At 44.6% G+C, this 57671-nt stretch carries 43 protein-coding genes, 1 tRNA gene, 1 pseudogene and 1 riboswitch (2 of these 46 only partly in view); of the genes and pseudogenes, 17 read left to right on the plus strand and 28 right to left on the minus strand.

Annotated features, from left to right (window positions below; translation table 11 throughout):
* From FRZ06_14330 to FRZ06_14370, 9 genes are all read right to left on the minus strand, one after another.
* A protein-coding gene (locus tag FRZ06_14330; protein QOX64433.1) for an S-layer homology domain-containing protein crosses the window boundary here: on the minus strand, positions 1 to 2765 show its 5' portion. Its footprint begins 2209 nt before the window's first position; only the first 2765 of its 4974 coding nucleotides appear in the window; it begins with the start codon at positions 2763 to 2765; the stop codon falls past the left edge of the window.
* Positions 2766 to 3022: 257 nt separating this feature from the next.
* Complete coding sequence (locus FRZ06_14335; GenBank protein ID QOX64434.1) at positions 3023 to 3904, minus strand: hypothetical protein; 882 nt, start codon at positions 3902 to 3904, stop codon at positions 3023 to 3025.
* Positions 3905 to 3935: 31 nt separating this feature from the next.
* Positions 3936 to 4586 carry a TetR family transcriptional regulator gene (locus FRZ06_14340; GenBank protein QOX64435.1) on the minus strand — a complete coding sequence of 217 codons (651 nt, stop codon included), beginning with the start codon at positions 4584 to 4586 and terminating at the stop codon, positions 3936 to 3938.
* A gap of 595 nt (positions 4587 to 5181) precedes the next feature.
* Positions 5182 to 7665 (minus strand): helix-turn-helix transcriptional regulator, encoded by a 2484-nt coding sequence (locus FRZ06_14345; GenBank protein ID QOX64436.1) that lies wholly within the window; start codon positions 7663 to 7665, stop codon positions 5182 to 5184.
* A gap of 294 nt (positions 7666 to 7959) precedes the next feature.
* Entirely contained in the window at positions 7960 to 8286 is a 327-nt protein-coding gene (locus FRZ06_14350) for an S-layer homology domain-containing protein (protein QOX64437.1), read from the minus strand.
* A complete protein-coding gene (locus tag FRZ06_14355) occupies positions 8183 to 8413 on the minus strand; it encodes a DUF2442 domain-containing protein (GenBank protein QOX65950.1) in 231 nt (76 codons plus the stop codon). The genes FRZ06_14350 and FRZ06_14355 overlap by 104 nt, the downstream gene beginning before the upstream one ends.
* A 149-nt stretch (positions 8414 to 8562) precedes the next feature.
* Positions 8563 to 9123: a hypothetical protein gene (locus tag FRZ06_14360; protein QOX64438.1), complete on the minus strand. Its 561-nt coding sequence runs from the start codon at positions 9121 to 9123 to the stop codon at positions 8563 to 8565.
* A 155-nt stretch (positions 9124 to 9278) separates the two neighbouring features.
* Positions 9279 to 9354, minus strand: a tRNA-Thr gene (locus FRZ06_14365).
* Between the two features lie 206 nt (positions 9355 to 9560).
* Positions 9561 to 13013 (minus strand): hypothetical protein, encoded by a 3453-nt coding sequence (locus FRZ06_14370; GenBank protein QOX64439.1) that lies wholly within the window; start codon positions 13011 to 13013, stop codon positions 9561 to 9563.
* 226 nt (positions 13014 to 13239) lie between these two features.
* Between FRZ06_14370 and FRZ06_14375 the strand changes: the two genes are divergently transcribed.
* Positions 13240 to 13929, plus strand: a complete 690-nt coding sequence (locus FRZ06_14375) for a hypothetical protein (protein QOX64440.1) — start codon at positions 13240 to 13242, stop codon at positions 13927 to 13929.
* Positions 13930 to 14022: 93 nt separating this feature from the next.
* On the opposite strand, the gene FRZ06_14380 is transcribed toward FRZ06_14375, so the two are convergent.
* Entirely contained in the window at positions 14023 to 15306 is a 1284-nt protein-coding gene (locus FRZ06_14380) for an ATP-binding protein (protein ID QOX64441.1), read from the minus strand.
* A gap of 347 nt (positions 15307 to 15653) precedes the next feature.
* On the opposite strand from FRZ06_14380, the gene FRZ06_14385 reads away from it, so the two are divergent.
* Complete coding sequence (locus tag FRZ06_14385; GenBank protein ID QOX64442.1) at positions 15654 to 17084, plus strand: ISLre2 family transposase; 1431 nt, start codon at positions 15654 to 15656, stop codon at positions 17082 to 17084.
* 15 nt (positions 17085 to 17099) lie between these two features.
* On the plus strand, positions 17100 to 17951 hold the full coding sequence (locus tag FRZ06_14390; GenBank protein QOX64443.1) for a hypothetical protein: 852 nt from the start codon (positions 17100 to 17102) through the stop codon (positions 17949 to 17951).
* Between the two features lie 145 nt (positions 17952 to 18096).
* On the opposite strand, the gene FRZ06_14395 is transcribed toward FRZ06_14390, so the two are convergent.
* Positions 18097 to 18654: a hypothetical protein gene (locus FRZ06_14395; protein ID QOX64444.1), complete on the minus strand. Its 558-nt coding sequence runs from the start codon at positions 18652 to 18654 to the stop codon at positions 18097 to 18099.
* A 97-nt stretch (positions 18655 to 18751) separates the two neighbouring features.
* Entirely contained in the window at positions 18752 to 19420 is a 669-nt protein-coding gene (gene ppaX, locus FRZ06_14400; GenBank protein QOX64445.1) for a pyrophosphatase PpaX, read from the minus strand.
* 270 nt (positions 19421 to 19690) lie between these two features.
* Here ppaX and FRZ06_14405 point away from each other — a divergent pair.
* The 6 genes and pseudogenes from FRZ06_14405 to FRZ06_14430 all read left to right on the plus strand — a co-directional run bounded on the left by FRZ06_14405 (position 19691) and on the right by FRZ06_14430 (position 26470).
* Positions 19691 to 20425: pseudogene (locus FRZ06_14405) on the plus strand (class I SAM-dependent methyltransferase).
* Between the two features lie 849 nt (positions 20426 to 21274).
* Complete coding sequence (locus tag FRZ06_14410; GenBank protein QOX64446.1) at positions 21275 to 22216, plus strand: ABC transporter permease; 942 nt, start codon at positions 21275 to 21277, stop codon at positions 22214 to 22216.
* Position 22217: 1 nt separating this feature from the next.
* Positions 22218 to 23105: an ABC transporter permease gene (locus tag FRZ06_14415; GenBank protein QOX64447.1), complete on the plus strand. Its 888-nt coding sequence runs from the start codon at positions 22218 to 22220 to the stop codon at positions 23103 to 23105.
* 23 nt (positions 23106 to 23128) lie between these two features.
* Entirely contained in the window at positions 23129 to 24682 is a 1554-nt protein-coding gene (locus tag FRZ06_14420; GenBank protein QOX64448.1) for an ABC transporter substrate-binding protein, read from the plus strand.
* Between the two features lie 20 nt (positions 24683 to 24702).
* Entirely contained in the window at positions 24703 to 25491 is a 789-nt protein-coding gene (locus tag FRZ06_14425) for an ABC transporter ATP-binding protein (protein ID QOX64449.1), read from the plus strand.
* Positions 25484 to 26470 carry an ABC transporter ATP-binding protein gene (locus tag FRZ06_14430; protein QOX64450.1) on the plus strand — a complete coding sequence of 329 codons (987 nt, stop codon included), beginning with the start codon at positions 25484 to 25486 and terminating at the stop codon, positions 26468 to 26470. Before FRZ06_14425 ends, FRZ06_14430 begins: the two co-directional genes overlap by 8 nt.
* Before the next feature lie 199 nt (positions 26471 to 26669).
* Here the strand turns inward: FRZ06_14430 and ald are convergent, their stop codons facing one another.
* From ald to secA, 10 genes are all read right to left on the minus strand, one after another.
* A complete protein-coding gene (gene ald, locus FRZ06_14435) occupies positions 26670 to 27788 on the minus strand; it encodes an alanine dehydrogenase (GenBank protein ID QOX64451.1) in 1119 nt (372 codons plus the stop codon).
* A 620-nt stretch (positions 27789 to 28408) separates the two neighbouring features.
* The gene (locus tag FRZ06_14440) at positions 28409 to 29506 is read right to left on the minus strand and encodes a sodium ion-translocating decarboxylase subunit beta (protein QOX65951.1); all 1098 of its coding nucleotides are present in this window, start codon (positions 29504 to 29506) and stop codon (positions 28409 to 28411) included.
* A 337-nt stretch (positions 29507 to 29843) separates the two neighbouring features.
* Positions 29844 to 30734: a glycine/betaine ABC transporter substrate-binding protein gene (locus tag FRZ06_14445; GenBank protein ID QOX64452.1), complete on the minus strand. Its 891-nt coding sequence runs from the start codon at positions 30732 to 30734 to the stop codon at positions 29844 to 29846.
* Between the two features lie 54 nt (positions 30735 to 30788).
* Positions 30789 to 31394, minus strand: a complete 606-nt coding sequence (locus tag FRZ06_14450; GenBank protein ID QOX64453.1) for an ABC transporter permease — start codon at positions 31392 to 31394, stop codon at positions 30789 to 30791.
* Positions 31391 to 32035 carry an ABC transporter permease gene (locus FRZ06_14455; GenBank protein QOX64454.1) on the minus strand — a complete coding sequence of 215 codons (645 nt, stop codon included), beginning with the start codon at positions 32033 to 32035 and terminating at the stop codon, positions 31391 to 31393. Before FRZ06_14455 ends, FRZ06_14450 begins: the two co-directional genes overlap by 4 nt.
* A complete protein-coding gene (locus FRZ06_14460) occupies positions 32032 to 33159 on the minus strand; it encodes a betaine/proline/choline family ABC transporter ATP-binding protein (GenBank protein QOX64455.1) in 1128 nt (375 codons plus the stop codon). Before FRZ06_14460 ends, FRZ06_14455 begins: the two co-directional genes overlap by 4 nt.
* A 254-nt stretch (positions 33160 to 33413) precedes the next feature.
* Positions 33414 to 34046 (minus strand): GntR family transcriptional regulator, encoded by a 633-nt coding sequence (locus FRZ06_14465; GenBank protein QOX64456.1) that lies wholly within the window; start codon positions 34044 to 34046, stop codon positions 33414 to 33416.
* A gap of 16 nt (positions 34047 to 34062) precedes the next feature.
* The gene (locus FRZ06_14470; GenBank protein QOX64457.1) at positions 34063 to 36315 is read right to left on the minus strand and encodes an RNA-binding transcriptional accessory protein; all 2253 of its coding nucleotides are present in this window, start codon (positions 36313 to 36315) and stop codon (positions 34063 to 34065) included.
* 17 nt (positions 36316 to 36332) lie between these two features.
* A protein-coding gene (locus FRZ06_14475) for a peptide chain release factor 2 (GenBank protein QOX64458.1) occupies positions 36333 to 37440 on the minus strand; the annotation gives its coding sequence in 2 pieces (ribosomal slippage) (positions 36333 to 37358 and positions 37360 to 37440; 1107 coding nt in all).
* A gap of 577 nt (positions 37441 to 38017) precedes the next feature.
* On the minus strand, positions 38018 to 40780 hold the full coding sequence (gene secA, locus FRZ06_14480; GenBank protein QOX64459.1) for a preprotein translocase subunit SecA: 2763 nt from the start codon (positions 40778 to 40780) through the stop codon (positions 38018 to 38020).
* A gap of 391 nt (positions 40781 to 41171) precedes the next feature.
* Here secA and FRZ06_14485 point away from each other — a divergent pair, with 391 nt between their 5' ends.
* The 3 genes from FRZ06_14485 to FRZ06_14495 all read left to right on the plus strand — a co-directional run bounded on the left by FRZ06_14485 (position 41172) and on the right by FRZ06_14495 (position 43830).
* On the plus strand, positions 41172 to 41936 hold the full coding sequence (locus FRZ06_14485) for an ABC transporter ATP-binding protein (protein QOX64460.1): 765 nt from the start codon (positions 41172 to 41174) through the stop codon (positions 41934 to 41936).
* Entirely contained in the window at positions 41929 to 42753 is an 825-nt protein-coding gene (locus FRZ06_14490; protein QOX64461.1) for an ABC transporter permease, read from the plus strand. Before FRZ06_14485 ends, FRZ06_14490 begins: the two co-directional genes overlap by 8 nt.
* A 78-nt stretch (positions 42754 to 42831) precedes the next feature.
* The gene (locus tag FRZ06_14495) at positions 42832 to 43830 is read left to right on the plus strand and encodes an ABC transporter substrate-binding protein (protein ID QOX64462.1); all 999 of its coding nucleotides are present in this window, start codon (positions 42832 to 42834) and stop codon (positions 43828 to 43830) included.
* 214 nt (positions 43831 to 44044) lie between these two features.
* Here FRZ06_14495 and FRZ06_14500 read toward each other — a convergent pair whose 3' ends face one another.
* Both FRZ06_14500 and FRZ06_14505 read right to left on the minus strand, forming a co-directional pair.
* The gene (locus tag FRZ06_14500; GenBank protein ID QOX64463.1) at positions 44045 to 45358 is read right to left on the minus strand and encodes an aspartate kinase; all 1314 of its coding nucleotides are present in this window, start codon (positions 45356 to 45358) and stop codon (positions 44045 to 44047) included.
* Positions 45359 to 45668: 310 nt separating this feature from the next.
* A complete protein-coding gene (locus FRZ06_14505; protein ID QOX64464.1) occupies positions 45669 to 46862 on the minus strand; it encodes a methionine adenosyltransferase in 1194 nt (397 codons plus the stop codon).
* 211 nt (positions 46863 to 47073) lie between these two features.
* Positions 47074 to 47187: riboswitch (SAM riboswitch) on the minus strand.
* A gap of 106 nt (positions 47188 to 47293) precedes the next feature.
* Here FRZ06_14505 and FRZ06_14510 point away from each other — a divergent pair.
* The 3 genes from FRZ06_14510 (at position 47294) to FRZ06_14520 (ending at position 49759) form a co-directional block, all read left to right on the plus strand.
* A complete protein-coding gene (locus FRZ06_14510; protein QOX64465.1) occupies positions 47294 to 48478 on the plus strand; it encodes a hypothetical protein in 1185 nt (394 codons plus the stop codon).
* A 262-nt stretch (positions 48479 to 48740) separates the two neighbouring features.
* Positions 48741 to 49163 carry a transcriptional repressor gene (locus tag FRZ06_14515; protein ID QOX64466.1) on the plus strand — a complete coding sequence of 141 codons (423 nt, stop codon included), beginning with the start codon at positions 48741 to 48743 and terminating at the stop codon, positions 49161 to 49163.
* Between the two features lie 104 nt (positions 49164 to 49267).
* The gene (locus tag FRZ06_14520) at positions 49268 to 49759 is read left to right on the plus strand and encodes a rubrerythrin family protein (GenBank protein ID QOX64467.1); all 492 of its coding nucleotides are present in this window, start codon (positions 49268 to 49270) and stop codon (positions 49757 to 49759) included.
* A 214-nt stretch (positions 49760 to 49973) separates the two neighbouring features.
* Here the strand turns inward: FRZ06_14520 and FRZ06_14525 are convergent, their stop codons facing one another.
* On the minus strand, positions 49974 to 51044 hold the full coding sequence (locus tag FRZ06_14525) for a beta-lactamase family protein (protein ID QOX64468.1): 1071 nt from the start codon (positions 51042 to 51044) through the stop codon (positions 49974 to 49976).
* A 163-nt stretch (positions 51045 to 51207) separates the two neighbouring features.
* On the opposite strand from FRZ06_14525, the gene FRZ06_14530 reads away from it, so the two are divergent.
* Positions 51208 to 52344 carry an aldo/keto reductase gene (locus FRZ06_14530; GenBank protein QOX64469.1) on the plus strand — a complete coding sequence of 379 codons (1137 nt, stop codon included), beginning with the start codon at positions 51208 to 51210 and terminating at the stop codon, positions 52342 to 52344.
* Positions 52345 to 52464: 120 nt separating this feature from the next.
* Here the strand turns inward: FRZ06_14530 and FRZ06_14535 are convergent, their stop codons facing one another.
* From FRZ06_14535 to FRZ06_14545, 3 genes are all read right to left on the minus strand, one after another.
* On the minus strand, positions 52465 to 53742 hold the full coding sequence (locus tag FRZ06_14535; protein QOX64470.1) for an ATP-binding protein: 1278 nt from the start codon (positions 53740 to 53742) through the stop codon (positions 52465 to 52467).
* A gap of 185 nt (positions 53743 to 53927) precedes the next feature.
* On the minus strand, positions 53928 to 55502 hold the full coding sequence (locus tag FRZ06_14540) for a helix-turn-helix domain-containing protein (protein ID QOX64471.1): 1575 nt from the start codon (positions 55500 to 55502) through the stop codon (positions 53928 to 53930).
* A gap of 349 nt (positions 55503 to 55851) precedes the next feature.
* Positions 55852 to 56622, minus strand: a complete 771-nt coding sequence (locus tag FRZ06_14545) for a hypothetical protein (GenBank protein QOX64472.1) — start codon at positions 56620 to 56622, stop codon at positions 55852 to 55854.
* A 307-nt stretch (positions 56623 to 56929) separates the two neighbouring features.
* Between FRZ06_14545 and FRZ06_14550 the strand changes: the two genes are divergently transcribed.
* On the plus strand, positions 56930 to 57671 hold the 5' portion of the coding sequence (locus FRZ06_14550) for an alanyl-tRNA editing protein (protein QOX64473.1). The gene runs 584 nt beyond the window's last position; the window shows 742 of its 1326 coding nt (coding positions 1–742); it begins with the start codon at positions 56930 to 56932; its stop codon lies off the right edge, out of view.

Here is a 57671-nt window from a genome sequence, read left to right on the forward strand (position 1 = left end):
TTAACCTGAATGGTTGCCGTTCCCACATAGTTATTTATAGTCACTTTGCCCCCTGTATCAGAAAGCGAAATAGAATGATTGGGATCGGTCATCTTTTCATAAAGAATTGCTCCCAGTGACTCACCGCCTGCAAGTACAGGAACGCTGGCCGAAGTATAATCAAGGGTAGCTTCCTTGTCAACGCCTGCCTCAAAGACATATGTTTTAGTGCCTGTTAATTCCTGTCGTTTCTTTGTATTAACGTAAATGCTGATCGGAGCAGAATCTCTGCCATCCTCGTCAGTTGCTTTGATCCATAGTCTGTAGGTACCTATTGGCAGTATATACTCTACGCTCGTCTGTCCACCTGCAGCAGCCGGTGCTCCAAAGGTCGGCGAAGATGCTCCTGTACCGATTTGATATGTTGCGATATCACTGCTTCCCTTGGTCAAACTAAAGGTAACTGCACTGCCTGTAAACGGTGTGTCAGCAGTATAGGAATTGCTTGACGGATTGGTAAAGGCTGCCCTCGGTCCATCAAAGGTAAAGGCTTGCGCGGTATGACCGATATTACCTGCTTCATCCTTTAGAAGAACATGGAAGTAGTAAGTTGTCTCCGGACTCAATGTCAAGCTCAGTTCTTCGGCCACCTCCGCCACATTGACGTTTTCCGCATCATCTGTCACAGGAGTATAAAGCTCATCAGCAACAGCAGGTTTGGAGGCGCTGGTACTGATATAGACTGCATAGGAATCAAGCTTTGATGTGTATTCACCACTCTTTGTGCCCGCAGTGTTTGTAAAGGTCAGTGTTGCAATGGCACCCGAAACAGAAACCGAGGTCGTCGGTGCGATGCTGTCGGTCAGCACGGAATAGGTAGCTGCAGCAGGGATCGATGTGAGAATCCCTCCATTGATAGCATAGCTGAGTGTCACCTTGTAGTCTCCCACTGCATCGGTTTTTCGGGCCTCAAAGTAACTCTTTCCATTCTCCTGAATGGGCGTCAGTGTTTCTATCGTGCCGTTTGGTTTTGTCAATGTGTAGGATGCCGTCAGTCCATCTGCATTCTGACTGCCGTCAGGATTCAAGTAAACCTTGAGTATGTTGCCAGACATCAACTCCTTTTTAATCTGATTGATTTGCTTTGCACCATTCCACGAGCTTCCTGTTCCTGGTCCATCAAGCAGCGTCAGAGATGCGACAGCAACGGAGTCCGGCTGCTCTACTTGAGTAGCATCAGGGTTATAGGCAGTGCTGTAAATCAGCCACGCTACCTTTGCAGCCAAGATTTCTATCTCATTTGGATTTGTTCCAAGCAATGGCTGTACAACGGTGACGTCGATATCGTTTACGTCCTTGGCATTTTCTCCCAAAGTTTTTTCTAAGTAAGTATCTTCATGCTCATCAGTAATCAAAACTGTCTTATTTGACGCAAGCATATTGAGGAATGCGGCGTCCGTATCATTCATAGTCTCATAAACCGAATAATTTTGTGTCGAAGGCGAAGTTAGGTTTACAAAAAATTTCTGTTTGCTTTTATTAAGATAGTCAGAAAACTGGTACGCCTCCAGTGCAGAGCTGCCGCTGAGGGTTTCTGCAAAGGACATCTCAAGGTTGGAATACCGAAAGCTTGAAGTATTCTGACAGGTGTGACCGCTCACGCCATAATCCACATAGGGTCCGAAGCCGCCGAATCCCGTATCATTAAGGGTTTGGTAAGAGTTTGAAGCTCCGAACAGGTAACTGGGTGACCCTGTTAGGTTGCCGCTCCCGTCGAGCTGCTGTACCGTTGCTTTCAGTCCGTCACTTGTTATGGCAAGCTCGATATGGCTCTTTGAATAAAACGGAAGTGATTCCGCATCTTTTATTTTAGTCCATCCAGCGGTAGTACTGTTTGCAATATTTTTCAAACCGTATCGATGCAGGGTATCCACATTAACGTTGGTAAGCTTATATAGATACGCCCCTATCAGATATGTGGCTGGTGTGGTTCCATTTGGAGGTCCGTATTCAAATAGAATTACATATCCATTAATCGTTTTAGAACTCCCCGTTCCCGTTGTTCCGGCATTGATCAGGAAGCCGGCATATTTCAGCGAATGTGGGAGAACGTTGCTCGCATCAACGTTAAACTTAACGCTTTTTGAGCTGCTGGCACTTGCGGGATAATACAAAAAGTCCGCCCATGCATCTGTACCATAGCCGTAGAACTGCATGGCAGGCTTATCATTTTCCTTGTACGCATAAATATGGGATTTAAGTCCTGCAGTATTTCCCCAGCTTGTGCCGGTTGTAGTTGTTCCAGCCTTGTCGCTAAGCATTGTTTTAATACTCGTCTTGGCGTTCGCAGCTTTTACGCTTGTGGTGAATTGATCTGTTACAGGATAATGGTACCAGTTGGAGGGGATAGGATCGTCTCCGTTGAAGTTTGCATACCATGCGGTATCATCAGCATACCACGCAGTATCGTAATGATCGTATACCTCCCATTTTGTGATATCGGTAGGATCGATGGTCGCTGCCGACGTCTTGAACCGATAGGTTTTCGTATCATTTTCAACCTTATAAATCTCGTTAAGCTTCTCTAACTTATCTTCCACCAGTCCTTGAAAGTCCGAAGTTTTAATACCAAGACTCGGGTCGATGTTCATAAACACATCAAGATCCGTCGAATCTGTTACAACGGGGCTTTCTGCAAATGCAGTCATCGGAATCATAGTAATCATCATTGAGATTAATAGCAAAAATGAAATCACCCTATTCTGATTTCGTTTGTTTGTTTTCATGCTCTATCTTGCTCCTTTCATTATTTGGGTTAAGGCGGCAGTGTTTCCTGGAACAAAAATTAAAGATTATACCTACTCAGGAAAATAACGTTCCAAGGCGCAAAACCTCTTTTTCGCCTAATTGCGACCTAATACGACAAATTATACGATTTCATACCGTAACCAAATCTCAGTGAAACCTAAAAGAACTCTAAAAGGAGAGGCGAACCTCTCCTTTATTGGAATTTTTTCTTAATTTAATTTAGATGAAACAATCCCTATTCCAACAGATATTTTTTCACTCCCGATAGGAGCAGACCTGTGCAGCATTGCTTTACTGGCTTTAGCTCTTTTCCTTCCATTCGTTTTTCCACTTCATCCAGATTAAAGCCTTCTTGAAAGATTACCGAATTTTCGCATCGAATTGCCCCGAAAGGGCAGCCGTAAATACAGCGCAGGCAAACCATGCATTGGTCCATAAAAACCGGTCTAGACGGTTCTCCTGTCATCCGAATATTACAAGCTGGGCAATGGGATTCGCACCATCCACAGCTTTCGCACGCGTCGGTAATCCTGAGGCTTTGAGCAAACAAATGCCCCTTTCTGCGTTCCAGTCTGGTAATATACTCGCACACAGGACCTTTTTTGTATTTTGTCCTTCGCTCTATTCCGGAGAACAAATCGTCTACGATCAAACTTACTTTTTGGGGGATCGCCCGAATCATCCACATCGCGAGATCATCATTTATCTTAACGGCTAAGTTTGCAGGCATACACATCATGCCTTCATAAACAACTTTGACCCCCTTTTTCTCCAGTCCATTGCGGCACCCGTTTCTGCATCCTGTATTTGGCCATACCTCTCCTCCTCCGGACACAGAAATTACCGCAGCCCGCTTTCCTGATAATCCTCCCTCCAGAGATTCAATCCATCGATAGATCAAACCGGGTGCATCAAACGCATAAACGGGAAAGAGCAGAATATAAAATCCTGCAGGTTCACCCTTCTCATTTAATTCGTTATCATGTTCCCCAAGTTCAATTAGGCTGACCCCTACCTCCCTTTTCTTCAGTTCCTCATAGAAGGCATCTGCAATCCGCTTCGTCCCCCCGGTTCCTGAAAAGTATACAATCTGAACCTCTTCCAAATGAAAACTCATAATCCCATCCCCTACCTTTGCACAAAATATATCAATTGAATAATTCATCAATAAACTGAATTGCCGCCGCTCTGTTATCCTCCTTACCTGGAGGAAGGAAGCCAGTAATTCTGAAGTAGCTTAAGCCATAAATCAGGGCCATCAAGGTGTATGCTGCCATTTCCTCATCAAGCTCGTTAACATGGTACACTTTCTTTCCATATCGAATCAGCTCCGCTATCCCAGCCACATCATTGATATAAACGTTCTTCATCGTCTCCTTCAGTTCAGCGTCCAGTGCTGCTTTCGCAATGTACTGACCGAATAACCTTGCAATCTTACTTTGAGGAAGGCAAATCTTTTCGTGACCATCAAGCTCAGACACATTTAGTGGCTCATCCCTTTCGTCACTGACAGGCGGAAGAGATACTTCCACAACCTTCTTGAGCATCTCTTCCGGCGTCATATCCTGAGTAATCACGCTGCTGATCTTCCTTTGATATGATTTCAAAAATGCCATCATACAGTCCAGCATCAATTGACGTTTGGATTTAAAATAATAAGCCACAACACCCTTCGAGAATCCGGCTTTCTCCGCTACCATATCCAAAGTTGTTTTTTCAATTCCGTAAATGCAAAAGCATTCCAATGCTGCATTAATCGCCTCAGCCCTACGCAACGGCTCCATTCCCAGTTTCGGCATCGCTTTTCTCCTTTTTATTTTGACCAGTCAGTATAATTTAAAAGTATACCAAATCCTTACCACTGTCAAGTGAATTATCTCAGAAAATAAATACCTTTACTAAAATCCCTATAACTGTAATTTACTGGTCTCGTTGTTGAAAACTAAGGCTTATCTGTCGAAATTAAGGTTTCTTTTTTCCCCGTATCTGATGTTATAATAGTAACATAATACATATCAGTGAACCTCGTATTTCGGGTTTCATGCAGAACATAGGCGGTGTATCAGAAGTGTCAAAGGTTAGCAACCCAATCATCACTGGAGTAGTGAATATGATGCCGCCAATAAAAATTCGCGGATAGCTTAATGAAGAAGTATCCTGTTTGCCGTCAGGATGCCTTCCCTTAAGTCTTCTCCTATAAACAAACAGCCAGATCACGAAGCACCTCTTCGTGATTTTGGTTTTTTTTGCAGCAGCTGCCGATAACTAACCGTAAGAAACCGCAGAAGGTTCGTTCTAAGGATAATCTGTAATGATCCAACAAAAAAATCCACTATACATTTACTGTATAATGGATGGATTGAATGTCGATCAATCGAGAGGAGTCTCGTTCCTTCATTCCTGGGATCGTATGTATTGCTGCAGCATCAATCTTGAGTGGATGCCGAGCTTTTCAAAGATGCGTTTCATCATGGTCTTGACTGTATTCTGTGTAATAAAGAGTCGCTGTCCGATCTCGATATTTGAAAATCCCTGTGCCACAAGACTTGCAATTTCTGTTTCTCTCTCAGTCAATTGCGGCCTCTTTTCTATAAAAAATTCCTTTAAAATCTGCTCAACTGCCTCATGATAAGGCAGATACAGTTTCCGAATGGAACTGACCGCAGTTTGGTATTCTCCCTTGCGAGAAAGCTCCGCTAATAAATGCTCTGTCAGGTCACCATTTTCTACAAAGGGCATCAGCAATCCGTCTGGCATTGCCAGCGCCAGTGCCGCTCTAATCTCCTCCAGAGCCTTATCCCTCCGATGAAGCTTATCATTTGCCGCCGCAGCATAAATGTGTACATAAATTTGACTCAGCAAATTTGGAAAAACAGAAGCAATCTCAAGAAAGTGATCCATACTGCCCAGCAATTTTGCGTAATCTCTGCTCAGCAGCAATGCCCTGCCGTATGCAATATGAAACATCGCCATCGCCGGGAAATACATGCGGCTTTCGAAAAATTCTCCATCTAAAATCCACTTGGAAACATCCTGCTTCCTGCCAAGACACAGCTGAATCCACCCTTCGCAGAGTTCCATCGTATGGATGAGGTTATACCAGCCTCCGCGCTCAAGATCTTCCCTTATCGTTTTCAATCGTTCCCTCGCTATCCCATAGTTGCCCTTATATAGATCAATCTTTGCCTGAAGAAACACCGCAGAGAGGAGGATATCCTCCTGCTTGCTGCCCTCTGACAATAAATAGGCTTTATAGGCTGCTATTTCTGCACTGTCAAGATCACCGCGAAAGTAATCCCGCTCTGATTCCATAACAAACTCTGCACCGCGTCCGTGCCCCTTGGCAAGACTATCATAAAAGGGCATTGCCTCCTGCATCGAATTTAGTTCCCGCTCAAGTTCGCCCGGCTTACGATGAAACATATAGAGAATCGAAGGCGATCCGAAGGTCCAGCCTCCTCGGGTATCCATAAATCTTGCGGGACTCTCCATAAGCGCTCCCGCTCTTTTGTAGTGCTCCAACATTTTTTCAATGTCATTATAGTCCGTAAAGCTTTGAAGAACCTCGAATTCACCGGCCAGCTCCCTTGCAGTCTCCGGTTCAAGCTTCCCGCTTTCAAGAAGATCTGCAAGCTCACCGCAAACCGAAGCGTACCGTTCTGTTTCGTTGTAAGAGAATAAGCACATCGCATATACAAGCAATGCAAAAGGCTGCTTCATTCGTATTTCTTCAGGGCAAGCCTCCATATATGCTATAAGCTTTTCCCGGTGCTCGTTATGCATACTATATCCTTGATCCAGCTGCAAAGCAGTAAGCAAGCCATCGAAGTCCTGTGCAAGCTGATAATATTCCATCGCCTGGATATAATCTTCTGTTTGCTTGTACCAGCTGGCTGCCCGTCCATAGATTTTTCGTTTCTCATCTGGTGTATTTTGGTCAAAAAAACCTCTGAGAAATTCAGAAAAAATTTTATGTACCTGATACACTCCGTTACGTGCATCCCAAACAATAAAGCCGTTTCTGCCACTAAGGGTCTCCAAAAGCTCGATGCTTCCGCCCTTTTCCCACATGTGCGCTGCTTGCTCCTGTGAGAATGCTTCAAAAAAGCACACCGTCATTAGAAGCTCTTTTATCTCTTCAGAAAAGGGAGCATAGATCGTCTTGTCGATCAAAGCAGTGATATTTGCTGTAGCTTCAAATGCGCCTTCCGACTGATAACTCAACATCAATAGGTAAAGTCCCGTAATCCAGCCCTCGGTGTATGATTGCAGCCAAAGGGAATCTTTTTCCTTTAACGCAATGCCGCACAAGCGGTAATAGGAGATGATTTCCTCCAGGCCCAATTCTAAAGCATCTTTCTGAATGTGGTTTATATATCCTTTCAGCGTCATTTCCTCGAGATTGTCAAAATGCGTATACCGAGCAGACAGAATGATATGAAAGTTCGGAAGCTCATTCCAAAGCAGATATTCAATAAAGCCGGCTATCTCGATACAGTCTGTCAGGTGATAATCGTCTACGACCCATATGCTTCCCCCGGAAGGGAGGGCACTCTGAATCAAATCCAAAGCTTTTTCCCTCGTCGTGCTGTCACCGGGAAAACCAAGCTGCGTCAGATGCTCCGCTGCGCCTGTATCAATGGTGCGAACCTGTCTGCAGAACATCGACCAAAATCCCGAAATAGAATGATTAAAAACCTTCTGCCAAAGGACCGTGCAACCTGAATTCTTGAGATATTCACGAACAGCAGTAGTTTTGCCGTAACCCATGGGAGCCTCTATGATCGTACACGGATAGAATGGAATCTTATTTAATTGTAAGCGAACTTTTTCCGTCACATAAATTGCATTGCTGTTAAAGGTTCTTTTCTTCGGCATAGCAGCACCTCTTCAACTAACATAGCACCCGACATATGCTTTTACCCATTTTCGACCTCAGTTTCAAACCAAAGTTTTGAGTATGTCCGTGCTATAAATTACAACCTAGTATACTCCATTCTGGAAAAAATTTCAAATACCAGATTTATAATTTATAGGAACTCTTACATTCCTGACTTTTTACTATTTTTAATTCCTTTTTTCTATGCCCATTATCAATTAGAATGGTCCATGAAAAAAATCACCCCCAATTGGGGATGATTTTTTGAAACTGATGGGAGACCATGCTGCTGTCTAATGTTCCAATCGTTTATATAGCACCTGAGCCATCTCGGCGCGGGTTGTTGTACTTGCCGGAGATAACTTGCCGCCGCTGCCGGTGACAGTACCCATTTCCACCAGCATGGTCATGGCATCCTTCGCCCAGGGAGCAATCGCTTGAGCATCAGAGAAGTCGGAAAGTGTTATCGCCAAAATTTTTTTGGGTATTCTTTGTTTCTTCATTCCAATTTCCTCCTTATTTTTGTGCCAGTTGGAATACTTCACTGAGAGAGATTTCGACTTTTCCCTCCCATGAAATACAATAACCATCGGTGACCGCTTTTCGGAAAAATGTCTCATCAGCCAGAATTCCAAATCGTATTGTTCCAAGCCTGCTCTTTAAGCTCAAATTCACGCTGCTTCCGTTGTCGAGAACGATTTCCAGGCAGTAGTCCTCCTTCGGTATAACGCACACGATTCTACTCACTGCCTCACCTCCATAAAAATAAAATCCACCGTACTTATCATTGTACAGTGGAAGGTTTTGGCTGTATGCCCCCCTTGGGGTGACAAAGCCGGGTGACAGACTGCAGTTCAGAATGAAAAAGAGGATCAAACTAGAATATTAAGTAGGACCTATCCTATCTTTGCCAAAGCGTATTTGTCGAGTTCGTGGTTTAAAAGTCTCATAATTTCCAATTCGTCGATCGCATCGGTTAGGGCGTTGTGCAGCTCGCAGTATGTCCAATCCTCGCTCAACATCCTGTAAACGCTCTCCACTCCATAACCACGCTTCAGCCTGCCCGTACCGTAGCATTCAGCACAACTCGAAATTTTGGGATTGTGCTGCCTGTAAGCTGCCAGCTTCATAATGTCGTGCCAATCAAGGTGGCGAAGCTCCGGCAAATGTCGATAATCAAATGCTGCATTGTATGCAAACATGGTGGTAACATCATGCGCTGCAAGAATCGAGATTAGATCTTTCATTGCCTTTTCCCGTGAGCATTCAAGATCAGGCTTTATATTGTTCACGTATAGGGCGTTTGTGAACATACCTCCGTGGCTTTTGTACGGTGTGAGTATGTAATATCTTTTCTCTATTAATTGAAAGGTCAGGGATTCTGCTATGACAACTCCGATGGACATCACCGCATCACCCCAGGTCGTTTCCGTGTCGATCACGGCAAATTTACTCATACTGCTTACCTCCGCGCGCATTCGTCTTATACCCAAGTTATAGGTCTATCATAGCAAAAATATCCTTTCCCCGCAATCCGTATTGATTGATCAATCAGCAGTATGCGCAACATAAAAAACCCATAATTACAAATAAATTTGTAATTATGGGTTTTTGGAGCTCCCGGGCGGACTCGAACCGCCGACCTGCGCGTTACGAATGCGCTGCTCTACCGCCTGAGCCACGGAAGCATATTCAGTTTCATTAATGACACTTAAAAATATTACCACTAACAAATTGAATTGTCAATGGCTACAACCACTTAAATTACGAGAGTGAAGATTGCTTTAAGGATCGAAGATCGTGGGAGGGATCCTCTCTTCCAATGACGAGGAAACGATCCTCCCTTTCCCCATTTGTGCTCAGAGGCAGGTCATATGTTCGAATGTTTTGAGTATTATCGAATCACTTCATAAGTACAGCCATCAAAGCTCAGATCAAAGCAGCAAATGCTCTTGTAGAGACAAAATCTGCACGCCGTTTCATCCTTTACTTTTTTCGGCCTGATGTCAATGGAACCGCTGGATAAATTGCTGCATAGTTCCTCCACTTTATGATTTACTGCAGTAAGGAGTTCTTCAAACTCCTCTTCCTTCAGAAGCTTCCGGTCGGTGGTTCCAGCGTAGGTGCCTTCCTTGGTCTTTTTAATGGGCAGGATCTCCGAATACCCCGAAAACTCTCCTGCGATACTTTCGATAATATTGCGGTCATCGAGAACTACACCGTCCAGCTTAAAACTCTTCCGTCTCTCTGCCTTCACTTTCTCATTGTAGTCATCATCAACTGCATCAGTAACATCGATCATAGGCTCTGCAATTTCAAAATAGAAGACGCCTGCCGGTTTATGGGATGCAGCTTTTGTTCCGAGAACGGCCTTTAGATAGAGCATGAGCTGGAGCCTCCAGCCTGCTCTGGCCTCCTCTGTGTCAAACCGCTCTTTACCCGATTTATAGTCGATGATTTTCACATAACCGTTTGCACCAGCATTACCTGTTTCACCTGCACGATCTGTTTCTCTATTCCCCGCAAGGACATCAACCCGATCAATCTTTCCTTCTATGTAAACCGTCTCCTGTCCCACCTTGACTTCGATGGCGGAAAACTGTTTTTCGACAGCCCGCCCGAACTCACTCTCAAAGAACACCTGACGAATTTTTCCGGTCTGGATATGTTCCACCAACGCCCAGGCCGCATCGCCGCAGACCCGCTTCATACGCATACTTCGGTAACGTTCCTCTTCCCCCTGGGTCAAAACACCTTCCCGGTAACTCTGCGCTGCTTCATCTACAAACCCGTCAACCATCTCCTGACACGTTTCTTTGGTAACCTTCATCCATGGCGAGGCCGGGTCTGTGACCTCAATACCGGGAACCGAGAGGGTCTGTGACAGCATCATAAAGCACTGGTGATATACATCCCCGATTTCTCTTCCTGCAATCTCAAAGATTCTACGCTCGTCCGGGTGAAGCCCATAGTTAATGAAATGTGAAAAAGGGCATCTCGAAAACCGCTCTAAACGAGAGGGGCTCAAGGATAATGGCAGGGAACTGTCCCGGTTGTAGAGCCTCCGGATGAGCTCTTTCTGAATTTTATTCTGGTGGTTTGTAAAAAGAAGCCCTTCTCTTACAGGGCGGAGCAGTCTCTCATCTTTCGTTTCATACCATTGATAGGCTTCCCTCCACTCGTCTCGAAGTTCCTTGCCCTCCATAGCTTCACGAAAGGATGCGGTCATATGCCGAAGGGTGCTCTCCGGTGCTTCCATGAGCAGCATAGGATCTTCCTGATTTAAAATATCCTTTATAATTTTCACATCAGGGAAAATCCTGCGAATCTTATCAAACAAAATAGACGGCTTGCTTTCCTTTCCTTCCAGATCAGACGCCGAATAGCCCACCCAAAGATACCGCGAGGGCCTTCCGAAGGTCTTGTAGATTGCCAGTTTCTCCTCTTTGGCACGAAGATCATCAATCTTGCAGATTTCGATCCCCCTTTTGTACAAAGCCGTTTTCTCATCTTCATTTAAGAGGCTTTCCGATCCTGCAGCAGCAGGAAGGAGTCCGTCATTGGCACCAAGTACGATGAGCGCTTTGATATTTCCCGCTCTTGTTCGCTGCATGGTTCCCACCATAATCTGATCGATGGTCGGCGGCAGCAATCCGATTTCTATGGCTCCGAAGCCGGATTTCAGAATCAGACCATACTCTTCCGCACCCATGGATTCTTCTCCAATGAGTTCCACTAGCTGATCCAGTATTTGTATGATCACATTCCAGATCTGAGAAGCCTCTTCTGCATATTCAAACTGATTCGCCTCCGTCAGATCGTCTATTAACGATTCTATTTTTTCCGGCATCCTCGCAGTTTTTGTTAGAAATTCATAGATTGCAAGCGTTCTATCCCGGACGGTTTGCTTTTGACGAAACTCAACCTCAAACGACGATATGAACGTACAAATTCGCTCTCTGGTTTCATTCAGCCTTGCGAGAACCTCTTCCCCCTCGGTTTTCATGCCATAGGTAAATTCGGTTTTCCAACGGTTTCCTTTGATTCTATATTTGATTGCGTAGTTTTCCAGTTCTTCACACTCCTCCGGTGAGACATCAGTAAAATTGGTCTTGAGCATGCGGAAAACGTCTTCATAAAGCCAGCCATTGGCGGTAATATCCACAAGGGAAGTGATAAATTCAATGGAAGGATGATGAAGGATGTCTCGTTTCTTATCGAGGAATGCAGCAATGCCATAATCTGCGAAGACTCGCTTGATCACAGAAGCTCTGGTCTCCATATCATTACAAATCACAAGGATATCCCTGTATCGGAATCCTTCTTCTCTGATGAGGTGCTGAATCTTCGCGGCAGCAGTCTCTGCTTCCGCGTAAAAATTAGCCGCCTGACAAAGAGTTACCGCCGCGCCTCCGGTTGACTGATGATATGGCTGAGCGTAAAGCTCCTGCTCCAGATGAGCCAGCGGTACCAGCTTCTCTCCCTTTTGATCTCCCAAAGGAATTTGGTACCGTTCGTTGATCGCTTGTTCTTCATACGAAATTCCGGCGGTTTCCGCAAGATCCCGAAGCCTTCCCATAATGCCCCGGGTCAGATCAAATAAATCACTGTCTCTTCCCTCCGGCGGCTGGCCGCAGCCCGCGGGGCCCAGAGAGCAGTCGGCGGTCAAAACGGCGTTAACCTCAGAGGAGGTCAGCATGAGCTGCTCAATGATATTCAGCAGTTTGGGGGTCAGATAATCAAACCCGCTGATCCAGAATACGGCTTCCTTCACAAGGTTGGAACTTTGTATTTTTGAGATAAATAGATTGAGGTAGTCCTCTGTATCCAGATACTTGTCCGCAATCAATTCCTCGTATTTTTCATAGATAATATGGATATCCCTGAGCTTTCGCCGCAAAATGGATCCCTCTTCAGTATCGGAGAGGATCTTGAGAAGATCTGAGGGAGACGCGTTGAACTGCTTCATCTCCGAGATCAGGTTGTTGGTCATCTCAATAAAGGAGGTTTTCTGATTCATGCCCCGAAAGGCCTGGAGCCTTTCATTCTCTTCCGTCAAAATCTTTGTAAGCAGCATATGCCTTCCATATTTATCAACAGGAATCTTAGCGCTTCCTCCCACTTCGGAGAGTACTTTAAAGCCCAGCCGCGAAGGGCTTAAAATCTCCAGATCCATCAGACCGTCCACACCAAGATAGGCAAATGCATTCCGCTCTGCCTGCAGTGTAAACTGATCCGGAACAAGAAGCAGCACTTTCTTTCTGCCTTGCTTAAGATCCGTTTCGATCCCATCAAAAAGGAACCGATCCTTATCCAGATTTTCTCTTCCGTAGTAGATATGCAGCATTTGATTTCCTTTCCTGGTGGTTTTCGTACATGCATTTGACAGAAAAGTCCATGGACTTTGTGTCTTATTCGCATATATTATACCAGCTTTCCGTTGCAGCTTCAAATGTTGCTGTGATAAGATGTGTTTATCTCATAGCGTATTTTCAAACCAGTTATTTCAAATGCGCTATACCGGTGATACAATACAATTGACCGTTAGAATCAATCCGCAAGGAGGTTACCGTATGAAAAGCATGCCAAGGATTGCAAAGGTCGGTCTGCTGATTTTTATATCCGCAATATTGATGGGTAGCGGGTATCTGTTTATCCTCTGGCATCCGGCCAGCTACGATGTTTCCACTCTGGTACCTTCCTACGAAAAAATTCAGGAGCAAGACGAGGTTCGGCTCTCTGTAGCGAAAGAAGCTTTCTCCTATCAAGCCAAAAAGATTGAAACGCAAATCATAAACGATACCGATGAATGGCTATCCTATGGCTATGCATTTCAACTTGAGGTCCAGATTGATGGAAAATGGTATAAGGTTCCGTTCCGTAAGGGCGGGTACTTCCTGTTGCCGGCGATCGACGCTAAACCCAAATCCTCCTCTTCCTTCGATCACTGGATCAAAATGTATCAGTGCCGTCCAGGTCATCACCGCATCATCAAAGAAGTCAGCATTGAGACAGATCGAGACAGGTCAAAGATTAAAGAATCACCTGAGCTCGGAAATGAGCTGAAATCTGGAGACGAGCCAAAGATCGAAGATGCGGAAACCACTCGAGAAACAGACGCGGCCGAGTCAATTCGTGCATTGACTTCGCAGGGCTTAACAGGAGATCAAGCAGCAGCAGTCCTGCGATATCGACAAGAAATGGAAAAGAGGAAAAAAGAGCCTCAGCGGATTAACGTTGCCGTAGAGTTTGATCTGATTTGAGGTTCATCTTTGAGGTTTATCAACCCCATGTAAACTGCAGCCCGGTCAGGTTCATCCTAAAAACTGTGCCTGCCGGGCTTTTAAGTGCTTATTTTATTTACTCAGGATTTTAACCGTACTAAGGAGCGCCTGCTTATCCATGAGCTTTTTATACTCCGATTCCATCTCCATCATACCCATATAGAAATCATACTCGTCTGCAAGCTCGATATACGGATCGGGATCAAAGCACTCTGGTCCGAGCACGCCTTTTCCCTGCCAGATTCCTTTGGCGAGTAGCTCGAAAGCCATTACTGGATTGTACGCTGTCTGACCAACCACACAGCCGCAGCCGATCCTCTCCATCAGCTCCTCATTATCAGAGGTCTGATACAAAAATACCTTTCTTTCCTTACCGTCTTTAAGCCCTGTTACCAGAGTTCCAACACAGCACTTTCCTTTCAGTTTGTCTGCCACTTCCACAGGACTGGGTGCCACCATTCCCACCACATCTCTAGGCGAAAACTCTGTCCCTCTGACCTTTGAAAGTTTATCATCCAGGCGAAGGGCTCTGAGATTCTTCAGCATCGTTATGAAATCAGCCCCAAGCCCATATTTGAAACTCATCCGCTTTGCGACATCGCCCATGAAACGCGGAAGCATTACCATTTCTTCGTGCTCTACATTCACCAGCTCCTGCTCACCAATTCCATCAGGGAATGTAAATTTCTCAGGTTCTGAAAAAGGCTCCACAGTATAGATCCCCTTGTCCTTTTCCCACTTAAATGGAGGATTGAGGCATTCGTCGATGGTTGTCCAGATGGAAAAGCCGAAGGTGATATCATACCCCTCTGCGCTTAAGTTCCCGCCATCCTTAATACTGATCTCATCAATTTCATCAAAATAATGCTTCTGGGCAAATCTTGCAAATACATTCACCGCTCCCGGATCCATCCCAATGCCTACAAGAGCGAGCAAACCGCGCTTTTCCCAGTCTTCATGCTTCGCAAACTGGTAGTCTCCCATCATTACGTTCGTCTTATGATAGGGGTCCGTCGGATGAGGAACCGAAAGGGACAGTGCCATGTCCGTATAATGGACACCGCACTCAAAGGCCACATCAAACAGGTTTTCATTGAAGCTTGGGTCACAGGCGTTAAACAAAAGGTCTACCTGATACTTCTGAACTAAGGCCTTGACCTCGTCCTTATTTCTCGCATTCACCTTTTCCGCCGGGAATCTGGCATCAGCAATTCTCTCTGAGACTGACTGTGCCCGTTCCAAACTGTAATCGGATAGAACCATCAGTTCCAGCCAATCCCCCTTGGGATCTCTCTTGCTTGCAATCACTGCAGCCGCTTCTCCGACTCCGCCTGTTCCCACCATTAAAATTTTCAAAATTTCGCCTCCAAACGATTTTAGAATAATCTAGTATAAGCCACATTAAATACCTTAATGATTGGCGCAGAATATTTTTCCGAGAGTGCTGTTTCACAAACGCAGGCATAGCAGTGGCTACGCCGAGGCTTGGGGAATAGTGCTATCGGGAAAAGAGGCAAGCAAAGCGTAAGGTTATTTGGTGTGGATTATACTAGGTCTACTGTATCCTATGAGTCCGCCTTTTTCAATCCTTATATACTTTTCACATCAAAGCCAGGGATATTTGTAAATACGCAATTCCCTTAGTGTAAAATTAGGACGGGAAAAATAAAGGAAATAAAAAAATAAGAGTGACCTCATATGTTATGATGTTAATAACCACAAAAACAAATAACGGAGGCACTCTTATGAACAATAGTATAACTGAAATTGCAGAATTAATCATCAGGAGTTTTGAGGAAAACTTCGAAAAGATGTTGATGGAAAAGAAGGATATCTCCGAATTTGTAATTGAGACTAAGAAAATACTGGACCAAGTAGGAACGATTCTAGCGAAGGAAGCGCTGGAAATGATGGATTCTCTTGTGAAAGGAGATTCTCGTCGAAAGAAGAACTGGTATGTTCATGAGAAGGCTGCACCCAACACCCTTGCGACCATATTTGGTGAGGTTCATTATCATAGAACGTACTACAAGCATAAAACCGAAACGGAATATCGATATTTATCGGATGAACTGATGGGAATCGACTCCTACGACAAAATGGATGTTGCCTTGAAATCCAGACTGATTGAAGAAGCGATTGATACCCCGTACGCAAGAAGTGGCAGGAAAGCTGCCGAGACACTACAGATTTCAAGCCAGAGTGTTATGAACGCCATAAGGGAACTAGGCCCGGTCAGGAATAACGAAGTGAAAATTTCAAGATCAAAAGAAACGCCTACAATCCTCTACATTGAAGCTGACGAAGATCATGTTGCGCTTCAGGCTGGCGGCTGTTCAGAGCCAAAGCTTGTGTATGTGCATGAAGGCAGGACACAGGTCGGAAAAGAAAGGTGGAAACTGCAGAACCCGAGATATTTCGGTGGAATGTACAGGGAATCAGAAGAACTCTGGAACGAAGTAGCAGACTACATTGATACCGCCTATGACTATGATAAGATTGAAAAAATATATTTGTCCGGGGATGGAGCAAGCTGGATAAAGTCAGGAGCAACCATAATCAACAAAAGTATTTTCGTACTTGACCGATACCACCTGAACAAGGCGGTAAAAACAGCAGGAGCGCATATTGAAAACGCTGAGAGGGAAATATGGAGAGCCCTTAAAAGAGAAGACAAAGAATACCTAAAGGTCGTATTTGAAACCATCCTGGATGCAGCAGAAACAGAGACAAAGGCACAATCGGTGAAAGAAGCAAAGACCTATATCATGAATCATTGGGAAAACATTAAGTATCACTATTCCAAGGATTATTCGGGCTGCAGTGCCGAAGGGCACATTAGCCATATCTATTCAGATCGGCTCAGTTCCAGGCCGCTGGGATGGAGCCGTGAGGGAGTCGATCAGATGGCAAGACTCCGAGTCTTTGCTGAAAACGGAGGTAATCTATTCGATCTGGCGCTAAGAAAGAAACAAGAACGAATCAGAGAGACAAGAGCCATTGAACTGGACTTAAAAGTATGCAGAAAAAAGATACGAAAAGTCAGTGGAGAGACAATCGATAACCTGCCTGCTCTAAATTCAGGAAAACGCACTCAACTGGCATTAGCATTACGAGGACTCAGGGGAGTTTAATACAAGGTTTTAACAATGGGGAAACTCCAGCTTTATTTTTCCCGTCCTAACTTGACGCGATCCGCAATTCCTGCGCAGCTTTTCTTTTGTACGAAACTATGTTACCATAGGAAACGGAGGAAGAATATGAGACAAGAAAAAGACTGTATCTATGAAATCCTGACCACAGCGTCCTATCTGAATCAGCACAAGCAGCTCAAGCCTTACGCTTACCAAGTACTTTTTGAGCAGATGGCAGAACGGCATCTCTCTGATTTGGGGCTGAATGTGGATACAACCATGCAATATGGCCTTGCTTGGGCATTGATCTCCATGTCCCTTGAGGTGACCAATCCCATAGAAGATAATATGAAGCTTCTCGGCAGCACCTGGTTTTCTCAGCACAAAGGCCCTTATTTCCGGCGTGAACTCTTGTTCCGTGATGAAGCCGGGCGATTGATGTTTCAGGGATCCACCCATTCTGTGCTTCTTGATATGGAGAAGCGGACTGTATTCCGTAAAAAAGAACCGCCGTTTCCCATGCATGAACCAACCGAGCAATTCCTAGTGAATGCTTCTCCGGGCTTCAAGTTGGAAACTGAGCTTTTTCCCGTTGAGGATAGATCTGTAATGCCAAGCCATATCGATTGCCTCGGGCACGTGAATAATTGCAGATACGGAGAATTTATCTACGACACATTCTCTGAGGAAGAGCAGGAAAAGCTGAAGCACTTAAAAAGAATGGACATCCATTTTCTTTCCGAACTGAGAAAGGGTGACCGCTTTACAATTAAGAAGTCTGCAGAGGAACAGCGCCTTTATTTCCAAGGCTTCAATCAATCAAAGGATGACGTCTCCTTCAACATCCAAATGCAGTTTGGGGATTGATAAGTTTACAAGAAAAAGCACCTCAGAAAACATTTTCGTGACGGTTTCGCACGCCTGATGCAAAATCGGTGTTCTGATGGTGCTTTATTATTGAATTCATTAAAATTTCGCTGATTTACACTAGTGCTATGTTCCTATTATCGATTCAACCGCAGTACCCTATCGGTATCTTATGTTCTACTGCATCGGCTATTTCCCCAGCCTTTTCCTCGTCGAAATATCCACAAAGTTCAATAAAATGAATTCCTTCTGCTGCCATGTCCTGCGCTGCCTGGGCGGCAAGTTCCTCTGTCGCTGCAATGGCGATATACGTATTATATTCCTCACTTTGGAGTTCCAGCCTCATAAGACTCTCAGATGGATCTTTTTCCTGAGCCGATTCAAACCCAAGCACGATGATTCCATACTTATCTGAAACTGTGAGCGCTTCGAATCTTGCCTGATCCTCCTGGGAATACTTCGCATAGGAAACTTCCAGAAGGCCTTCTGCTGCATTTCTGACATCCGCAGCCTTTTCCGCATTATAATTTCCACAAAGGTCTATGATCTTAAATTCCTGCTGTACCAGCTTCAGCGCAAGCTCCCGGGTCATTTTCATACCATGAACAGCGGCGAAATAATATACGTTTCCCTGTTCCTCATACGATAAAGAAAAAGTCTCCGGAGTAAGACTCCTTGAATTCATGATAAACGCATATTTCATATCCTACCTCTTTTCTCCTTTTTCATTTATGGAACGTCCCAAAGGGCCCTTTACTTCACCCCGAAAATCGTGATATTTATGTGGCAGCTTTTTCACGTTAGAGAATTTCCAGCAAGTCTTCCGCTTTTTCTATGATATAATCCGGTGCATCTTTTCCTGTTTTTTCTTCCTCTGAAACTGCCAGAGCCCATCCCACCAAAGCTGATCGAATTCCTGCGCCTCTTGCGCACAGGATGTCATAGAGACTGTCACCTACCATCAAGGTCTCCTCAGGCTTCGCATCCAGCTGTTGTAATGCGACCAAAGCAGGCTCCGGATCCGGTTTGAACTTTTCTGTGTCATCGCAGGTTACGATGGAATCAAAGTACTTCATCATATCAAATTTATTCAGGCCAATTTCCGTAGTATGTCTCAGTCTGGAGGTTACAAGCCCGATCTTTATGCCTCTCTTTTTCAGTTCCTCAAGCAGTTCTATGATGCCGGGAAACAGGCTGATTAAATCTGTAAAGTGGTCATAATGAAATCCACGGTAAATCGCTGCCCCTTCTTCAACAGAAATCTGAGGAAGCTTTTTTTCCATGGTTACGTAAAGCGGTTCTCCAAAGGTGCTCAGAATTTCTTCCCGAGGACGCTCCTTGCCCTCAACAGTACGGAACGTATGCTGCCAGGACTGTAGGATTACATTGTTTGTATCCATAATTGTGCCGTCGAAGTCAAACAGCACCGTATTGATTTTTGCCATAATGTTATTCTCCTTTATTTGCATCGGTTGACAAGATAAGTGTATCGAAAGCAGTGTAATCTGCCTTTGCAAACCGCATTATATTTTTTCAATAATCAACTTATATGATTTAATTGTAACATCCCCACCAGACGAAAGCAAGTTTCCTTGGGTTACCACATTGCTTTAAGACGGTAGTAGCATGACAGAAATATCAAGTAAATACAACCCCTCTGGGGGCTTATATATCGATATTCGTTGTGCTATAATTCTTTGACAAATACCTAAAGGAGAGAATAAGAAAGGGATAAAGTTATGTACTTGGAGGAAATTAAGGCTTACTGGAATCAAAGAGCCTATGGGTATTCCCAGAGTACCCATGAAGAATTAAAGGGTGATAACTTCGAATATTATACGCAGATTTTAACGGAGGGTGCACCGACAGGTTCTGAACTGAAGTGTCTGGATCTTGGCTGCGGCCCGGGCCTGTTTTCTACCCTTCTGGCAAAGATGGGCCATAAAGTGACTGCTTTTGACTATTCGGAGGACATGCTGGAACATGCGAAGATGAATTTCACAGAGTGTGCCGTTTCTGTCGATACGGTACGTGGGGATGCACAGAATCTTCCCTTTGCGGATAACACCTTTGATTACATCGTTTCCCGAAATGTGATGTGGGTCATGGAACAGCCCGAACGGGCTTACCGCGAGTGGCTGCGTGTATTACGTCCCGGCGGACGGATGATGATCGTAGATGCCAATCACTATCTGCACTATTATGACGAAGAATATCGGATGGCGTGGGAAGCGAAGGCTCACCATCATGACGCAGATAGAAATTACGGTGTGGATCCAACACCAATTAACGAGGTCGCACGCAATCTCCCCTTATCCCATGAGCGGCGCCCCGCTTGGGATCTGAATATGCTGCTGCATTTGGGAGCAGTGGGTGTGGCTGCCAAGGTATCCCGGCAGTCCTATCATAATGGAAAGACTGGCGGACACGGCAGTCTGATCACATATTTTATAATAAATGCAGAAAAAGAAAAAACTGGTGATCATGAGCAGCTTTCAGATTATGAGAATCAACGTCAGATTAACAACAGCTGGAGCAGGGGCTCTGATAATTACAGTTCCATTATAGACGATGAGCTGGCAAGCTTCCGTGTGGAAGGATGGCGTAAGCAGATTCTTGGCAACGCCCCGAAGAAGCCGGTGTTGGATATTCTGGATGCTGGTTGCGGCCCCGGATTTTTCTCCATTATTCTTTCCCAGATGGGTCACAGGGTAACCGGTCTGGACGGAGCGGACGGTATGCTGAATCATGCCGCAAAGAAGGCTGCAGCACATGATGCGGCGCCCTTGTTCTTGAAGGGAGATTGTCACAATCTTCCTTTCGCAGATCAGTCTTTTGATCTGGTTGTCAGCCGGAATGTAACGCATGCCCTGCGCGATCATGGGCAGGTATATGCCGAGTGGAAGAGGGTTCTTCGTCCCGGTGGGGTGCTTTTAATCTTTGACGCCAATTGGCATCTGACCACAACAGATCCAGAATATCTGGCGGACTTTTTGAAACGGGAAGACGAATGTTTTGCTCGTTACGGGACCAATTTCAACCAAGGCAAACGAGAGGGGCAGGCGCACTGCGACACGCATCGTCTTGGAACAACCATGCGTCCAGCATGGGATGCTGATTTACTAAAGAAACTTGGCTATTTGCAGATCACTTCGGAAGAAGATATTACAGGGAGTCTCTGGGATGATAAAGAGAAGCTATTATATGGTGGTACACCAATGTTTATGATACGTGCAGAGCGGTAGCTTACATAGGGATAAAATATTACTTTGCTATGCAAATTGTGATAGGCTGCTAATGCAATTTGCGGTAACGGAGCTATTATGAAAAAAACTATTCTCAACAGAATCGCACAGTTATTTTTTGTGCTGTTAGGCGTTTCGTTTTTGACGTTCATTGTTGCGCATTCAACACCGAGCGATCCGGCTGAAATGAAGTATGAAGTGCTTGGCATTATACCATCCGAGGAGCTATTGGAGCAGACCAGAGAGGAAATGGGACTAAACGACCCTGTATTCGTGCAATACTGCCGCTGGGTTAAAAATGTGCTGAACGGGAATTTGGGCGAATCCTCAAAATACGGCGAGCCCGTTTTAAGGCAGATGATGCGAAAGCTGCCAATGACAATAAAGCTGGCAGCAGTATCAGGCTTGGTAATGATTTCGCTGTCTTTTCCGCTGGGCATATATACCGCAGTTAAGCAAAATAAGTTTTCGGATTATTTTATTCGATTTCTGTCCTTTATGGGAATGTCTTTGCCTAATTTCTGGCTGGCACTAATCCTTATGTACATATTTTCAGTTAAGCTGGGCTGGTTTCATGTAATCTCCAAAGATAGCTTTAAAGATATGATTCTTCCAGTAGTAACGCTTGCAATTTCGCTGGTCAGCAGATATGTGCGCCAGGTTCGTGCAGCAATCCTTGAGGAGCTGAATTCTGATTATGTTATGGGCGCCAGAGCCAGAGGGATTCCTGAACGGACGATTTTGTTCAAGCACGTCATGGCAAATGCAATCCTGCCTATCATTACCCTTATGGGTCTTTCCCTGGGAAGTCTTTTAGGAGGAACTGCTGTCATCGAAACTATTTTCTCGTGGCGAGGCATAGGCGACATGGTTGTTCAGGGCATACGTGTCAGGGACTACCACTTGATTCAAGGATATGTATTGTGGATGGCAGTAATTTATGTAGGTGTAAATCTTCTGGTTGATATGACACAACAGTTCTTAGACCCGCAGATCAGGCTAAAAAGGAGAGTGGACTGATATGGCAGCTTCCCCTGTTGAAGCATATAAAGAGAGAAAGTTAAAGGGGAGAAAACCGTGGCTGAAACCTGCAAGAACCTACAAAGGCAAATGGATTAGATTCTATATTATTCTTGGCTGTGCCATTATGATTCTAATTATAGCAATAATAGGCCCGTATTTTACCCCTTATGATCCTATCGAAACAAACTTTGCGGCAAAGCTTCTGCCGCCGTCGTCCGACCATTTGTTCGGTACGGACAATGTGGGGCGAGACGTATTGTCCCGTATCGTACACGGTGCGGGCAATTCTTTTAGTCTGGCGTTCTTTATGGTTGCAGTCATTGCGACAATTGGGACAACCCTTGGCATTATTTCCGGGTATTTTGGCGGCGTAGTAGATACAGTAATTATGAGAATTGCCGACGTACTTCTCGCTTTTCCGGACACGGTTTTTGCTATTGCGTTAGTAGGTGCGATGGGTCCCAACCTTTTGAATACCATACTGGCGTTAGCGGTAATTTGGTGGACAAAGTACGCGAGAGTAACAAGAGGACTTGCATCCTCTTTTCGGAACCGGGAATTCATAATCCAGGCACGTTTTGGAGGAGCAGATACAGGCAGGATTGTGTATAAATATATTTTGCCAAACATCCTTCCGCAAGTACTGATTATGGCGACTCTCGACATCGGTGGGATGATGCTTTCCCTTGCCAGTCTGTCATTTTTGGGATTGGCATCTCAACCGCCTAACCCGGAATGGGGATATATGCTCTACGAGGGAAAAACATATCTGCAGGCATCGCCATGGCTCATATGGTTTCCCGGGCTGGTACTGTTTATAACCGTAATTGTTTTTAATCTTCTAGGAGATAGTTTGAGAGACTTACTTGATCCTAAGGGTAAATGAATACGTTTTAATGGAGGAAATTTATGAAAAAACTGACAAGAAGACTTTTATCCGTACTTTTGGCTGTTGGAATCATTGCAACACTTATAGCAGGCTGCAGCAGCAAAACTGAGGATACCGCGGACCGAAACACACAGACAAAGCATGTAAATGCTGCTCTGTCTTACATGGAGCCTGGACTTGACCCAAGCAACGGGACTTACGGCTGGGTGACGATTCGTATGGGTGTAACCGAATGCCTGGTTAAACTGAATGACGATGTCGAGGTTGAGCCGTTGCTTGCCACAGATGTTAAAAACATTGACGATCTAACCTGGGAAATTACCATCCGTGACGGTGTCACATTCTCAAACGGTACCCCTGTTACCGCTGAAACAGTGAAACAGTGCCTGGATCGTACTCTAAAGCTTAGCAGCAGAGCCGTAAACCTTTCCAAGATTTCCTCAATGGTAGCAGACGGACAGACACTCACAGTAACAACTTCAGAACCTAACGGCGCTTTTAAGAACAACTTGTGTGAACCTGTGTTCAGTATCTATGATGCATCTCAAAGCGACGAGGATATCAATCATGCCGTTATAGGAACCGGCCCCTTTAAAGTAACTGCTTTTGCGCCTGAGCAGTCCGCTGAACTTGCGAAAAATGAAACTTACTGGGGCGGTGAAGTCGGTCTTGATACCGTCTCGATCACCTATATTTCTGATGCAGAAGCTCGTAAGATGGCGCTTCAGTCCGGGGAACTTGATATTGCGACAAACATTGATATGGCCAGTGCGACACTGTTCTCAGACGCAAGTCAGTATAACATCTCAACGTCAGACAGCCTCCGTGTATACAACGCGCGGATCAACACCAAAGAGGTTAGCCCGCTGAAAGATGATAAACTGAGAGAGGCTCTTTCTTATGCGGTTGACAGGGAAGCCTACGCTGAGCTGATTGGCGGAAGTGCTGCTCACGGCGTGTTCGCTGACGCTACGCCATTCGGCAACAAGACGGTAACAGCTGTTCTAACTTATGACAAAGAGAAAGCAATGAAGCTCCTTGATGATGCCGGTTATATAGATGTAAACGGTGACGGTATCCGTGAAAAGAAAGACGGCTCTGAACTGACATTGATTTTCATGGTTAAGGGTTCTTTCGGTTCCAGCGATGCCGGCGTCCTTGCAACAGCAATACAGTCTGACTTTAAGGCAGTAGGTATTAACATGGAGCTCCGGTCAATGGAAAGTTCAGGGCATTCCGAGCCAGATACCTACTGGGATTTCTATACCATTCAGAACAACACAGCTACAACCGGAGATCCGCAGTCTTTCCTGGAAGCTCTGTATGCAAGCGATTCGGCAATCGGCTATCACAGTGACAAGATTGACGAAATCCTTGAAAAGCTAAATTCTACCTTCGACATACAGGCGCGTTACAAGCTGGCCGCAGAGGCAACGCAGCATCTTAATGAGAATACAGCAGATCTGTACTTGACAAACGGTTATTTGATTACGATCTCTAATGCAAAGGTACAAAATGCCAATCAGCCTGTATGCGACTACTATTTCCTGACAAAGGATATCACAGTAAAATAATAACGGACAAGGTGAACCTCATGAATGTATTGGAAGTAAAGGATTTATGCGTTTCTTACTATGAGAAAAATGCAGTAAATAATGTGAGTTTTACGGTGCCTGAAAACAAGATTGTCGCCATTGTAGGTGAATCTGGCAGCGGAAAAAGTACCATCATAAAAGCGGTTATAAAGCTGCTGTCATCAGGTGGTGAAATTACCGGCGGTGATATACTGTTTAACGGTAAGGACATAACAAAGCTGACAGGCGAACAGATGCGCAAGCTCCGAGGAAAAGAAATTGCAATGATATTTCAGGATGCGGGCGCTTATTTAAACCCACGGTTAAAAATAGGCAGTCAGTATCTGGAAACGATTCTTGTGCATCAGCCTATCAGTAAGGCGGAAGCGAAAGAACTTGCGGAGAAAATGCTGTTAAAGCTAAAACTAGCTGATCCTGAAAGAATCATGAAATCCTATCCCTTCCAGTTATCCGGAGGAATGAAACAACGAGTAGCGATTGCTATGGCAATGAGTATGGAGCCAAAACTCCTGCTTGCAGACGAACCTACCAGTGCCTTGGACGTTACCGTCCAGGCACAGGTGGTTCATGAAATGATGACTCTTCGAGATGAGCTCGGAACTTCCATTATAATCGTGACCCATAATATGGGTGTTGCTTCCCGAATGGCGGATTACATTGCCGTCATGTGCGAAGGTGAGCTGATGGAGTTTGGTACAAGAGACCAGGTTATCGAAACCCCAAAGAGCGATTATACAAAGACTCTGTTGTCTGTTGTTCCTGAGCTAAAGGAGGTAAGCCTTGAGTAACATTTTAGAGCTGATTCATGTCAAAACCGAATTTGAAGTAGACAGCGGCAAAAAGCTAAAAGCTGTGAACGATGTAAGCTTTAAAATTAAGAAGGGTGAGTGTTTTGCAGTCGTAGGTGAATCCGGATGCGGTAAAAGTACCATTGCAAAGCTTGTAACTCATATTGAAAAGGTGACAGACGGTCAGATCGTATTTGATGGCAAAGATATTACTGACATAAAAAAAGGCGAGCTAAAACGGTATCGGCGTAATGTGCAGATGATTTTTCAGCATCCCTCAGAGGTATTCAGCCCTCGTATGAAGATCGGTGCCTTCCTTATGGAGCCGTGGATTAATTTCGAAAAAAAGGCGAAGCAAGAGGCAAGAGAGGAAGCGTACCATGCGCTTGACAGGGTAAAACTTCCAAAGGAGTCTTTTAACAAGTATCCCCACGAGTTTTCCGGAGGCGAGCTGCAAAGAGTATCAATAGCCAGGGCTATTGCTCTTCATCCAAAGCTGCTTATCTGCGACGAGGCGACAAGTGCTCTGGATGTATCGATACAAAAGGACATCATCGATTTACTCAAGCAGCAACAGACAGAATATGGATTTGCAATCCTCTTTATTTGTCATGATTTAGCGTTGGTAGAGGATTTCTGCGATACGGTTGCAGTTATGTATCTGGGCAAGATTGTGGAAGTTATGCATTCTAACTGCCTGCGTGACGCTCTGCATCCGTATTCAAAGGCGCTTTTGGCATCGGTTTTCAGTGTGCATGATTCTCGGGATAAAAAAATAAACATCTTGCATGGAGAACCACCAAGCCCTATCGATCTGCCTGAGGGCTGTAGCTTCTGCGCACGCTGTAAGTACAATATGGAACTATGCAAGACAGAGCAGCCTCTTTTACAAGAAGTGAACCCCGGGCATTATGTGGCATGTCATAGGTTACACAATCGGTACACAATCGGTTCGAGCGATAGTTCACCACTTGACTAATGTGTACGGAGGTTTTTTTATTAATATCATTTCAGTTCTTTGCGCTCTTCATTCCGATACAGTCGCATTGTCTTATGACAGAGTGCAAAAAAAGGAACCTGCGAAAGTGGAGTGGTGTTCCTCTCTGCAAGTTCCTTTTCCTCGTTTTATAGCTGCTAAACCTGGCATCGTCAATAGCCAATGCTTTCGTGGATATCTTTTATTTCATCAATGAATATGGGTCTACGTATTCAAGTCCCAAGCTGTCTGCTACACCCTGATAAGTCACATGACCTTCATATACATTCAGTCCCTTCATCAAGGATTCGTTTTCCAGAACGGCTCTCTCCAGTCCCTTTTCTGCAAGCATCAGTCCATATGGGAGTGTAGCGCCTTCCAAAGCAATGGTGGAGGTTCTTGGAACTGCTCCGGGCATATTGGCTACAGAATAATGAACTACGCCATGTTTTTCATAAGAAGGATTGTCATGAGTCGTTACTCTATCAATTGTGGCAATGGAGCCGCCCTGGTCAATGGCAACATCTACAATGACGGAACCTTTTTTCATCTTCTTTACCATATCTTCGCTGACAACCTTCGGCGCTGCCTTACCCGGGATGAGGACGCTTCCTACTAACAAATCAGCTTTTTTGATGGACTCTTCCAGGTTGTACTCATTAGAAACCAGAGTGGTAATTCTGCCGTTGAAAATATCGTCAAGATACGCAAGTCTGGCAAGGCTCATATCCAAAACAGTTACCTTTGCGCCCATTCCAACAGCCATCTTTGCTGCGTTGGTTCCTACTTTGCCGCCGCCTACGATGACAACTTCTGCTGGTGCGACACCAGGAACTCCGCCAAGGAGAACACCAAGTCCACCGTTATATTTCTGAAGCAGTGTAGCACCTACCTGAATGGACATTCTTCCTGCAACTTCGCTCATTGGAGTCAACAGAGGCAGTTCACGATTGGAAAGCTGCACGGTTTCAAATGCAACACCCTTAACCTTTGCTTTCAGCAGGGCTTCCGTCAATTTCGGAGCAGGCGCAAGATGAAGGTAGGTATACAGAATTTGCCCTTCTTTAAAGAGTCCGTATTCCTGCTCAAGCGGTTCTTTAACCTTAACAATCATGTCCGCATCTGCAAAAAGTTTTTTCACATCAGTATAAATCTCACAGCCTGCAGCTATGTATTCTTCATCCGTAAATCCACTGCCTTCACCCGCATGGGTTTCAATGATAACCTTATGTCCTTTGTTGACGTAAGTCTTAGCTCCTCCGGGAGTCATGCCTACTCTGTTTTCATTATTTTTAATTTCTTTTGGTACACCGATAATCATTTTGAACCTCCTTATTCGTTCAATCAAGAAATGAAATGCAGTACAATCCCTGCCCGCCCTATGGAAAACCAAAATTATTTTGGTTTCTTAGTTTTAGAAAACATTCGCTCAGAAATTATTACATGCATATCGAACTTTAGTACAAAATTATTTAACATTACCCTTTAATACCCGAAACTATTACGGCAGTTTCATGTTTACAATCCATATTTTAAAATTCCATAGCGCCATTGTCAATATATTTTTTTTAACGCAAAAAAAATTGCATCCACCGTGCAATTTGTTATTATAAATCTGAGAATTCTAACGTTTGTAGAGTCTTCAAAATGACAATTAATTAACAGTTTATCCCGCGCCGTGAAATTTAAGGTTTCGCTGTCAGCCGCCGTAATCACAGAATAATTAATAAGGATATTCATGTAATGTGCACAAACATTTACGGTTAAGCTTCCGGATGTCCTGTCAAAGACCTAAACACTATAATAAAGCGAGAACGGGTTCACCTGACTGCAAGTCAAGGAACCCGTTCTCTAGAAATATAATGATTTTAGCGACGCTGCTTTTGATTGGCGCTTGTTGTGATCATCTGCAATTTCCAGTATGATCCCTCGCCATATATATTAGCCAAACATAGAAAGCATTACACCGGCGGCTACAGCCGAACCGATAACACCTGCTACATTTGGCCCCATTGCATGCATCAACAGGAAATTCGTTGAATTATACTGCTGACCAACCTTTTGCGAGACTCTGGCTGCCATAGGTACGGCAGATACACCCGCAGACCCAATTAATGGGTTGATTTTTCCTCCTGTCAGAACATTCATCAACTTTGCGAGCAGTACACCTCCAGCGGTGCCCACTGCAAAAGCGAGAATCCCCAGCACGATGATCTGAATCGTGGCTGGAACAAGGAACGTTGGTCCCTGTGCAGATGCGCCTACAGAAATACCCAATAGTATGGTAACAATATTAATTAATGCATTGGAGGCTGTATCCGATAGCCTTGCTGTAACACCGCTCTCTTTAAAAAGATTTCCCAGCATCAGCATTCCGACCAGCGGAGCCGCAGCGGGCAGGATCAAAACAACGATGACAGTTACCATAATAGGAAACAAAATCTTCTCTCTGTGGCTAACGACTCTAAGCTGTTCCATCTTAATTACACGTTCTTTTTTTGTAGTCAGCGCCTTCATAATCGGAGGCTGGATTACAGGAACCAGCGCCATGTACGAATATGCGGCAACGGCAATCGCACCCAATAAATGTGGCGCAAGCTTTGTTGTAATGAAGATGGCCGTAGGCCCGTCCGCTCCCCCGATAATACCGATGGAGGCCGCCTCCTGTGCAGTAAATCCGAAAAACAGTACCGCGCCCAAAAAGGTGAAGAAAATACCCAGCTGGGCGGCTGCTCCTAAAAGAAGCGACTTTGGATTAGCAATCAGCGGTGCAAAATCTGTCATAGCGCCGATGCCAAGGAAAATAAGCGGTGGGAATATGCCCAGCTTGTTGAATGAATAGAACAGATAAAATAGCCCTCCTGCCGTTTCCTGTTTGCTAGGATCCAAATATGCGTCAAACGCAGATATCGTATGATCAAAGATACCCGTCAGAGGCAGATTTGACAGCAGCATTCCAAACGCTATCGGAACCAGCAGCAACGGTTCAAACCCTTTATTAATCGCCAGAAACAGAAATAAGAGCGCAACACCGATCATGATGGCATTTTTTAATTCCATATTCATGAAACCGGTGGTGTTGATAAATTCAGCAATCGTATTCAGCAGCATTAATCTTCTCCTAACCTTGTTGATTCCTTGCGGTTCGAGATACCACTCCAAATTGCACCAGAGCAGACGATCTGTTTCTCTTCCGCAGTATTATTACACATGTTCCTATATTTTATCCTAAATGTTACTTTAAATCAACAACTTTATTACGGTTTTCGAGTTGTCGGTCTCGCGTAAAATCCTTTCTTTTCTCAAATACGATTTCTTTTCTTTTCCTCATAGGAGGTCTTTCATATGTTCAATACGACTTACTCTTTTTTTTCAGTTAAATAAGCCCCTGCTCTGTTAAGAAGTCTCTTGCTACGACTTCTACATCTTTCCCCTCTACATCAATCAGATAATTTAATTCTGTCATTGTTGCGTCATCCAGCAGACCACTCAGTCTGTCAAAAAGTTCAGAAAGCTCTGGGTATTTTTCCAAAGTTTCATTTCGAACGATCGGTGCAGCATAGTAAGGCGGGAAAAAGCCCTTGTCATCCTCCAGTACTTTTAGGTTGTACTGCTTAATGGGACCATCTGTTGCAAATGCATCGGTTACATCCATGTCTCCATTGCCTATTGCCTGATATTTCAGTGCAGTATTCATTTTTTTGGGATCTCCCTTAAAAGTCATATCATAGAATGCAACAAGTCCGTCGTATCCATCCTGACGATCAAAAAATTCATGTTCAGCACCGAAGACCAAGTTGTCTGAGATCTTTGCCAGGTCACTATAGGTTTCAATTCCATATTGTTCATAAACTTCGTTTGTTACTGCCAGCGTATAGGTATTATTAAAACCAAGCGGCTTTAGCCATGTGATTTCATACTGCTTGTCAAACTCCTCGGAAACAATACGGTATGCTTCATCAGGATCTCCGACCACATCCATCTTTAGCTGCGCGGTGAGACCGGTGCCCGTATACTCTGGGTAGATATCAATGTCCCCTTTCTTAATTGCTTCGAAGCAGACGAAGGTTCCTCCCATATTTAATTTTCTCGTTACCTTTAAATCTGTGTTTTTCTCAATTAATTGTGCAAACATTTCTCCAAGAACGATATTTTCGCCAAAGTCTTTGGATCCTATAACGATCTTATCTTCTCCGCACCCCGCAAAAGATACCATTGCCAGCGCGATTGCCAGAATCGCCGCAATTGTTTTTAATCTTCTTTTCATTGTCAATTCCTCCTCTTGAATAAACTTCTAAAAACAAGGACTCTGCACAAGGGATCAATTCACGTTTCCCTTATGCACGAGTCTTTTTTCAACTTTTGTCATCACATAATCCATCAGTAGTGCCATGAGCACAACAGGAATGGCCCCTGTAAGAATCCTTTCCATGCTGTTTGTCTGTATTCCTCTGTAGATCGGATACCCAAGTCCTCCAGCTCCGATCAGGACACCCATAACCGCAATGGAAAGGGAGTTGACTACCGCGATCTTAATCCCTGAAAAGATTAGGGGGAAAGACAGCGGCATTTCTACCTTCAACAAACGCTGCAGCTTGCTCATTCCCATTCCCTTTGCTGCATCTTTCAAGTAAATCGGTACCGATTTCAGTCCAATGTAAGTGTTTCGAACAATAGGGAGCAGAGCATAAAGCACAAGAGCAGCCACTATGGTAATATTACCTAGACCAAATAAGATCATAAGCATGGCAAGCAGTGCCAGATTGGGAATGGTCTGAATAATTTCAGCCGTCCATAGGATTGCTTTATCCAAGTAACGAACCCAGTATGACAAGATCCCAAGCCCAACTCCGATTATTACGGAGATCGATGCAGCAATGAGCACAATTAGAAGATGCTCTATGATTAGCGGCATTAGGTTACTCATGCGCTCACCCCCTTGAGGCCTCTCGGCGTAAGTTTTTTCTGTATCAGGTGTATCAGTCCGCTTAAAATAACCGCAACAATTGCTGAGGGAATTGCACCCGCAAGAATAAAGTTTGTATTATAGGTCGACAAACCTGTCCAAATCAGATCACCCAGTCCTCCAGCACCGATGAGTCCTGCGAGGGTTGCCCAGCTGACAGTAAACACGGTTGAGGTCCTGATCCCTCCTACGATGGTAGATAGTGCAAGGGGCAGCTCGACTTTCAATAAAATCTGACTGTCAGTCATTCCGATGCCCCTGGCTGCCTCAATATAGCTCTTTTCAACTTCAGTGATTCCGGTATAGGTATTATGCAAAATCGGCAGGATTGCGTAGATGCTGAGGACAAGCAATGCGGGCAGCAGCCCGATTCCGAAGAGAAGCAGAGCGAACCCCAGCATGACCAGACCGGGGATGGTTTGTATCATACCGGCAAAATTCAGTACAAGGGGCGCAATGCGCCTAACCCTGGTAAGAAAAATGCCCAGCGGAACTGCGATCAGCATCCCTGCAATGACAGATATTCCGACGAGCTGAAAATGCCTGATGAGGCATCCCAGAATATCTTTCTGATTCACGATAAAAAATTCTAGTAGCGTCATGATATCATCTCCCCCCATAGCGCATCTCCCATTGCCTTTGCCATACTGGTTTTGGTTATGAGACCTGCGACCGTCATGTCATCGTTTAGAACGACCACATATCCGGCTGGAGATGTATAAAGCTTTTCAAAGGTATCTCTTGCATCATCCTTAAGATTCACAGTAGGTACTGTTATCTCCATAAATTCTCCGATGGCTCTACCTGCTTTCCCATGGGATTTTATGGTATCAAGAGAAACCGTTCCCGCATAGGTATCATCATCATTTATCACGATCATGGAGTTAACGTCCCTATTTCGCATCAATTCAATGGACTGAAGCGTCTGCATGCTTCGAGCCGCTTTCAGAACCCTCGTCTTCATAAATTCTGCTGCCGTCATAGCTGCATTCACATTCAATGTACTTCTGTGCTTTCCCATGAATTCGGAAATCAGCGGATCAGCGGGATGTTGAAGCATTTCCTCAGGAGAAGCCATCTGCAGAATCCTTCCGTTGCTCATAAATACGATAACATCGGCCATTTTCAGTGCTTCGTCCATATCATGGGTTACAAACACGATGGTCTTCTTAAGTTTCTTCTGGATTCTTCTGACTTCCTCCTGAAGCGATTCTCTGGTGATGGGATCCAATGCTCCAAACGGCTCATCCATCAATACGATGGGCGGAGATGCAGCCAGTGCCCTGAGGACGCCAATCCTCTGCTGCTGCCCCCCTGACAACTCGGATGGATACTTATGCGCATTTTCCTCATAGGGCATTCCTACCAGTGTCAGTAGTTCTTTCACAATGGGCTGCCATTTTTCTTTTGGGTATTTCAAAAGCTTCGGCACCACAGCAATATTTTCTTCTACCGTCATATTGGGGAAAAGTCCAATCTGCTGTATGACATAGCCGATTGACCGTCTAAGCTCAACAGGATTTAACTGAGCACTATCTTTTCCGTCAATCAATATTTTTCCGCTGTCCGGTTGAATCAGCCGGTTGATGGTTTTCAGTGTTGTGGTTTTACCACAGCCGCTGGGACCGATCAAAACAACAAAATCTCCTTGCTTAATCTGAAAGCTAAGGTCTTTAAGCACCTTACTTTCCCCATAAGATTTCGATACATTTTCAAATTTTATCATAATAGATTACCCCTTTTCTAACAAAGCAACAACTTTATTTTATCACCAAGTTGTTACTTTGTCAAATGGGATGGTAAAGCAAAATATTTCATCTGTCGTCAGTTCCCCCTGATTCATGACAAAATCAGTTCATGCTGGGATGCTTAGAATGCAAAAAAGCGCGTTCCCTGAATGCAGAAACGCACTTTTTGATTATCTTATCTTATATCTTTATCGGATGGATCCAGGCACATTTGGAATCAGATACGAACTGCCTAGTTTTCTGGATAGAAAAAGTGATGAACTCTTTCATAGGAGTTCTCGTCTCCAATGAAATATACAACGTCCTTTTCGCAGAACATAGCATAGGGACCCGGAGACATCAAAAGTTCGTCTGCCCTTTTAATAGCAATAATCGTCGCTGCTGTGTTGTGCCAGAAATTAACTTCCGAAGAAGTCTTGTTAAGGTACAGAGTATCCGCAGTGATTTCAATTTCAAAGGGAACAAAAGGGTTTGAACTCTTAAAACGATCAATTTTTTCAACCAGCTTTGTAACCTGATCCTTGAGGAGGAACGTGTCGTCTATCTGCTGATCAACCTTGCGCATAATATCGTTCTTCAGATCATGTAGTGTTTGAATATCCTTGTACTGCTTGATAAACTTGACGGCATTCTCGTAGGATTTAATGACTACGCCGCTGCCTTTTGTCACTTCAACGATATTCATATCGGAGAGAACATTGATCGCTCTTCTTGCAGTTTCAGGTGATACGCTGTATTGACTGGCAAGGGCAGAGCGGGCGTAGACCTTTCCTCCGATCTCATAATGTCTATCTACGATTTTCCCCGCAATGTCTACTGCGATTTGCTGGTAGCGGGGAGCCACTATTTTCAAGCTGCTTTCCATCTATTTCACCCTCTTTTTAAAATTTCATTGTTAGGGCAACTTTTTGTTTTTCGTGGTCAACACTGAGGATTTTCACCTTTACCGTGTCTCCTACACTGACAGCGTCCATAGGATGCTTGATGAACTTATTGCTGATCTGAGAGATATGAACCAGCCCGTCATTTTTCACGCCGATATCCACAAAAGCTCCAAAGTCCACTACATTTCTAACAGTCCCGGTTAGTTCCATATCCACCTTCAGATCCTCAAAGGAAAGGACGTCGTTTCGGAAGATAACCGCCGGTGCATCCTCTCTGGGGTCTCTCGCAGGCTTCTTGATTTCACCGATAATATCAGTTAATGTCATGGGGCCGATTCCGATATCCTCCGCCAGCTTATCAATGCTCTTTTTGAGACTGCCTTGATTTTCCTTTTCATCCGGAAGAAGCGCCGCAAGCGCAGCAAAACCGTTGCCCGCCGGTTTTGGTTTCTTTTTCTCAGCTGGATACATGGTTATGATTTTATCCTCAATCTGTTTTGCAGCACCTTTGCCGATCTCCGACTTATCCATTCCCAGCTTTTTCAGCATCAGCTCTGCGGCACCATAGGATTCAGGATGAACGGATGTGCTGTCCAGCGGATTCTTTCCTTCAGAGATTCTCATAAAACCAGCACACTGATTGAAGGTTTTTTCACCCAGCTTAGCCACCTTGAGCAGCTCTTTTCTGTCCTTGAACGTCCCATTCTCTTCACGGTATGACACAATATTCTTTGCAATGCCAGCATTGATTCCCGAAATATAGGCAAGCAGGGAAGGCGAAGCGGTATTGAGATCCACACCGACTCTGTTTACACAGTCTTCGACAACATTGGTCAGAGCGCTGTCAAGAAGTCCCTGGTTGATATCATGCTGATACTGCCCTACGCCGATATGCTTCGGAGAGATTTTTACCAGTTCCGCCAGCGGGTCCTGCAGTCTCCTTCCGATGGACATTGCGCCTCTTGTGGTTACATCAAGATCGGGATATTCTTCTGTAGCAACTTTCGATGCGGAATAGACCGATGCACCCGCCTCATTTACGATGGTGTAGCTTACGTCCAAATTATGCTTTTTTATGAAATTAGCAACCACCGCTTCTGTTTCTCGGGATGCGGTGCCGTTTCCAATCACAATTACGTTGGAATTAAATTTCTCAATAAGCTTCAGCAAGACCTTTTCCGTTCCCGCTATATCTTTCTTGGGTTCAGTGGGATAGATGGTCGTATAGGCCATCAATTTTCCCGTCTCGTTTAAAACTGCCACCTTACAGCCCGTTCTGAATCCCGGATCTATGCTGATAATTCTCGCATTTTTCACCGGAGGAACCATCAGAAGCTTTTCTGTATTTTTTGCAAATACCTTGACCGCCTCCTTTTCGGCACGCTCGGTAAGCAGATTTCTCATTTCACGTTCGATGGACGGCGCCATCAGACGCTTATAGGAGTCGTCAATCACATTCTGAAGCAGCTCAACAAAGATGGAGTTTTCATTTTTGACGACGAAATCCTGCAGATCCTTACGAATTTCCTCTGCTGGTGCCACCACCTTCACCTTGAGTTTCTTTTCCTTTTCGCCTCGATTGATGGCAAGCACCCGATGATCGGGAATCTTGGCAATTCCTTCGGAAAACTCATAGTAAATATCGTAAACTGTGCTTTCCGACGCATCAACGGCTTCCGAAGAAATCAACCCCGCTCTCTGGGTCCGGTCACGAACTGCTGCCGTAAACTCCGGATCATCAGCAATCATTTCCGCCACGATATCCATCGCTCCCTGTATCGCTTCCGCCTCAGTCAAAACACCTTTTTCTTCACTTACAAAGGGCTTCGCCTGTTCTTCCACCGTTCCGCTTTCCAGTTCCTGCGCCCAGATGAGCGACGCAAGTGGTTCCAGGCCTTTTTCCTTTGCCTTGGATGCCCTCGTTGACTTCTTTTGTTTGAAGGGCTTGTATAAATCCTCAACCCTCTGGAGAACTCCCGCCTTTAGAATCTCTTCTTTTAATTCTTCCGTCAGCTTGCCCTGCTCATCGATAATCCTGATGACCTCTTCTTTTCTCTGCTCCAGGTTTCTCAAATAGGTCAGACGCTCATCCAGCTCACGCAGGATGACATCAGAAAGTGCTCCGGTTACTTCTTTTCTATATCGGGCAATAAACGGAATTGTATTTCCCTCATCAATCAGCTGAACGGTATTTTCTACCTGTGAAAGTTTCAGTTTAAATTCCTGCGCTAATTTTTCAATAATGTTCATTTAACTCTCCTTGGCTATCAGTCTTTCATTTTCAATTTTTCATTGATCAAGTAGTCCAGGTCACCGTCCATTACGGCATAGACATTTCCCATCTCCGCATTTGTCCTGTGATCCTTGACCAAGGAATAAGGATGAAACACATAAGAACGGATCTGACTTCCCCAGGTAATCTGGCTGTAATCGCCTTTCAGCTCATCGAGATTGGCCTTATGCTCCTGCTTCGCCAGCTCCATCAACTTGGCAGCCAGTACCTTCATTGCCGTTTCCTTATTTTGATGCTGGGAACGTTCATTCTGGCAGGATACAACGATATTAGTAGGAATATGCGTAATACGAATTGCAGAATCCGTCTTATTTACATGCTGCCCTCCTGCACCACTGGAGCGGAAGGTATCGATTCTCAAGTCATCGGGATTGATGTCCACCGTGATATTGTCATCCATTTCGGGAATTACATCCAGGGAAGAAAAGGAGGTATGCCTCCTGCCGGACGAATCAAAAGGTGAGATTCTCACAACCCGGTGAACTCCCTTTTCATTCTTCAGATAGCCATAGGCGTTTTCCCCTTCAATGAGCAGTGTTGCACTTTTAATTCCACCCTCGGCCGCATCCTGATAGTCAAGGGTTTTAACCTTGTAGCCTTTGGAATCTGCCCATCTCATATACATTCTGAGCAGCATTTCTGCCCAATCTTGCGCATCGGTTCCTCCAGAGCCCGCATGAATAGATATAATCGCGTTGCTCGTGTCATACTCTCCGTTCAGGAGCGTACGAATACGAAGCTCTTCAGATTTTTTATTGAAGTCTTCGTATGCCTGCCTGATTTCAGGAACCATGGATTCATCTTCTTCTTCAACGGCCATTTCAATAAGAACACCGATGTCTTCCAATTCCGTTGTCAAGCTCATATATTCGTTAATTTTCGATTCATAGCTCTTTTTATCCTTCAGCAGTTTCTGTGCTTTTTCGTGATCATTCCAAAAGCCTTCTTCTTCTGCCGTTCGGTTTATTTCGTTTAGTCTCTCCGTCAGTCCTGCGACGTCAAAGGGACTCACCCAATTCTTTTAGATTTTGTGCCTTGTCGGTCAGCTCGTATTTGATCTGATCCAGTTCAACCAATTTCATCAACTCCTTAATTTTATATTGGGTAGCATCACTGCACGAAAGTGTCCAGAAAAGCGATCACGCTTTTGATCTGACCTATCCATCATCTCACAAATCTTAGAGTATTAAAATGTGAAGGATCACATTCTTAATACTTCCTAAAAATCCTGCTTGACTCGGATGATCATATTACAAAATCGTTCAGAGCTTTTCCTCCCACTTTCCTGCAGTGATGCTTTCCTATTTCACAATAAACATCTTCTTCGACTTGCTGAAACGCCTCACAGCCTCAGTCGTATGTAGGCTCCTGCCGGGAACCTCTCCAAGCACTCCTTCGAATATAAAAAACGAGGAATGGACGCGTTTTTTCGTCACTGATACTTGTGTCCGAAGCGGTGTGTAAGGCAAGAAGCAGCGCAGTAACGCTTTGAGCACTTTTAACGTATTAGCTTCCAAACCGAGTTGGATTTTCAGTCAGAGTTAAGAACGTGATCCCTCACGTTTTAACTCTCTGAAAATCACGAGGTGCGGATTGCTAATACAAAAGTGTGAAGGCTTTTCAAGCGCTTCTTACCTTCTCACCCGCTGGGATACTGATTTATTCTGCGGCATTCGCTCCGCAGCATTTTTTATATTTCTTACCGCTTCCGCAAGGGCACGGATCATTTCTTCCTACCGTTTCACCCTTTCTCACAGTTTCCTGTTTGTGTTCCCGCTCAGGAACTTTTGTTGCGGCGGGGGCACCGGCGGAGTATTCGCCTTCATCCTCATTCGCATTGTCGGCAAAGTCCTCTTTTCTGCCTTCCCCTGTGCCTAGAACCTGCTTTCTTGTGGTGTCCGTCTGTATGGTGACGTTGAAGCAGAATTTCACAGTATCTTCTTTGATGTTTTTGACCATCAGATCGAACATTTCAAAGCCTTCATCGGCATAAGCTCTGGCGGGGTCCTGCTGACCCAGCGCCCGCAGGCCGATTCCGTGTCTCAGCTGATCCATTGCATCGATATGATCCATCCACTTGTTGTCTACAACACGGATCAGGATCATGCGTTCAAGCTCACGCATTCTTTCGATGCCAATTTCCTCTTCCTTGACCTTGTATGCCTCTTCAAAGAGGTTTATGGTATCCTCTCGCAGTGTGCCTTTATCCAGATTCTCAATATCAGCTGTCGTATAAGCATATCCCTTAAAGGTGCTGCAAATCTTTTTCAGAGAAGTTTCCAGCGCTTTGAGATCCCACTCCTCAGCGAATCTTGATCCCGCCGTGGTGAAGTCAATACTCTCATCAATGAGTTCCTCTGCCATAGACATTACATGGTTTCTCAGATCTTCGCCGTAAAGAACTCTTCGGCGCTCGCCGTAGATGATCTCTCTCTGCCTGTTCATAACATCATCGTACTGAAGTACATATTTTCTGATTCCGAAGTTTCTGCCTTCTACACGCTTTTGTGCATTCTCGATGGATTTCGAGAGCATCCCTGCTTCGATGGGGTCATCCTCCTGCATACCCAGCTTTCCGACGATATTCTGGATTCTTTCACCGCCAAAGAGACGCATTAATTCGTCCTCAAGGGAAATAAAGAACTGGGTAGTTCCCGGGTCTCCCTGACGTCCGGAACGGCCTCGCAGCTGATTATCAATTCTTCGAGATTCGTGGCGCTCGGTACCGATGATGTAAAGTCCACCCAACTCACGGACCTTTTTCTGTTCTTCCGCTCTTTCTGCTTTAAATCTGTCAAGAAGTTCATTGTAAAGTCGTCTCGCCTCGATGAGTTCCGGATCCTCAAGCGGAACAAAACTGGATGCAAAGGAAATTGCTTCCTCTTCATATCCCATTCTTCTCATTTCACGCTTGGCTTCAAAATCCGGGTTGCCTCCCAGGATAATGTCCGTACCACGGCCGGCCATATTCGTTGCTATGGTCACAGAACCAAGCTGTCCTGCCTGAGCGACAATCTCCGCTTCTTTCTCATGCTGCTTTGCATTTAAGACATTGTGTCTTACGCCTTTTCGCTTCAGTATCCCACTGATGATCTCGGAACGCTCGATGGAGATCGTACCAACCAGAACCGGTTGTCCTTTTTCATGGAGAACTTCAATCTGATCTGCAATGGCATTGAATTTCGCCCGTTCCGTAGCGTAGATACAATCTTCTCTATCATTTCTGGCAATAGGACGGTTGGTGGGAATCTCAACAACGTCCATGTTGTAGATATCTCTGAATTCCTGCTCCTCTGTCCTTGCGGTACCCGTCATACCAGCAAGCTTCTGGTACATTCTGAAATAGTTCTGCAGTGTGATGGTAGCCAGCGTCTTGGACTCCTGGCGTACCTTCATTCCTTCCTTGGCCTCAATTGCCTGGTGCAGCCCATCGCTGTACCTTCTTCCGAACATCAGACGGCCTGTGAACTCATCGACGATAACAACTTCATCGTCCTTTACGATATAGTCCACATCACGCTTCATCAAATTTCTGGCCTTCAAAGCCTGTTGTACGTGATGGTTTAGCTCCATATTCTCTGGATCGGAAAAGTTTTCTATCTTAAAGTAAGCTTCGCACTTTGCAACACCGTCCTCGGTGATAGAAACGGTTCTGTCCTTTTCATCCATCGTGAAGTCTTCCTCAATACGGAAGCCACTGACGAATTTATCTGCAATATGATACAGGTCGGTAGATTTCTCCCCCTGCCCCGATATGATCAAAGGTGTTCTGGCTTCGTCGATCAGAATACTGTCAACCTCATCCACGATGGCAAAATTCAGCTCTCTCTGCGTCATTTCCTCTTTATAGATCACCATGTTATCCCGGAGATAATCGAAGCCAAATTCATTGTTCGTTCCATACGTAATATCCGCCTGGTACGCTGCTTTTCTGACCTCATTGGTGATGCCGTGTACGACACAGCCTACGGTCAATCCCAAGAAGGTATAGAGCTTGCCCATCCATTCCATATCGCGCTTAGCCAAATAATCATTGACGGTGACGACGTGGACACCCTTTCCTTCAAGGGCATTCAAATAGACAGGAAGCGTTGCGACGAGTGTTTTTCCTTCACCGGTTTTCATCTCGGAGATTCTTCCTTGGTGGAGAACGACACCACCTATGAGCTGTACTCTGAAGTGTTTCATTCCAAGGCTTCTCCAGGATGCTTCACGGCATACTGCAAAGGCCTCAGGAAGCAGGTCGTCCAGCGATTCTCCGGCAGCAACCCGTTCTTTGAACTCGGCTGTTTTCGCCTTCAGTTCCCCATCTGTCAGCTTTTGCATTGACTCATCAAGCGCCTCAATGCGGTCTACTATTTTTTCAACCTTTTTAACTTCTTTGACATTTAAATCACCAAAGATTTTTTCCATTAATCCCATTTGTATTGTCCCTTCTTTCTTATATCTAACATTTCCGCCCTTTTTCCCAATGACGGAATCTTGATTCATTTCCTGACATTTACGGAAGCGTGATTTAATGGAGAGTGCGCAATGATACGCACGGGATGAATCACCACTTCTTTGGGTCATATATACGTTACCCACTAATTTCCATCAGAATTCACATTATACCATATTTCAAAAAAAAAATCAAAATCGCCGGTTCGACAATATTTTTACTTGTTCAGTCTCTCTGTTAAAGAGACTAGAACGGGTTTCCCTTTTTCACCATTTGATTTGATTCGTCATAAGATAACAGAACAGAGGCATCAAAACCAGCTCTAGGATAGAGCTGCCTGCCTCTAAGCAAAAAAAATGAGGATTTAAAAGCATGAACGTACTTGAAGTCAAAAACATTGCGCAGAAATATCAGGCAGAAAATGGCGAAACCATCGCTATCAAAGATGTGAGTTTTTCCGCAGCAAAGGGTGAATTCATCAGCATTGTCGGTCCCAGCGGCTGCGGTAAATCCACGCTGCTTTCTATTATATCCGGGTTACTGAAACCTACAGATGGCGAAGTTTATGTAAATGGCAGCCCTGTTTTAGGGGTCACCTCCCATATCGGCTATATGCTCCAGAATGATAACCTACTTGATTGGCGTACCATTTATAAAAACGTGCTCTTTGGTCTTGAGATCAGAAAAATAAAGACGCCGGAAAATGTTGCTCGGGCAGAAGATTTATTGAAAAAATATGGGCTTTTTGAATTTCGAAACAACTATCCCTCCCAGCTGTCGGGCGGAATGCGGCAGCGGGCTGCTTTAATAAGAACCCTTGCAGTAAACCCCGACCTTTTACTTCTTGACGAAGCGTTTTCTGCACTGGATTACCAGACGAGATTAACAGTAACCGACGACGTTTACGGCATCCTGAAACAGGAACAGGTTACTACCATCATGGTCACCCACGATATTCCTGAAAGTATCAGTATGAGCGACAGAATCATCATACTCACCCAGCGTCCGGCTGAAATCAAAGAAATCATGCCGATTACGTTTGATATGGAAACCCGGACTCCTTTGAGCTGCAGAAACAACCCCAGCTTCAGCCGCTACTTTAATCATATATGGAAAGAGTTGAGTATCTATGAATGAAGTACATGATAAAGAATATATACCGTTGTCCTCGGAACGAACAGCTTATCTGAAAGGGTTGAAACGGACTCAGCACCTGGTTCTAGCATGGCAAATCGGAATTCTGCTCCAGTTTATTTTTTTCTGGGAGCTGCTTGCGAGACTGGGCTTCATTGACAGCTTCATCCTGAGTCAGCCTTCCAGGATTGCTTCCACTTTCATCAGTATGACCCAATTTGACCTTCTAATGCATGTGGGTGTCACAGTGTATGAAACTCTGGTGGGCTTTGTCCTCGGCGTCATCATTGGCACCGCTCTTGCCGTTGTCCTCTGGTGGAGCAGCTTTATTTCAAAAGTGAGTGAGCCATACCTTGTTGTTTTAAACAGTCTTCCGAAAATCGCACTTGGACCCGTCATCATCATTATTGTAGGTGCCGGAACCGAAGCGATTATCTTTATGGCTCTGGCAATTTCACTAATTGTAACCGTGCTGGAAATGCTGAACGGTTTTCGCCATACAAATAGGGAATACATTCGAATGGCCTCCACCTTTGGCGCCACCAAAGGCCAGATTTTTCGCAAGGTTGTCTTCCCTTATAATATTTCGACCCTCTTCAATTCTCTGAAAATCAATATCGGTCTTTCTCTGGTAGGCGTCATTGCCGGAGAATTCCTGGTATCCAAAGCCGGCCTGGGATATTTGATTGTTTATGGCGGTCAGGTATTCAAAATGGATTTGGTGATGGCAAGTGTGATCATTCTTGCCATTGTCGCCGCGCTGATGTATCAATGCGTCGTTCTGCTCCAAAAGCTAGCGATGCGCTGGTACAGTCACTAATATATCAGGCCCCGGCACCATACAAATGGCACCGGGGTCTGAAAGAACCCCAATTATATATCTGGAAGGAGTATTCGGATGAAGATTTCAAAAAAAATCTTATGCATCGGACTTTGCATTCTTCTCATTTTGCCCGCTTTCGCTGGCTGTCGGAAACAAGAGGAGAAAACAAAGGTTACATTATGCGAAGTAACGCATTCCATTTTCTATGCCCCTCAATATGTGGCTATGAATCTGGGTTACTTTGAAGATGAGGGAATCGAGATTGAGCTTACCAATGGGCAGGGCGCAGATAAGGTAATGTCGGCGGTGCTTTCCGATAACGTTGATATCGGTTTTGCCGGGCCTGAAGCATCAATCTATGTGTACAATGAAGGAAAAGAGGATCATACCCAGGTCTTCGCTCTTCTGACCCAGCGGGATGGTTCCTTTCTCGTAGCAAGAGAACCGGACCCGAATTTCACCTGGGATAAATTGAAAGGTAAAAATATTCTGCCTGGAAGGAAGGGCGGAGTGCCTTATATGGCGCTGGAGTATGTCATCCGCAGTCACGGCCTCGACCCCTATACGGACCTCACTTTGGATAACAGCATTCAGTTTGCGTTGATGGCTGGTGCCTTCACCAGCGGTACGGGAGACTATGTCACGCTCTTTGAGCCCACCGCCTCTATGCTGGAAGCCGAAGGCAAGGGCTATATCGTCGCTTCGGTAGGCGAAGAAGCAGGAAATATCGCCTATACAGGCTATTTTGCAAAGAAGAGCTATATTGAAAAAAACAAGGATCTTGTTGAGCGGTTTACCAGAGCCATCTACCGCGGGCAAAAGTGGGTTGCCAATCATTCCGCTGAGGAAATTGCAAAAGCGGTAGCTCCGTCCTTCCCCGATACAGATGTTGCTCTTCTGACCACCGTAGCAAAGAGATACCAGGAAATCGGAGCATGGCGAGACACGCCCATGGTGGATGAGGCTGCCTATCAGAAGCTGCAGGAAGTCATGACCTCTGCCGGAGAGCTTGACAAAGAAGCTCCTTTCAGCGAGGTGATCAATAACAGTATTGCTGAGGATGTGATCGACTGATCAGGCTATCATCCGAGAACGTGATCGACCGAGCGGATCACCATCCGAGAACGTGATCGACCGAGCGGATCACCATCCGAAAGCGTGATCGACTAACATAGAGTAATCCTAAGTGCTATCTCGATAGATACAAAAATGCCCTGCCGGAAAGCAGCTTAAGCTGGACTTTCGGCAGGGTACTTTATTCGCTTATTTTATGAAATCAATTCTTTACTCAATTTACAAACGAGTGGTAAATCGCCTTGATAGCAGTTTCAAAATCTTTGTTTTCAACGCCGACAATGATGTTCATCTCGCTGGAACCCTGATCGATCATACGAACGTTGATACCTGCTTCCGACAGAGCAGCAAATAGCTTGGCGGATACACCGCGGCGCTTTGCCATACCGCTGCCTACCGTAGCAATCAGTGACATGTTCTCAAAAATATCAATGGTGTCGGGCTGAAGCTTTCTCTGTATTTCTTCGAGAATATCCTCAAGCTTGCCATTCAGCTTTTTGTTGGAAACGACAACGGAAATGGTATCGATGCCGCTGGGCATATGCTCCAAGGGAACCTCGTAGTCATCGAGGATCTCAAGAAGCCGTTTGACAAACCCCCTTTCCGTTGACATCATGTTCTTATAGATGCCGATTACCGTAAAGTCCTTGTGTCCTGCAATTCCTGTAATGATGGTGTCATCTTTTGCACTGGCCTCAGCCGTTATGACGGTTCCGGGATCATCCGGTTCGTTGGTGTTCCTGATATTGATCGGAATATCCGCAACCCTGACTGGATAGATCGCATCCTCATGCAAAACGGAAGCCCCCATATAGGACAACTCTCTCAGTTCTTTATAGGAAAGTGTACTGATGGGCTTCGGATTGCTGACAATCCTTGGATCAGCCATAAGAAAACCGGAAACATCAGTCCAGTTCTCATAGATTTCTGCATCAACTGCTCTTGCCACCAGTGAGCCCGTGATATCGGAGCCTCCTCTGGAGAAAGTCTTGATGGTACCGTCGGGATTGGTTCCATAGAAACCGGGCAGTACAGCCTTATCATGCTTTTTCAGTTCTTCTTTCAGCGCGTCGTTGGTCTTGCCATTCTGAAATCTACCTTTTGCATCAAATTGAACCAAACCAGCTGTGTCTACGAAATCGTAGCCTAAGTAAGCGGCAGTAATCAGTGCATTAAGATATTCCCCCCTACTGGCTATGTAGTCCGCAGAAGCTCCCGCCTTTAGGTTGCGATTGATTTCTTCAAATTCCCCCTGAAGATTTACATGAACACCAAGGTTCAGCTCAATGGCTGCGTACCGGTCACAGATTACTTGAAATACCTGATCATAAGGTACGTTGTGATCGATATGTGCCTTACACAGGTACAGTAAATCTGTAATTTTGTTATCTTCATTAAATCTTTTTCCCGGAGCAGAGACCACGACATATCTTCTGTCAGGATCCGCCTCCACAATTTTCTTTACCTTTGCCAGCTGTATGGCGTCAGATACCGAGGAACCCCCAAATTTTGCCACTTTTATTCCCATTCTATCATTCCTTTCCAGACCGTAAGTTGTGGCAGTCACTAAATATATTTCGCTTGCCGAATCAGAAAGCGCTGATTTAATGAAAGGTGCGCAGATAGTCGAAAAAATCTACCGATTAGGTGTGCTCCTGGATCAATCAGCATTTCACTAAGAAAATCCCTCAGCAATTTCACTTAAGCGCAGGTTGTAAAGCCCGCGCTAGTGCACTGTCTGATGATAATTACAAAAATTTAGCTAGACAGTGCACCAGTACAGCGTATTCTAAATAACTGGTAATTAAATACGCTGTACTAGATGCGATTAAATTATCCTATTTTATCACACTTTGCGCTTCTTGTCTCAACAAATCTGCTTTATCCGTCTTTTCCCAAGGAAGATCAATATCTGTTCTTCCAAAATGACCGTAAGCGGCTACCTGTCTGTAGATTGGTCTTCTCAGGTCGAGGTCTTTGATTATTGCCGCAGGCCGCAGGTCAAAGTGTTTATTAACAAGCTCCGCCAGCTTTTCTTCTGAGACTTTTCCGGTTCCGAAGGTTTCAACGAGCACAGATACCGGTCTTGCAACACCAATGGCATAAGCAAGCTCAATTTCGCACTTATCTGCGAGGCCCGCCGCAACAATGTTCTTAGCTGCATATCTTGCCGCATAAGCTGCAGAACGGTCTACCTTAGTTGGATCTTTTCCTGAGAAAGCGCCGCCGCCGTGTCTGGAATATCCGCCGTAGGTATCTACGATGATCTTTCTTCCTGTCAATCCGGAATCTCCGTTCGGTCCGCCAATTACAAATCTGCCCGTTGGATTTACATAGTACTTGGTGTCAGCATCCAGCAGGTGATCTGGAATGATTGGATTGATAACATATTTTATGATATCTTTTTTGATCTGTTCCTGGGTCACGTCTTCATCGTGCTGTGTGGAAACCAGAACGGTATCAACGCGAACCACTTTGTCATCTTCATATTCAACAGTTACCTGTGTTTTTCCATCAGGTCTAAGATATGCAAGTTTTCCTGATTTCCTCACATCAGTGAGCTGTTTTGCTAGCTTGTGAGCTAGGGAAATGGGCATCGGCATCAATTCAGGGGTCTCATTGCAGGCAAAACCGAACATGATTCCCTGATCTCCCGCACCGATGGCTTCCACATCATCCTGCAGAGAGCCCACTTTGTATTCCAGAGCCTTGTCAACACCCATAGCAATATCGCCGGACTGCTCATGAATGGCAGTCATCACCGCACAGGTGTTCCCGTCATAGCCGTATTCTCCCTTTGTGTATCCGATATCGCAGATTACCTTTCTGATCAGGTTTGGAATATCAACATACGTATTTGTGGTGATTTCTCCAACTACAAGAGCCAGCCCTGTGGTTACAGTCGTTTCCGCTGCCACTCTTCCGTGCGGATCCTTTTCAAAAATCGCGTCCAGGATCGCATCGGAAATCTGGTCGCAGATTTTATCTGGATGCCCTTCAGTAACGGATTCTGAAGTAAATAATCGTTTCATTTTTCTTTCCTCCTATATAAATGTTACAAAATCGAGATTTTAGATTACACTTGCTTTGGAACCACTGAATTTATAGTAGGTGCGCCCACCAGGTGTGCGCTTAGAGCGAATTCGCGTTTCCTATAATAGATTTTGTATTTTTTACTGTTCTGATACCCAAAACCACATAAAAAAAACCACTTCCGAAGGAAGAGGTGCTTTGATATTTCGATCCTCATCTTTCAGAATTAAATTCCGTAGGATTTAGCACCTTTTCTACCTTTTTACGGGTACCTAGGTTGCTGGGCTTCACAGGGCCTATTCCCTCAGCCGCTCTTGATAAGGGGGTATTCAGTTTTGCAATAGAAATATTATAATCCTTGATTTTTTAAATGTCAATGGGTATACTTAACCTACGAGGGAATTTTTTGGGATTCTAGGAGGATAGTTCATTGACGACGGAGCGAAAATTTACAGTAATTAAAGGCGGCGCCTCAGCCGCAGTCAGCAACAACCAGAGAAAATTTCTATCCGCTTTCATTACAGACACGAGGCTTATGGGGGTAATTGGCCTTTACATTCACTGGGAATTATCCAATGCAGAATTTGTATCGGATTTTCATCAGTTTTTTTATTTCGATGCGGAAGAATACGGCTTCGAAACGTATAAAAGTCTACTTGGAAGCGACGAAGAAGCTCTTTCCATGATGGAGCAAGCTCTGATCGGCGGTTTAGGCGGAAATAAGGTCAACATAAACGAGCGGGAAGCGACTTATCTGATCCAAAAATTTGCCGCAATGAATAAGCGGTTTTCTCTGCCTATGCCCGATGCTAAAAATGAATATGAATTTCTGCTGACAACACCTGTCAGTCTGACAAAAAAAGAAAATCAGATCCTGATTGATAAGCTATGCACACCGATTGTTTCCGAGTACCAGCTGATTAATTATTTTCTGATGCGCGTCTTTGGGCGGGATTTTGAAGCCGCTGCTTATCTGGCAGCCAAAGACCTTTCTTATGATACACTTTCCGAAAGCGAAGGCGCCACCTTATGCAAAAACTCCATTGAGGAATTTTGCGACGAGAACGGTTGCTCTTACCTGTGTGAATCACTCATTGAGTTAGATAGCAAGTATAAGCTCATCGTCTCCGAGGTAAATGTAGAGAAGGGAAAAGTCATCAGCACGAAAAAGCGTTCTTCCTTCTTTATTACTGCAGCAGAAGCCGCTATGATGCTGAACCATCCGGAGTTCATCACAGTTTATGAAATCCTTACAGAGACTGAGGATTTCTTAAAGCGCTTTTCCGGGCTGTCTGTAAATACCATGCAGACACTCCACGACAGCGGCAGGCTTTATCTGGAATTCAACAAGAATAATGATCATGTCAACCGTAAGGTGTTCCGATTGAACGAGGATATACACGGGCTTTATTTCATCACAGACTTCGGCCAGTTAATCATCGCCGCTTACAGTCTGAGCGAGATTCACGAAATAGAAAAAAATCTTGGAAGAAGCGATGTGGGTACCTGCATTCTTCCAACTGCCAAGTATGAGTTTAAAGAGCCGATTCTTTACGAATTTATACAGAGCGACTTCGATGACTTTACCGACTTTCTGGATTTTCTCAATTCGTAAAACTCCAGTGAAATGAATGTATCACGGCAAGAGTTGATGCAGGCGTCACATCGGAAGCCCCCTCACCCTTGATCGGATTTCAATACCCGGTCTGCTGCAAAACATCCAGCAGACCGGGTATTTTATTATGAAAATAATTCATAATAATTTTCATAATACTGTTGACAAAATAGATCGCATATGGCATTATTATATTGTAATCATTACAACTTTGTATCAAATACGCTTTATGGCGAATTGATTATAATGGGAAGTGAGTAATATGAAATTTACATCCGATGATTTTGCGAAAGAATTAAAATCGAAAAACATACGGCTCTCCCATCAAAGGTTGAAGGTGCTGGAGTATCTTTCGGAAAATAAATGCCACCCAACAGTGGATCAGATCTACACCAACCTGTTGAAGGAGATACCTACCCTCTCCAGAACCACGGTGTACAGTACACTGGGTGCTTTGGCAGATGCCGGAATGGTCAAGGCGATCAATATTGAGGACAACGAAATTCGTTATGATATCACAGTGGAAGACCACGGACATTTCAAATGCGAATCCTGTGGCTCGATCTATGATTTCCCCGCTGATATGAGCCACCTTGAGTCAGAGGTTCTGAACGGGTTCAAAATCAGGGATAAAAATGTTTACTTTAAAGGTACGTGTCCCATGTGCCTTGTAAATAAGAATTAATCAGTGACTCTAGTCAATTCCCCCATCACGGAACAACAATCCGAGTATGATGTGTCTGGAACAATACAGAGTCACCAATAGGTATGAAAGTGGAGGATGAAAACATGGAAAACAAAACACAGAGCAACTTAATGGAAGCTTTTGCAGGAGAATCACAGGCAAACAGAAAGTATACAGCATATGCAAAGAAGGCCGAAGCAGAAGGCAAGCTCAATGCTGCAAAGCTATTTAAAGCTGCTTCCGATGCAGAAACACTCCATGCATTAAAGCATTTTGAAGTTGCTGGAAAAATCAGTTCTACCTTAGAGAATCTCAAGGATGCTGTTGCCGGCGAAACCCACGAATATAAAGATATGTATCCAGACTTTGTGAAAGAGGCTGAGGCAGAAGGAAACAAAGCTGCAGTAGCAACATTCACTATGGCAATGAAAGCAGAAGAAGTCCATGCAAGACTTTATCAGGAAGCTCTGGAATCCCTTGACGAAACAGAAGAAGTATTCTATTACCTATGTCCTGTATGCGGCAACATCGAAAAAGCTGTTCCCGAAAGATGCAGCATCTGCGGCGTACCAGGCGCTAAATTCATCAAATACTAAGCCTTTTGAATTCATGTAATTGGCGGCATTACTGTCTGCTGATGCAGCTGTGCAAACCATGCAGCAACAACAAATCTGTTAAATTTCTCACCCACAGAATGTGGGGATCTCCCATAGAACAATAAAAAACTACCGGCCCTCTCCGAACAGGCCGGTAGTTTTATTGTTATGCGATCTTACTTTCCTTTTCATCTTAAATCATTAGGCAGCGGCCCTACGCCTCATGGCAAAGCAGATCGAAGACTTGCTTATTGATCTTTTTTACAGGAGCGCCCGATATATTGGAGCAAACCATAATCGACAGCGCTTTTTCCGGACAAAGCCAGAAGCTGGCTCTGAATCCATCGTCATTTCCTTCATGTCCATAAAGAACATGTCCATTCTGCTCTCTGCGGAACCAGCTGAGACAAATATGCTCTCCATTATTGGGGACCAAAGCCTGTTTCTCCCATGCCTTTTCATAAGTTTCCTTTTTGAGCAGCCGATATTCAAAATGTCCCGCTGCCCATTTTTCCATATCCAGTACGTTTGAAGTCAACGTTGAGCTTGGACCATGGGCACGATTGTACGGATAATGCTTTCCTCTGACAATCTGCTTTTCCGGATCCTTTTCATAAGGGATTGACAAGTTTCCGTCCCAAATCCCATCTTCCCGGTAAATTCCGCGCTCGAAGGACAGAAGATTAGAATCCTTCATTTCAAGTGGATCAAAAATATGTTTTTTTACATATGCTTCGAAAGAAATTCCTGACACTGATGCAATCACAGTCCCCAGAATCTCATAGCCAATATTGCTGTAGGCAAACTTGCCCTCTCCCGGATTCCAAAGAAGTGAGCCGTCCCTCACCTCCGGTGATTTTACATAACGTTCCAGCGCACCCTCATCCGTCTCAGGCCGATCCCATCCGTAATCCTTAACATCTGGCATGCCTGCGGTATGACTGAGCAGATGGCGAATTGTTACCTGACGATATCGGTCATCCTTCATTTCAAACCATGGAAGATAATCAATCAACAAACCATCCAAATCCAAGAGTCCTTGCTCCCAAAGCTGAAGGATTGACGTTCCAACGAAAAGCTTTGTTACCGATGCCATATGAAAAACATGCTCAGGAATCAGTTTTACACCACGCTCCAAATCCTTGAAGCCCGCTGCTCCCCGGTAAAGCAGACCTTCCGAAGGTCTTTTTCCACTTCCAAAAGTCCAAACACCGATGGACAATCCAGGAAGATCATAGTTCGCAAGCGCTTTTTCCAGAAATTCATCTAATTTTATTTTAATCATTTTTCATCTCTCCTGTAATTCAAGTTTTTCTCGATAGTATTATTATATCTTAATTCTGGGGAGTTATGGTATAATAATCGCTGATGCTGGTGCTATCATCGCTGATGCACTTAATTATGATAATTCCTTTAATGATATTTACAGAAAGGCAGGAGGGATATATATGAAATATAGAACCTTTATGAAAACAGGGGAAAGAATCTCCTTACTAGGCTTCGGCACCATGAGACTGCCCATCGTTGACAGCGATTTTTCGAACATCGACGAAGCGGAAGCCATCCGAATGATCCGGAGCGCCATCGACAGCGGCGTAAATTACGTAGATACCGCTTATATGTACCACAACGGCTTCAGCGAGGTTGTGACAGGAAAAGCTCTAAAAGACGGATATCGGGAAAAGGTATTTCTAGCTGACAAGATGCCGGTTTGGTTTGCAAAAACAGAGCAGGATATTGAGAAAATATTTAACGAGCAGCTGAAGCGGCTCGATGTGGACTGCATCGATATGTATCTGGTTCACAATATCACAGGGCCAATCTGGAACAGAGTAAAAAAGTTCAATACCCTGGCTTTTCTAGAAAAGAAAAAGGCAGAAGGGAAAATTAAGCACATCGGCTTTTCCTTCCATGACGAATACCCTCTCTTTGAAGAAGTGATCAAGGCTTACCCCTGGGATTTCTGCCAGATACAGCTTAATTTCATGGATGCTGATTTTCAGGCAGGGGTCAAAGGCTTAAAACTTGCGGGTTCTATGAATATTCCAGTTGTCATCATGGAGCCGCTAAAGGGTGGCAAGCTTACAGACAAGCTTCCCGAGAGCATTCAGGCATACTGGGATCAGGCACCAGTAAAAAGAACACCGGCAGAATGGGCGCTGCGCTGGGTAGCAGATTTCCCGGAAGTGCTGACCATTCTCAGTGGCATGAGCACCCGTGAGCAGGTCGAAGAAAATATCAGGATCATGAACGAAGCCGATCCTAACAGTCTGAGCGAAAAAGAACTGGAGATCGTCGCAAAGGTTTCAGGGGAATACAACAGCTTGATTCAGTATTCGTGCACCGGCTGCAAATACTGCATGCCATGTCCAGTAAATGTCAACATCCCAGAAACCATCGGCTATTATAACGATTGGTTCCTGTTTGACGGCAATCCGAAGATCTCTGCGGATTTTAATATGTGGATTTCACCAAAGGCCAGACCGTCACTTTGTGTGGGATGCAAGGCCTGCGAGGGACACTGCCCACAGCAGCTTCCTATCTCCGAGGTAATGAAAAAAGCAGCAACACTTTTTGAAGCATAATAGAATCGTTCCACTTTATCAATTAGTCAAGCAATATAACGAACGGATGGCTGCCGGCGAAACCGGCTGCCATCCGTTTTTAATTCATACTGTTTCTACTGGTTCTTCAATAAGATACAATTACACGCCAAGAGCGTCAAGCAATCTCTTTTCATTCAATGCATCAGAGTACTCAGAATCCATTTCTCTGATCCCAGCCGGGAAATCATACTTAGCAAGTCTTTCAACAAATGGATCTGGATCGAAGGATTCCGGCCCATGTACGCCTTTGATATCCCAAATTCCTTTCGCTACCAGTTCCATCATGATAACCGGTCCCACTGCTGTCTGAGCTACAACAGAATTGGTGGTGTACTTCTTGATACAATCCTGATTGTCCGCTACCTGATACAGGTAAACCGATCTTCTCTTTCCATCTTTTGTACCCGTAACCCAAGTTCCCGCACAGCCTTTTCCTACCATTTTAGGAGCAAGCTCGATGGGGTTTGGCACAACCTTAACAAGGAAGTCTCTGGGGGAGATTTCGCTGTCGCCAACCTTGATCATTCTGGTAGCCGAATCCATTCCGCAAGCTTCAAGATCCTTCAGCAGCTGTCTCATTTCTCTTGGAACGCCGTATTTAAACGTTACTCTGTTACAGTCGATGACTCTTGGCACCAGCAGTACTTCTTCGTGCTCAACATTGATTACTTCTACATCGCCGATTCCGCCGGGGAAATTGAAAATTTCCGGCTCTGAGAAGGATTCTGTACAGAACCAGCCCTTACCCTTTTCCCAGATGACAGGAGGATTCAGGCATTCTTCGATGGTAGTCCATACGGAGAATCCAAAGGCAACCCCTTCATAGCCAGGAATTTCATAATTGTCTCCGTCTCTAACGTTGACTTCATCAATGGTATCAAAGAGGTGCTTGGCAGCATATCTTGCGAAGACATCGGCCATGCCTGGTTCTACGCCGGAACCTACGATTGCCATATTTCCAGCTTTTTCCCATTCCTCATGCTTGTCAAACTGATAATCACCAAGCTTTATGTATGCTAATTCATAAGGTTTCTCAGGATGTCTCTTGGAGAGCGTCATAGCACAATCAAGATATCCTACACCGACTTCAAGACAGGTATCAAAGATATTTTCGTTGAAGTCCGGCTCTACTGCATTCATTACGAAAGTGATGTCGTGTTTTTTGATCACTTCCTTCATGTTTTCTTTATCTTTTGCGTTGATCTTCTCTGCAACAAAACGTCCGCCTCCGCAGAGTTTTGCAACTTCTTCCGCTCTAGCGAAGTTGTAATCCGATACAACGATTTTTTCTGCCCACTCGCCTTCTTTACCGGCTCTGCTAATAATCATAGCTGCAGAAGTTCCGACCCCGCCGGCTCCAATAATTAAAAGTTTCATACATTGACCTCCACATAATAGATAACTTAAAAGGGAATCCTTTTTCAGCCTTATGTTATCAAATGAAGTCTGAATATTCAATTATGTGTTTGCTCAAAAATTGTATCCATTTGCTGTTTTCGCTCGTTTTTTACGTCAATACCACAAACTAATCACAATCGGGAAATAAATGCTGAATATTCAGCCTATTTCCCATAAAAAGGAACGTTCCGTTCCTCCTGATCACTCACATGATCAATTAGAATCAGCTCAGCGCCGAACCCCGAAAGGTGTGACTGAATACTCAGGGTATCCGCTGCATTGATTGCAGAAAAGCTGACGGTGGGAGTCATGGCCCAGCGGTTCGTAAGCTTCTCTCTTTTGGATACGGAATGAGAATTTCCTAGCTTAACTTTATAGCTCATTAGGATATTGTCCTTAGAGAATTTATACCGGCTGAGCTTGTACTCTCCGCTCATTCCGGAAATTTTCACCAGGATTTCTGCCCTGTCATTGAAGTTGTCCAATTCTCTGTAAGTATCCTCCAGCGACTGTTCTTTCAAGGCAATCACCCTGACCTTGTCCGTCAGGTTATAAAATAAAATACTGAAGGATTCTTTGTCTGAACTGCTTTTATGCGGCTTAGAAATAATGTAATTTTCTTCTTCCACAATAATATGCTCGTTCAGCGCAGTAAGCATTTTATAGGCAAACGCTGCGGGATGCATGCAGTTTTTTTCGAACAAAGCGGCGATACCATTCTCTACCGGCGTCTTATGTCGTCTAGGCTGATCCAGGTCGAGGGAAACAATGGTCAAAGCCGATCCCTTTTCCTGCTGATCCTTTGCGAAGAGCTCTTTTGTCTGATTTCTAATGGCTTTTTTGATTTCATCCGGTTTGGACAAAATGTATTGAGCATGGGTTTCCCGGCTGCTCACATTGCCGGTATATTTCTTACGGTATTCCAAGGGGTGCATGCCAAACCACTTCGTAAAGTATTTAATGTAATAGCGAATGGCAGAAAATCCAGACTCTTCCGAGATCGCTCCGATCTTTTTATTGGTTCCCAGAAGAAGTTTCTCCGACTCCTCCACACGGATAAAGCTCAGCAGCTCTTGAAAGCTCAACCCCGTTGCTTCCTTAATAACATGAGATAGGTAGTAAATGCTGAGATGCTCTTGCTCTGCTATCTCGTTCAAGGTCAGCCTTCTCGAATAGTTTTCATACATGTAGTCTGTAATGCGGTTCAATCTCCCCGCAAGTACCTTGTTGCCTATATTTTTAGCTTCATTTACAAACTTTCCGTCCTCCATGGTAAAGTACTGAAAGTTTGCTAAAAGATTGGCAAGCAGGTTATGTGTCGCTTCTATGACCTTATACTCATACCCATAGCCTTTTTCCAGAACATCCAGCATGATTCGTCCCAGGAGATTTCGCAGTGCCTCCAGCCCTTCGTCATCTTCATCCTTCATATCCGTCACAAAGAAACTGTTTTTCAGGTTGCCGTAGTATTTTGAAAAAAATGCAATATCCATTTGAAGCATCATCACCATATTGGGCTGATCGGTATGATAAAAGCTGTGTATTTCTCTGTCATTCAAGATAAAGATATCTCCCTGATTCAGAACATAAGAATAATATCCGTTCTTGAGTCCGATCGAGCCCTCCAGTACATATACCACCTCAATGTCGTCATGAAAATGAATGGGATACTCAATTATATTTGCTGTTATTACATTAATAGGAAGCCCTTCCTTGTAATGATTTTTTTCTTTCAGCATTTCTTTTTTCCTTTCGTATTATGTAAACCGTTGTTTGTTCTTACGCGAACTTTTTTCAACAACTAAAAATCGGTAAATTGACATATTTTTATCACTTATCCACAATATTTTTTTGTTCGCATGCAATTTTATCCAAGGGTGCATGTGGATAAAATTTTCATTCGCCCTTATTGAATTTTCAACGTTTTTTGTTCAATCCAAAAATGTCAATCCCAAAGTTATCCACAGGCGACTGCAAATAATATGAAAACCGTGGATATTCTTTTGCTCTAATAATTCGACAATCTGGTGACGGCTCCACTACAAAGGATTTCGGGAACATTCAAAACAAACACTCCATATCGCTTTGTTATCCGCGGCTATCGATGGTTTCGAACCGTTCGATCGGCTCTTTTCCTGAATAGATCATAATCCCTTCGTATATGTATCTTGCAATTTTCTTTTGATATTCGGGATCCTCCAAAAGCTTCGCCTCGCTCTCATTGGATAAAAACCCACATTCAACAATTGCCATTGGTACCGTGGGATTTTTGAACATAAGGACATCTCTTTTACCTAAAGCAACTCGCTCACTGCCGTCAGCGATTCCCGTCACCAGTCGATCCTGGATCGCTTCCGCAAGTTTTTTACTCTCATCCAAAACCACCTGTTCTCCCGGACCAGATGGGAAAAATGTCTGGGCACCCCTAACAGATCGGTCCTGTTTGAAACTGTTCAGATGAATGCTGATCGCTGCAATAGGAGCCACCTCTTTGATCATTTGTTTCCGCGCAATCAGATCAGCAGTCTTCTTCCCGCGAATGGTCTTACTCCCTGTATCTCCCAATGCAATATCTTTCTCTCTAGTCATTACGACTTTCCACCCGTCAGCCTCTGCAAACTCCTTTACATACATTGCGATTGCCAGGTTGATGTCTTTTTCACTGACGCCTGCAGCGCTTTGCGCTCCGCCGTCCATTCCCCCGTGGCCGGGGTCCAGCAGAAGAATATCTGTGCTAGTAAGTCTTTCTACCCTCGTGACAACGCCGTCATATACAGGCTGAAAGCTCAGCAGCACTAACACTGCAATAACCAGCAGGCTCAATCTCTTTATTGTCTTATTATAATTTCTTAAAACCATTACCGTCCCCTCCTGCTAATGTATATGAGGGGTTGGAATCAGGTATTATATGATTTTGCTACTATTGCATTTATTCTATCATGCCACAAGCAAACAAGATGATCAATGAAACCTACCTTGCGGCGTTAGCCGTCGCCACTGCTTCGCAGTGGCATTATAATTTGATGGTTTTATTATATCCCTATCAAACAAAAAGTGCTATAATTTTTATTATTACTTTGCGGTATCGGCATCATTCACTAGGGGTCGATTAGTAGATGCGGTGAAGCAGAAAAAATACGCTGCTTACTGAAGAAAGGACCAAGACATGACAAAAAAACTCTATCAAAAGGATGTTTATCAGAAAGAGCATACCAGTATCATTTTGGAAGTGATAGGAGATGGCTCGCAGGAAAATCCCTGGATTCTGGTGCTGGATGAAACCATCTTTTTTCCCACAGGCGGTGGGCAGCCCTGTGATCTTGGGACAATCAGTGAAATCCCCGTACTAGAGGTAACTGAAAAAGAGGGTATCGTCTATCACCGTCTAGGGTCAACCGACACGACTCCTTCCTCTATTCTGGAATTTAAGACAGGAGATAAGGTATTTTGCCAGCTGGACTGGGAACGCAGATTTGCTCACATGCAGCGGCATTGCGGCGAACATATCCTTTCGGGAATTTTCTTTCGCGAGCTTGGAGGCGTAAACCGCGGCTTTCATATGGGAGCCGACTACATGACCATCGATATCGATGTTCCAGGGATCACTAAGGAACAGGCTGAGCAAATAGAAACCATTACAAATGAAGTGATTTGGTCTAATGTACCGGTTACAACAAGATACTTTGAGGATCGCAGCGAAGCAGAAAGGCTCCCTCTTCGAAAAGCGCTGGCGATCGATGAGGATATCTCCATTGTTTGTGTTGGAGATGAAAATAATCCTGCCGATTGCGTAGCCTGCTGCGGCACACATCCGTCAACGTCCGGTCAGGTTGGCCTGGTGAAAATCTTCAAGCTTGAAAATTACAAGGGAATGACAAGGGTGTATTTCAATGCAGGAAAAGGCGCAT

It is taken from the genome of Clostridiales bacterium (genome assembly GCA_015243575.1).
Taxonomy (GTDB): domain Bacteria; phylum Bacillota; class Clostridia; order Peptostreptococcales; family Anaerovoracaceae; genus Anoxybacterium; species Anoxybacterium hadale.

Coding starts and splice junctions, on each gene's coding strand:
- FRZ06_14350 (QOX64437.1), bottom strand. CDS start 8,286: ATGAGACATTTTTCCGAAAAGCGGTCACCGATGGTTATTGTATTTCAT.
- FRZ06_14425 (QOX64449.1), top strand. CDS start 24,703: ATGAATGTATTGGAAGTAAAGGATTTATGCGTTTCTTACTATGAGAAA.
- FRZ06_14530 (QOX64469.1), top strand. CDS start 51,208: ATGAAATATAGAACCTTTATGAAAACAGGGGAAAGAATCTCCTTACTA.
- FRZ06_14385 (QOX64442.1), top strand. CDS start 15,654: ATGATGTTAATAACCACAAAAACAAATAACGGAGGCACTCTTATGAAC.
- FRZ06_14345 (QOX64436.1), bottom strand. CDS start 7,665: ATGCCGAAGAAAAGAACCTTTAACAGCAATGCAATTTATGTGACGGAA.
- FRZ06_14370 (QOX64439.1), bottom strand. CDS start 13,013: ATGCTGCATATCTACTACGGAAGAGAAAATCTGGATAAGGATCGGTTC.
- FRZ06_14495 (QOX64462.1), top strand. CDS start 42,832: ATGAAGATTTCAAAAAAAATCTTATGCATCGGACTTTGCATTCTTCTC.
- FRZ06_14455 (QOX64454.1), bottom strand. CDS start 32,035: ATGACGCTACTAGAATTTTTTATCGTGAATCAGAAAGATATTCTGGGA.
- FRZ06_14485 (QOX64460.1), top strand. CDS start 41,172: ATGAACGTACTTGAAGTCAAAAACATTGCGCAGAAATATCAGGCAGAA.
- FRZ06_14395 (QOX64444.1), bottom strand. CDS start 18,654: ATGAAATATGCGTTTATCATGAATTCAAGGAGTCTTACTCCGGAGACT.
- FRZ06_14490 (QOX64461.1), top strand. CDS start 41,929: ATGAATGAAGTACATGATAAAGAATATATACCGTTGTCCTCGGAACGA.
- FRZ06_14360 (QOX64438.1), bottom strand. CDS start 9,123: ATGAGTAAATTTGCCGTGATCGACACGGAAACGACCTGGGGTGATGCG.
- FRZ06_14410 (QOX64446.1), top strand. CDS start 21,275: ATGAAAAAAACTATTCTCAACAGAATCGCACAGTTATTTTTTGTGCTG.
- FRZ06_14525 (QOX64468.1), bottom strand. CDS start 51,044: ATGATTAAAATAAAATTAGATGAATTTCTGGAAAAAGCGCTTGCGAAC.
- FRZ06_14465 (QOX64456.1), bottom strand. CDS start 34,046: ATGGAAAGCAGCTTGAAAATAGTGGCTCCCCGCTACCAGCAAATCGCA.
- secA (QOX64459.1), bottom strand. CDS start 40,780: ATGGGATTAATGGAAAAAATCTTTGGTGATTTAAATGTCAAAGAAGTT.
- FRZ06_14340 (QOX64435.1), bottom strand. CDS start 4,586: ATGCCGAAACTGGGAATGGAGCCGTTGCGTAGGGCTGAGGCGATTAAT.
- FRZ06_14415 (QOX64447.1), top strand. CDS start 22,218: ATGGCAGCTTCCCCTGTTGAAGCATATAAAGAGAGAAAGTTAAAGGGG.
- FRZ06_14470 (QOX64457.1), bottom strand. CDS start 36,315: ATGAACATTATTGAAAAATTAGCGCAGGAATTTAAACTGAAACTTTCA.
- FRZ06_14375 (QOX64440.1), top strand. CDS start 13,240: ATGAAAAGCATGCCAAGGATTGCAAAGGTCGGTCTGCTGATTTTTATA.
- FRZ06_14545 (QOX64472.1), bottom strand. CDS start 56,622: ATGGTTTTAAGAAATTATAATAAGACAATAAAGAGATTGAGCCTGCTG.
- FRZ06_14335 (QOX64434.1), bottom strand. CDS start 3,904: ATGAGTTTTCATTTGGAAGAGGTTCAGATTGTATACTTTTCAGGAACC.
- FRZ06_14440 (QOX65951.1), bottom strand. CDS start 29,506: ATGATCGGTGTTGCGCTCTTATTTCTGTTTCTGGCGATTAATAAAGGG.
- FRZ06_14445 (QOX64452.1), bottom strand. CDS start 30,734: ATGAAAAGAAGATTAAAAACAATTGCGGCGATTCTGGCAATCGCGCTG.
- FRZ06_14390 (QOX64443.1), top strand. CDS start 17,100: ATGGGGAAACTCCAGCTTTATTTTTCCCGTCCTAACTTGACGCGATCC.
- FRZ06_14505 (QOX64464.1), bottom strand. CDS start 46,862: ATGAAACGATTATTTACTTCAGAATCCGTTACTGAAGGGCATCCAGAT.
- FRZ06_14535 (QOX64470.1), bottom strand. CDS start 53,742: ATGAAACTTTTAATTATTGGAGCCGGCGGGGTCGGAACTTCTGCAGCT.
- FRZ06_14450 (QOX64453.1), bottom strand. CDS start 31,394: ATGAGTAACCTAATGCCGCTAATCATAGAGCATCTTCTAATTGTGCTC.
- ppaX (QOX64445.1), bottom strand. CDS start 19,420: ATGCAAATAAAGGAGAATAACATTATGGCAAAAATCAATACGGTGCTG.
- FRZ06_14540 (QOX64471.1), bottom strand. CDS start 55,502: ATGCTGAAAGAAAAAAATCATTACAAGGAAGGGCTTCCTATTAATGTA.
- FRZ06_14420 (QOX64448.1), top strand. CDS start 23,129: ATGAAAAAACTGACAAGAAGACTTTTATCCGTACTTTTGGCTGTTGGA.
- ald (QOX64451.1), bottom strand. CDS start 27,788: ATGATTATCGGTGTACCAAAAGAAATTAAAAATAATGAAAACAGAGTA.
- FRZ06_14515 (QOX64466.1), top strand. CDS start 48,741: ATGAAATTTACATCCGATGATTTTGCGAAAGAATTAAAATCGAAAAAC.
- FRZ06_14520 (QOX64467.1), top strand. CDS start 49,268: ATGGAAAACAAAACACAGAGCAACTTAATGGAAGCTTTTGCAGGAGAA.
- FRZ06_14500 (QOX64463.1), bottom strand. CDS start 45,358: ATGGGAATAAAAGTGGCAAAATTTGGGGGTTCCTCGGTATCTGACGCC.
- FRZ06_14460 (QOX64455.1), bottom strand. CDS start 33,159: ATGATAAAATTTGAAAATGTATCGAAATCTTATGGGGAAAGTAAGGTG.